This is a genomic window from Metabacillus sp. 22489 (assembly GCF_052044855.1).
In the GTDB taxonomy this organism is placed as follows: Bacteria; Bacillota; Bacilli; order Bacillales; family Bacillaceae; genus Metabacillus; species Metabacillus niabensis.
Window position 1 is genome coordinate 1 of record NZ_JBQENT010000022.1, and the last position, 57,671, is coordinate 57,671.

General features: G+C 35.3%; 40 protein-coding genes and 1 pseudogene (1 of these 41 running past the window's edge). 32 read left to right on the forward strand and 9 right to left on the reverse strand.

Going from position 1 to position 57,671, the window contains the following annotated elements:
* Positions 1-128: 128 nt before the first annotated feature.
* The 3 genes and pseudogenes from ACTJJ9_RS13865 to ACTJJ9_RS13875 form a co-directional block, all read right to left on the reverse strand.
* A pseudogene (locus ACTJJ9_RS13865) lies at positions 129-344 on the reverse strand (hypothetical protein); the annotation flags it as partial.
* 94 nt (positions 345-438) lie between these two features.
* Positions 439-789: a hypothetical protein gene (locus tag ACTJJ9_RS13870; RefSeq protein WP_145584997.1), complete on the reverse strand. Its 351-nt coding sequence runs from the start codon at positions 787-789 to the stop codon at positions 439-441.
* Positions 790-985: 196 nt separating this feature from the next.
* On the reverse strand, positions 986-1,300 hold the full coding sequence (locus ACTJJ9_RS13875; protein ID WP_145584995.1) for a YfzA family protein: 315 nt from the start codon (positions 1,298-1,300) through the stop codon (positions 986-988).
* Between the two features lie 480 nt (positions 1,301-1,780).
* Here ACTJJ9_RS13875 and abc-f point away from each other — a divergent pair, with 480 nt between their 5' ends.
* Positions 1,781-3,502, forward strand: coding sequence for a ribosomal protection-like ABC-F family protein (gene abc-f / locus ACTJJ9_RS13880; protein ID WP_145584993.1), 1,722 nt, complete (start codon positions 1,781-1,783; stop codon positions 3,500-3,502).
* Between the two features lie 339 nt (positions 3,503-3,841).
* Positions 3,842-4,327, forward strand: a complete 486-nt coding sequence (locus ACTJJ9_RS13885) for a GyrI-like domain-containing protein (protein WP_145584991.1) — start codon at positions 3,842-3,844, stop codon at positions 4,325-4,327.
* Between the two features lie 285 nt (positions 4,328-4,612).
* Here the strand turns inward: ACTJJ9_RS13885 and ACTJJ9_RS13890 are convergent, their stop codons facing one another.
* Complete coding sequence (locus ACTJJ9_RS13890) at positions 4,613-5,191, reverse strand: dihydrofolate reductase family protein (RefSeq protein ID WP_145584989.1); 579 nt, start codon at positions 5,189-5,191, stop codon at positions 4,613-4,615.
* A 774-nt stretch (positions 5,192-5,965) separates the two neighbouring features.
* Here ACTJJ9_RS13890 and ACTJJ9_RS13895 point away from each other — a divergent pair.
* A complete protein-coding gene (locus ACTJJ9_RS13895; RefSeq protein WP_145584987.1) occupies positions 5,966-6,925 on the forward strand; it encodes a VanZ family protein in 960 nt (319 codons plus the stop codon).
* Between the two features lie 150 nt (positions 6,926-7,075).
* Here ACTJJ9_RS13895 and ACTJJ9_RS13900 read toward each other — a convergent pair whose 3' ends face one another.
* Together ACTJJ9_RS13900 and ACTJJ9_RS13905 are read right to left on the reverse strand one after the other, a co-directional pair.
* Positions 7,076-7,807 (reverse strand): SDR family oxidoreductase, encoded by a 732-nt coding sequence (locus ACTJJ9_RS13900; RefSeq protein ID WP_145584985.1) that lies wholly within the window; start codon positions 7,805-7,807, stop codon positions 7,076-7,078.
* Entirely contained in the window at positions 7,807-8,082 is a 276-nt protein-coding gene (locus ACTJJ9_RS13905; protein WP_145584983.1) for an Atu4866 domain-containing protein, read from the reverse strand. Before ACTJJ9_RS13905 ends, ACTJJ9_RS13900 begins: the two co-directional genes overlap by 1 nt.
* Positions 8,083-8,347: 265 nt before the next feature.
* On the opposite strand from ACTJJ9_RS13905, the gene ACTJJ9_RS13910 reads away from it, so the two are divergent.
* From ACTJJ9_RS13910 to ACTJJ9_RS13925, 4 genes are all read left to right on the forward strand, one after another.
* Positions 8,348-9,232 carry an AraC family transcriptional regulator gene (locus tag ACTJJ9_RS13910; protein ID WP_186324330.1) on the forward strand — a complete coding sequence of 295 codons (885 nt, stop codon included), beginning with the start codon at positions 8,348-8,350 and terminating at the stop codon, positions 9,230-9,232.
* Between the two features lie 81 nt (positions 9,233-9,313).
* The gene (locus ACTJJ9_RS13915; RefSeq protein ID WP_186324329.1) at positions 9,314-10,501 is read left to right on the forward strand and encodes a macrolide family glycosyltransferase; all 1,188 of its coding nucleotides are present in this window, start codon (positions 9,314-9,316) and stop codon (positions 10,499-10,501) included.
* A 229-nt stretch (positions 10,502-10,730) separates the two neighbouring features.
* Positions 10,731-12,491: a T7SS effector LXG polymorphic toxin gene (locus ACTJJ9_RS13920; RefSeq protein ID WP_255452025.1), complete on the forward strand. Its 1,761-nt coding sequence runs from the start codon at positions 10,731-10,733 to the stop codon at positions 12,489-12,491.
* Between the two features lie 26 nt (positions 12,492-12,517).
* The gene (locus tag ACTJJ9_RS13925; RefSeq protein ID WP_440768690.1) at positions 12,518-13,762 is read left to right on the forward strand and encodes a PoNi-like cognate immunity protein; all 1,245 of its coding nucleotides are present in this window, start codon (positions 12,518-12,520) and stop codon (positions 13,760-13,762) included.
* A 238-nt stretch (positions 13,763-14,000) separates the two neighbouring features.
* On the opposite strand, the gene ACTJJ9_RS13930 is transcribed toward ACTJJ9_RS13925, so the two are convergent.
* Positions 14,001-15,302, reverse strand: coding sequence for a deoxyguanosinetriphosphate triphosphohydrolase family protein (locus ACTJJ9_RS13930; protein ID WP_095302836.1), 1,302 nt, complete (start codon positions 15,300-15,302; stop codon positions 14,001-14,003).
* 281 nt (positions 15,303-15,583) lie between these two features.
* Between ACTJJ9_RS13930 and ACTJJ9_RS13935 the strand changes: the two genes are divergently transcribed.
* The 11 genes from ACTJJ9_RS13935 to ACTJJ9_RS13985 all read left to right on the forward strand — a co-directional run bounded on the left by ACTJJ9_RS13935 (position 15,584) and on the right by ACTJJ9_RS13985 (position 32,998).
* Positions 15,584-16,234 carry a hypothetical protein gene (locus ACTJJ9_RS13935; protein ID WP_145582235.1) on the forward strand — a complete coding sequence of 217 codons (651 nt, stop codon included), beginning with the start codon at positions 15,584-15,586 and terminating at the stop codon, positions 16,232-16,234.
* A 247-nt stretch (positions 16,235-16,481) separates the two neighbouring features.
* Positions 16,482-16,763, forward strand: coding sequence for a hypothetical protein (locus ACTJJ9_RS13940; protein WP_145582236.1), 282 nt, complete (start codon positions 16,482-16,484; stop codon positions 16,761-16,763).
* 523 nt (positions 16,764-17,286) lie between these two features.
* Complete coding sequence (locus ACTJJ9_RS13945) at positions 17,287-17,784, forward strand: GIY-YIG nuclease family protein (protein ID WP_145582237.1); 498 nt, start codon at positions 17,287-17,289, stop codon at positions 17,782-17,784.
* 134 nt (positions 17,785-17,918) lie between these two features.
* Positions 17,919-18,665, forward strand: a complete 747-nt coding sequence (locus tag ACTJJ9_RS13950; RefSeq protein ID WP_255451900.1) for a hypothetical protein — start codon at positions 17,919-17,921, stop codon at positions 18,663-18,665.
* A gap of 187 nt (positions 18,666-18,852) precedes the next feature.
* Positions 18,853-19,872, forward strand: coding sequence for a hypothetical protein (locus ACTJJ9_RS13955; RefSeq protein ID WP_145582238.1), 1,020 nt, complete (start codon positions 18,853-18,855; stop codon positions 19,870-19,872).
* 318 nt (positions 19,873-20,190) lie between these two features.
* Entirely contained in the window at positions 20,191-20,448 is a 258-nt protein-coding gene (locus ACTJJ9_RS13960; protein WP_145582239.1) for a hypothetical protein, read from the forward strand.
* 141 nt (positions 20,449-20,589) lie between these two features.
* On the forward strand, positions 20,590-21,618 hold the full coding sequence (locus ACTJJ9_RS13965; protein ID WP_255451901.1) for a DnaD domain protein: 1,029 nt from the start codon (positions 20,590-20,592) through the stop codon (positions 21,616-21,618).
* A gap of 431 nt (positions 21,619-22,049) precedes the next feature.
* Complete coding sequence (locus tag ACTJJ9_RS13970) at positions 22,050-24,911, forward strand: DUF4116 domain-containing protein (RefSeq protein WP_145582240.1); 2,862 nt, start codon at positions 22,050-22,052, stop codon at positions 24,909-24,911.
* A gap of 702 nt (positions 24,912-25,613) precedes the next feature.
* A complete protein-coding gene (locus ACTJJ9_RS13975) occupies positions 25,614-26,390 on the forward strand; it encodes a glycerol kinase (RefSeq protein WP_255451902.1) in 777 nt (258 codons plus the stop codon).
* Between the two features lie 295 nt (positions 26,391-26,685).
* Positions 26,686-29,775 (forward strand): DEAD/DEAH box helicase, encoded by a 3,090-nt coding sequence (locus ACTJJ9_RS13980; protein WP_440768691.1) that lies wholly within the window; start codon positions 26,686-26,688, stop codon positions 29,773-29,775.
* 412 nt (positions 29,776-30,187) lie between these two features.
* Positions 30,188-32,998, forward strand: a complete 2,811-nt coding sequence (locus tag ACTJJ9_RS13985) for a DEAD/DEAH box helicase (protein ID WP_440768692.1) — start codon at positions 30,188-30,190, stop codon at positions 32,996-32,998.
* 19 nt (positions 32,999-33,017) lie between these two features.
* Here ACTJJ9_RS13985 and ACTJJ9_RS13990 read toward each other — a convergent pair whose 3' ends face one another.
* Positions 33,018-33,413: a (deoxy)nucleoside triphosphate pyrophosphohydrolase gene (locus ACTJJ9_RS13990; RefSeq protein WP_145582243.1), complete on the reverse strand. Its 396-nt coding sequence runs from the start codon at positions 33,411-33,413 to the stop codon at positions 33,018-33,020.
* A 320-nt stretch (positions 33,414-33,733) separates the two neighbouring features.
* Between ACTJJ9_RS13990 and ACTJJ9_RS13995 the strand changes: the two genes are divergently transcribed.
* The 13 genes from ACTJJ9_RS13995 (at position 33,734) to ACTJJ9_RS14055 (ending at position 56,221) form a co-directional block, all read left to right on the forward strand.
* Complete coding sequence (locus ACTJJ9_RS13995; protein ID WP_145582244.1) at positions 33,734-37,501, forward strand: AAA domain-containing protein; 3,768 nt, start codon at positions 33,734-33,736, stop codon at positions 37,499-37,501.
* 699 nt (positions 37,502-38,200) lie between these two features.
* Entirely contained in the window at positions 38,201-38,653 is a 453-nt protein-coding gene (locus ACTJJ9_RS14000; RefSeq protein ID WP_255451904.1) for a hypothetical protein, read from the forward strand.
* 42 nt (positions 38,654-38,695) lie between these two features.
* Positions 38,696-39,964 (forward strand): DnaB-like helicase C-terminal domain-containing protein, encoded by a 1,269-nt coding sequence (locus ACTJJ9_RS14005; RefSeq protein ID WP_145582245.1) that lies wholly within the window; start codon positions 38,696-38,698, stop codon positions 39,962-39,964.
* A 47-nt stretch (positions 39,965-40,011) separates the two neighbouring features.
* Positions 40,012-40,479 carry a hypothetical protein gene (locus ACTJJ9_RS14010; RefSeq protein WP_145582246.1) on the forward strand — a complete coding sequence of 156 codons (468 nt, stop codon included), beginning with the start codon at positions 40,012-40,014 and terminating at the stop codon, positions 40,477-40,479.
* Between the two features lie 228 nt (positions 40,480-40,707).
* Positions 40,708-41,088, forward strand: coding sequence for a MazG nucleotide pyrophosphohydrolase domain-containing protein (locus tag ACTJJ9_RS14015; RefSeq protein ID WP_145582247.1), 381 nt, complete (start codon positions 40,708-40,710; stop codon positions 41,086-41,088).
* 474 nt (positions 41,089-41,562) lie between these two features.
* Positions 41,563-42,636: a Wadjet anti-phage system protein JetD domain-containing protein gene (locus tag ACTJJ9_RS14020; protein ID WP_145582248.1), complete on the forward strand. Its 1,074-nt coding sequence runs from the start codon at positions 41,563-41,565 to the stop codon at positions 42,634-42,636.
* A complete protein-coding gene (locus tag ACTJJ9_RS14025) occupies positions 42,627-44,138 on the forward strand; it encodes a hypothetical protein (protein WP_255451905.1) in 1,512 nt (503 codons plus the stop codon). Before ACTJJ9_RS14020 ends, ACTJJ9_RS14025 begins: the two co-directional genes overlap by 10 nt.
* A complete protein-coding gene (locus ACTJJ9_RS14030; protein ID WP_145582250.1) occupies positions 44,138-44,884 on the forward strand; it encodes a DUF6063 family protein in 747 nt (248 codons plus the stop codon). The genes ACTJJ9_RS14025 and ACTJJ9_RS14030 overlap by 1 nt, the downstream gene beginning before the upstream one ends.
* Positions 44,862-49,319 carry a hypothetical protein gene (locus ACTJJ9_RS14035; protein WP_145582251.1) on the forward strand — a complete coding sequence of 1,486 codons (4,458 nt, stop codon included), beginning with the start codon at positions 44,862-44,864 and terminating at the stop codon, positions 49,317-49,319. The genes ACTJJ9_RS14030 and ACTJJ9_RS14035 overlap by 23 nt, the downstream gene beginning before the upstream one ends.
* Before the next feature lie 373 nt (positions 49,320-49,692).
* On the forward strand, positions 49,693-50,970 hold the full coding sequence (locus ACTJJ9_RS14040; RefSeq protein ID WP_145582252.1) for a DUF2399 domain-containing protein: 1,278 nt from the start codon (positions 49,693-49,695) through the stop codon (positions 50,968-50,970).
* Positions 50,946-52,355 (forward strand): hypothetical protein, encoded by a 1,410-nt coding sequence (locus ACTJJ9_RS14045; protein ID WP_145582253.1) that lies wholly within the window; start codon positions 50,946-50,948, stop codon positions 52,353-52,355. Before ACTJJ9_RS14040 ends, ACTJJ9_RS14045 begins: the two co-directional genes overlap by 25 nt.
* A complete protein-coding gene (locus ACTJJ9_RS14050) occupies positions 52,315-53,022 on the forward strand; it encodes a hypothetical protein (RefSeq protein WP_145582282.1) in 708 nt (235 codons plus the stop codon). The genes ACTJJ9_RS14045 and ACTJJ9_RS14050 overlap by 41 nt, the downstream gene beginning before the upstream one ends.
* A complete protein-coding gene (locus ACTJJ9_RS14055) occupies positions 53,003-56,221 on the forward strand; it encodes an AAA family ATPase (protein ID WP_145582254.1) in 3,219 nt (1,072 codons plus the stop codon). Before ACTJJ9_RS14050 ends, ACTJJ9_RS14055 begins: the two co-directional genes overlap by 20 nt.
* A 57-nt stretch (positions 56,222-56,278) precedes the next feature.
* On the opposite strand, the gene ACTJJ9_RS14060 is transcribed toward ACTJJ9_RS14055, so the two are convergent.
* Positions 56,279-56,605 (reverse strand): hypothetical protein, encoded by a 327-nt coding sequence (locus ACTJJ9_RS14060; protein WP_255451906.1) that lies wholly within the window; start codon positions 56,603-56,605, stop codon positions 56,279-56,281.
* 478 nt (positions 56,606-57,083) lie between these two features.
* Between ACTJJ9_RS14060 and urtA the strand changes: the two genes are divergently transcribed.
* Positions 57,084-57,671 carry the beginning of an urea ABC transporter substrate-binding protein gene (urtA, locus tag ACTJJ9_RS14065; RefSeq protein ID WP_145582255.1) on the forward strand. Its footprint extends 657 nt past the window's final position, so the window shows 588 of its 1,245 coding nt (coding positions 1-588); it begins with the start codon at positions 57,084-57,086; the stop codon falls past the right edge of the window.

Sequence of the window (57,671 nt, forward strand, 5' to 3'; positions counted from 1 at the left end):
TTGAGACCTCCGAGTAGATGTTTTGTTCCTTTAGCTGGCCGGCTCAGGACACATTTATCTTATCAAGAGGTCTTTTTTCTATCAAATTTCATTTTCACTTATTACAGGAATGCTGCCCCTTTAGTTGAAGAAGCAATCATTGGAAACTTTTCACCATCATTTGTTGATAGTTCCCCTGATACTATCGAACCATTTAGTTCTTCAGTGAAATTTATTGTTTCTGATGGTCTTACCCAAGTCTCATCTTGTTCTTCATTTTCCTCTTCATCTATAGCCCATTCCCAAATCGGACTATTTTTAAAGTCCTCAATGGTTAATTCATCAACTTGTTTACTTTTGCTCATAATTTCTATCTCCTTTTTTCCTGTCTATCGGATAAATTCTATATGGTAACAAACTAATCCTTTTTCTAGTAACCTGCACCATTAGTTCAAGAATTTAATCTGAAAATCGTAAGTATTTAATAACTTTCCTTAAGAAAAAATAGATTAACAATAGAAAAAAATAAATGATACAAACAGAAAAAAAGTAACTAATAAAATGAAATTTAAATTGGGGGTCATTATCTAAAAAATCCATTTGTAATCCAAATTCCTGTGGAAATCCTCCTACATAACCAGAACCTGATTCTAAAAGATTCTGCTTAACAAAAGGGATAGGGAATCCAAAATTAGCATCTTGAAACTCTTCGTAACTTTCAACGTTTGATGGTATTAGAAATGGTGTTAAAGACACTAAGATAATACTGATAATCGGTAATAAAATATAAACAACAATTATCTTTTTCATATTCTCCCCTTAAACAAAAATGTCATCTACTTAGAATTACGAGTTTAATTCTTTAATTCCTTGTTAAACAACCTGCCCATTTAGATTTAATAAAAAATGCGATACCTCTTTATTAAAGTATCGCACCCGATAGTCTATGTAAAACTCTTCGCAAACTTTCTTCATTTTAAGAACCCATATTTATTTTTAATCACGGTTATTTGGAGCTACTACTATAGTGTCTAAGCGAAAATACGTTTTTTAATGCACCTATTATTCCAGGCACAAGAAAGAAGATACCAAAAAAGACAGTAATTAAATTTAATTGTGGTGTTTCGTAAAAAGTAAACCATTCTTTAAAAATTGCCGATTCCGTAATTCTCCCAAATAGTGTTCCATCAATCTCTCTATAATTAGGTAACCAACCTGTTTGTTCGAATGTAATAAAAATTATCTGTGATAATAAAAATACACCAATTTGAGAAACCCAAGATTTTTTAAAAAATGGTACACTTTTTTCCTTTTCAGCCAACTAAGATCCCTCCCTGCATTAGATACCATTTTATATTGGTATACGGAATATTAAAGAATAAGTTTCAAAATTTGACATTTTTTATTGAACTCAACTGCACGTTTAGTTCAATAAAGAGGTATCGCATTTTTAAAATCTTTGACAATATTAACATGGGAAAATATACTGTAAATATAAGTTAGTTTAGGAAAGGAACGGTAATAGGCACATGTGGATTTAATCTTATTTGAAAGGGTAGCACTCATATGAATGTAAAAAATGAGAACCTGGAGAATAGGATTAGTCTGTCCAAAAAACTTTCAATTAGTGCCGTTACCTTACTAGCGTAAAGAAACTCTGTCTTTATGTCTGTTGCGTATTTGTTTAAGTGTGCATTTTATTTGAATTGGATTGATTAAAAACCAACCTCTCCAGGATTTTTGGAGAGGTTTTTACTTTTTATAAACCTCTCTGTGAATATATATATAAGAGGTGTGTTGTATGACTATTGTGATACAGGGGAAGAAACTAAACAAAAGCTTTGGTGAAAGTGAAATTCTAAAGGATGTAAGCTTTGAAATACGACATAATGAAAAAATTGGTCTTGTCGGCTGGAATGGCGCTGGGAAAACGACGCTCGTAAAAATCTTAATGAAAATGATAGAACCTGATAACGGTACTATCACAATGAGGCCTTCACAGCTAAAAATAGGCTATTTGCCTCAAGCAACAGATAATATGCTGTCAATTGATTACGAGCTAAGAGAATTTGGAAAACAGCTAATTGTAACAAGCAAACAGCTTGGTTTACAAAAAGAAAGCTTGGATAAAGAAAAGCTAATTCATTTAAGTGGAGGAGAAAGGCTTAAATTGTCTCTAGCAAAAATATGGGCAAATTCACCAGAGGTTATTATCTTAGATGAACCGACAAATCACTTAGATATGCAAGGGGTTAAATGGCTGGTTGAAGAAGTAAGAGACTATGCTGGGACTGCTATTATCATTTCCCATGATCGCTATTTTTTAGATGAAACGGTAACAAAGATTTTTGAACTTGAATATGGAGAGCTCAAAGTGTATGAAGGTAATTATACCTCCTATCGAATCGAAAAGCAGAGGATGTATGAACAAGAAAAAAGTATTTATGAAAAACAGAAGCGTAAAATTGAGAGCATTGAAAAGCAAATCAACACAATGAGAAACTGGTCAGAAAAGGCCCATCGACAAGCTGGAAAAGGAGGTTCAAATGCTGAAAATCGACAAATGGGATTACGAGAATTTGAACGAGCGAAGGCAAAGAAAAAGGATAATCAGATTAAATCGAAGCTTAAGCGATTAAACCTTGAATTATCAAAACATGAAGTGACAAAGCCAAAGGAAGAGAAATCTGTTTCCTTTCAATTTGAATCTTTTCATAAACGTGGAAAAAGGTTTCTTGAGGCAAAAGGAATTATGAAACAGTTTGGTGATAAATTGTTATTCGAAAAGAGCCACTTTTTTGTAAAGCATGGAGAAAGAGTCGGCTTGCTTGGAGCAAATGGAGTAGGGAAAACGACATTTATTAAAATACTGCTCAATGAGGAAATACTTACGAAAGGTTCACTATGGATAAGTGAGTCAACAAAAATTGCTTACCTTTCACAGGATGTAAGTGACCTTCCTGAAGAAAAAACTCCTTTAGAATACCTTGAACTTGAGGATCGACAGCAAGAAACATATGCTAGAACTTTAATTGCCAATATGGGAATTCAGAGAGAAATCCTTCAAAGAACAATTGCTCAATTGAGTCTTGGAGAACGGACACGAATTAAACTGATTCATATGATTCTTAAGGAAAATGATGTGTTAATTTTAGATGAACCAACAAACCATCTAGATTTACCAAGTAGAGAAGAGCTGGAAAGAACACTCAGTCATTATACTGGCACACTTATCATAATCTCACATGATCGATATTTAATTGAAAGGTTATGTTCCAAACTACTCATAATTGAGAATAATAAAATTCATCAGATTGAGATGGGGCTGTTGGAATATGAGGAACGAAAAAAGAAAAAGGAAAATGATGAAGAACAAAATATGTATGAAGAATTAGCTCTAATTGAAACGAAAATCACTGAGCTTTTAGGGAAAATCAGTATTTTAAAAATGGGAACAGAAGAATATAAGCAGATTGATGAAGCACTGAAGATGTATATAGAAAAAAGGAGAAAATTGAAATGAAGAGAAAAGAGCAGCGGGAAAGCCTAGGGCACGTATATTCTTAGGAGTCAGTTTCTGCAATATGTACAGGAAAACCAGAGTGTACGTGCCGAAGAAGACCAAGATACGATTAGAAAATAAGCAAGAAACTCACCAACCATAACTAGGGAGGAAATACAAAAACTGAACATTTTTATTGTTAATCTATTTTTTCTTAAGGAAAGTTATTAAACACATAGGATTTTTAGATTAAATTCTTGAACTAACGGGGCAGGATCGTTGAAGAAGGAAAAATATTTGTTAACATTAACGAAATTTATATATTTACAAGTTTTTATAAAAAGAAAAGGAGGCGGATAGATGAAAATTAAAATCGTTGAGAGAAAACAAACTCGAATAATAGGAATGAAGCTAGAAACTTTATTGCAAGAGACTAGAGAACAAATGATCATTCCTAAATTCCAACAATCCTTTCATACCAGACTGAATGAAGTTAATGGTGCAATTGGTCTTCCTATAACCTATGGAATTTTCATTGACCCTCCTAACTACAATCCAGATACTGACCTATTTACATGGATAGCTGGCGTAGAAGTTAATACAGATGTGGAACCTCCACTCGGTATGATTTCGTATGAACTCCCTAAAGCGGCCTATGCTGTATTAGAATACAAAGGAGACATCAATAGTGCGGGTAATGCTTATGGAGAGTTGTATGATTGGATAAATAATTCAGAGTTTGAACAAGCTGGTTCCTACGGGTTCGAAATGTATTCGAATGTTCATTCTCCATTAGAACAAGGCTTTTCAAATTTTTTGTTGCATTTCCCGATAAGACATAAGTAATCGAATAATTACCAAATTCAATTTGAGAGTATTCTCAACGAAAGCGATACTTTAATAGCATAAAGTTGATTAGAGTACACCTTGTCAATTTAAGAGTTATTTTTCACTTACAACATTAAATTCTTACGTTATTCCAATATAAAAGCATGTTTTGAAATATTAAATCAAAACATGCTCTTAAAAAATAACTGTTAGTTGAAGAAGAAAAGAGTCGCTTATTCAATAATCGCGCTCTATTCTATGAAGATCGTTTCTAACCTTATTTACTCTCTATTTCTATAGCTATTATTTGGAAATCTCATACCGCATTAACATTGAACCACTTGTTTCGTAAAGCTTGGTTTCTATTAACTTCATGTCGTGACGTGTTTCGATGTTATCGAAGTAACGTTTGCCACTACCCAATATGACCGGATGAATGATGATTCGCAGTTCATCAAGTAAAACAGCATTTATTAGACTTTGGACAAGACCTGCGCTTGCGGGAACAATGATATCACCCTTGATTTCTCTTTTTAGCTCCCTAACGTTCGACATTACATCTGAGTTAATCAGAGTAATGGTATCATCATAGTCCCCCCAGTGAACTTCAGTAATCTCACTATTATTTGTTGCTACAAACTTTTGAGTCTTATTCATAGCATCAGCCCAATCTCCCTCTTGGAACGGCCAATAGCTTGCAAAGCCTTCATATGTAATCCGGCCCATCAAGATTGCGTCAGCCTTCTGGAACAACGCAAGTCCATCATTTGTGGAATCTATGATGCCAGGCATCGCCCAACTTACCATGTTATCTTCTTCGCCTTTTGGTCCAGTAAAGATACCATTTAATGTACTGCTTACGTTTGCAATTATTTTCCCCATCTCTTCCCCTCTATTCTTTAGGATTTGTAATTATCCATTTGTTATTTTTTCGTTTATTCCAACTTCTGATTAACTTCGATTTACTTCCGATTAATCCCTTCTCTTATTCAAGAAAATGTCCCGATTGCGGAATGTATGTTAAGAACTTTCATCAATTAACCTGCATCGATAGTTCAATAAAAAATGCGATACCTCTTTATTAAAGTATCGCTTACCCATTAATTGAATAAAAACATTAGAGAAACACCAAAAGACTAAATCCTTAATCATTCATTTGTTTTCTTTTAAGAAGGGATTATTTTCTTAAATGTATAAATGCAAATTATATTTTAATCTTATTTAATATTCCTTCTTAAAGTACTCTGCTTCTTTAGTTAAACTGTATTACCTCACAATCAAATAAACCTTATATAGATATCCAATGTAAAGTATTGATAAAAAAAGATAAAAATTAACTCTAAAAGTGACAGCATGTTTTGCGTGCTTTTTATTTTTGTGTTCTAAGATGCTCACTCGGACTTGAAAAAATTAACAGTATTAACTATTTACAATCTATTACTAGATCTATATAAAAATCAACTATGGAATAACCTTTAAATATTGTTAAAATAAAATACAAAGCTGTAACCTAAGCACTCTAAAAAAAACACAATAGTGTTCAAGATAAATTTTATCCATACCAATAATACAATCTGAAAAATCGGTACCGGAAAACTCCCAGCTTTATCATACAAAGGGATGTTTTTAACAGAGTATAAGAGAGAGGATTTTTTTATGTTTAAAGGAAAAGCTCGTACAATTACTATCACCTTGCTAGCCGCTTATACCGTTTTGATGCTCTACTTCTTGTATTTCGGCTTTGACAGAACAAGTAATATTGATAACGCTGGGTATATGTACAATTTCATACCAAGTGAGATTCCTTTATATTCGCCAATAGGAAAGAACTTTCAAATTTGGTTTTTTAATTTTGCTAACTTCGCAGGCTTTATACCTTATGGGATTTTCATTCCCCTGTTGTTTCGAAGCAGTTTTTTACGGTTTATTAGTATATTTTGTATATCCATTTTGGTGCTTGAAGCTATACAAATGGTCACACGTTTGGGGAGTTTTGATATTGATGATGTTCTTACGAATACATTAGGTGCTGCGGTCGGATTTTGCGCACAAAAACTTGTGGCACGTTCGAAAGATACAGTGAAGGGCATGAGCAAAGTTTTCATCATAGCAATCCTTCTTTCAATTGGTACAATTGTATTGGTTGAGGGAATGAATCATTTTTTTAAAGATGCATCAAAAGTTGAAGCAGGCAGAGAAATCGGGTTGCATGAATTCACATTGAAGGAAGGCTCTGTTTCTTGGGACGAAAATCTCACCCGTTTTGAAGTTGCGCATCAAAAGGTGGAACCAAAAATCAATTTATATAGTAGAGAAAATCCTGCAACTAATACGTTTACTTTGCAATTGGATGGAAAGTATTTAAAGATTTCAGGCTATAGCGCTATTCCAGACGATGTAATCCATGGTGCAAGCGCGATCACGTTTACCTTAGATGGGAAAGAAATTGATACGAGCTCATATGCAGTAAATGGAGCGGAACGAAGTAATGAGAATTATTTTGAAACGGACATACAAGGTGCAAAAGAGCTTAAAGTGAAGATTATCAATGAAGACGAAAATCCGAATACAAATGTTTTATTGTGGGATGTAACTCTTACGGAAATAAAGAACTGATGAGCAAAAGTGAAGGTCACTTAAACAATATTCACTGCATTTACGGAAATAAATGCTAAAATCGTTTGAAAAGAAAGAAAAATCGCAAACAGGATATGGTAGAGAATCCAGCTTGCGATTTTTTTGTCATGTTTCCTTTTAAAAACTTCACTACACTACAGGTCTAATCACCATTTCATTCACATCAACATTCGTCGGCTGTTCGATTGCATAAGCAATTGCCCGGGCAATGGCAGAAGCTGGTAGGGCGATACGACGGTATTCTTTCATGAATTCCCTCGCTTCGGTATCTGAAATGCTTTCGGCTAGCTCTGATTCTGTTACACCTGGTGAGATAAGGGTCACTCGGATGCCTTGCCCTGCAACCTCTTGACGCAAACCATCTGTTATTGCCTTCACCGCATATTTCGTTGCACAGTACACGGCTGCTGTTGGGGTAACCTCGTAGGCGCCGATCGATGCTAGATTGATAAAATGTCCAAAGCCTTGTTCCTTCATGACAGGAAGACCTGCGGCAATGCCATGGAGAACGCCGCGAATATTAACATCAATCATGCGGTTCCATTCTTCAATTTTTAAGGATTCCAACGGAGAGAGTGGCATGACGCCAGCATTGTTGACAATTGCGTCCACTCGTCCAAAACGACTCATGGCTACGTCGATAATTGCTTGCATCTGTTCTAAATCCGTCACATCGAGCTTTTGAACAACGACAGAGCCTCCATCTGCACGAATGTCAGATGCTAGGGCTTCTAATCTTTCCAATCGTCGTGCTCCAATAACAGTATGAGCACCTTGACTTGCGAGTAGACGTGCTGTCGTTTCACCAATTCCACTACTTGCTCCTGTAATAATCACTACTTTTCCATTAAGTTCAGACATTATTTCTTGCTCCCTTCACTTTGTTCTTCGCGATATAGCACCATACCTGCGTGGTACAGCACGCCATCGACAAAATCACCGTCAGCTGTAAAGCCAGTATCATCGACATATTCGATATGATTGCCTTTGACGGTATAGCTTCCTTGATAGGCGCTTTGGCGATTTCCGCGAGCTTCGTCATATCGTCCATTTGGCAGCAGCTCGTGGCGAATATAGCCATCTGAGGTCACCCACATGCCGACATATGGATGTGAATGAGCTTGTTCTTTATTCATTTCTCTATCTCCTTTCACGTTTAAGTGGAGGTTAGTCTCTTGGCAAGAGTGAAATGCCAAGAGGTTAAACAGTAGAACGGGTACCAATGTTTTCATCAATTTGTTAACCTCCAATTGAAATGGATGATGACACCTCTATTATGAAGTGATAAGAAGGTAGGGTGGTAGCCGGAAGATACACAATCATTGCCTAATCCTCCAAAAGACTATAGAATAAAAGCAAATGTTAGAGATACAGTTACAGGAAGAGATGGAGGAGTATTCCATGGAGCGGAACAAGGATCTAGTTGAGTTAATGGAGAGATTTGTCAAAACGGATGGGACACATGAAACAGCGATCCCAGGCTTGCGCTTTATACGAACATCCGAGGTTTCTGAACCGATTCATACCGTTTACGAGCCATCTCTATGTGTGGTCGCACAAGGTACAAAGGTCGTCATGCTTGGGGAGGAAAGCTATAGATATGATTCAGCTAGTTATTTGACAGCTTCTGTTCATTTGCCTATTGCGGGACAGGTCGTAAAGGCAACAGCCGAGGAACCATATTTAAGTGTGCATTTACAGCTTGATATGAAACAAATACTCGAGGTCATTCAATCGTTCAATCAAGAGGTGCCAAATCGATCATCAGGACGTGGTCTTGTCATCAATCCGATTAGTGACTCGCTTCTCGACGCGATTTTACGGCTTATTCGACTGCTAGAGACTCCAGACGATATTCCTATGCTTTCAACCTCTATTATTCGGGAAATCATTTACCGAGTTTTGCAAAATGACCAAAATGATACATTGAAGCATTTTGCACTCGTTGGTAGTCAAGCACAGCGAATTGCTAAGGTGATTGAACTGCTGAACCGCGAGTTCGCGAAGCCCTTAAAGGTGGAGGAATTGGCAAAGGAAGCGAGAATGAGCCCTTCATCCTTGTACAATTATTTTAAGGAAATAACAGGCATGAGCCCGATCCAATACCAGAAACAGCTACGCCTTCAGGAAGCGCGCCGACTACTGTTAACGGAAAATGTAGAAGCAGCCGAAGCAGCATTTCAGGTAGGGTATGAAAGTCCATCCCATTTCAGTCGGGAATATAGCCGAAAATTCGGATTGCCCCCTAAGAGAGACTTACAACGTATGCGAGAAGCTTTTTTATAAAATTGATTTGAAGTTTAAAAGAATACTAGACAAAAAGATGAATTAAAAACACTATTCTATTGATAAAAGGAGATTATTTCCTTGGGTAAAGCGATATTTTTTAATATTCCCGCACATGGTCATACAAATCCGACGCTCGCTTTAGTAAAAGAGTTGATTGATCAAGGGGAAGAAGTATTATACTACTCGTTTCCTGATTTAAAGGAAAAAATTGAAGAAACAGGTGCTACTTATATGCCTTATAGCATCGAGCGTTTAGAGGATACCAATTATACAGAAGAACAGCTGAAATACTTTCCGATCGTTTTTCGGGTTTGTATCGAAAGCACCGCGACCATGTTGGAGTTTTTATTAAACGAGGTAGACAGAGAAAAACCAGACTATATTATTCATGATTCTTTAGCAACATGGGGGAAATACGTAGGTCAAATTAAACAGATTCCAACCATTTGTTCCACAACAACCTTTCCATTTCACGAATCATTCTTAAATATGCCAAAAGAGTTTTTCAATTTAATCCTTCAATTTGCAAGAGGGGATTTAAAGCATTTAGTGAAGGCATTATCGATTCAGCATCGTTTATGCAAAAAGTACAACATGAAGAAGCCTCCGCTTTTAGATGCATTAGCGAGCAAAGAAAAATTAAATATTGTTTATACTGCTGCGGAATTTACACCAAACGGAGATGTGTTTGATGAAACGTATTGTTTTGTTGGACCTTCAATTTCGGATCGAGGAGAAGGAGAAAAAGTTACATTACCGATAAGCGAAAAACCCGTTGTGTATATTTCGTTAGGGAGTATCTTTGGTGAGAATAAGAAATTTTATGAAGATTGTTTTCACGCATTTAAGGATATTGAGGCAATATTTGTCTTATCTTTAGGAAATAAAATGAAGGAAACGGATTTTTCTTTTGTACCAGAAAATTTTATTCTTTATGATTTTGTGAACCAAATTGACCTGCTGCAAAAGGTGGACATCTTTGTCACACATGGAGGGATGAACAGTGCCCAGGAAGGCTTGTATTATAAAGTCCCCTTAATCCTTTATCCTCAACAACAGGAGCAGGAAATGATTGCACAGCAGGTGGAACGGTTAGGCTGTGGTATTCATTTAAAGAAATGTAATTCAGATACATTGAAGCAATCTTTATTGAAGCTACTAAATAATGAAGAATATAAACAAAGAAGTGAGGAATTTGGGACTCTTTTGCAAGCAAAAGGGGGGTACAAACGAGCGGCAGTTGAGATTATGAGGTTTTATAAGTAGAAAGTATAGGGACGATTCTTCTGCTTCCTTATTGGGGGCGAGAAAATCGTCCTTGTTTTTTAGGTCTAAAGTCTACTCCTAACAATCAAAAATGAGAGAAAATAACGATGAAATGGCTGGGAAAATTAGATAAGATGTATTTGTTAAATTTTTCTATATCTACATAATAAAGAATTCTAGCTTTCTAGATTTTCGTTATAGAAAGGAGTAGACTCTAATTAAAGACAAGATATTAGATGCACAGGCTTTTCATCAAGGGATTGAGAGGTTACTCAGTAGCTTAGATACATATGAAAGACAATTACATCATATTGAAAAATCAATAATAGCATTTACTTCACTAGATGAATCATTTAAAGGAAGTGGTGGACAGGCGATTCGTAGCTTCTACCAGGAATTCCACCTGCCTTTTCTATCGTTTTTAGGTGATACAATCGGAAGATACAAGGCTAAGTTAAAGGTGATGAACTATTCATTATTTACGGTAGAATCCTCACAATCCGGCTTCATTCGCCAAAGCTTTTTAGATAATGAGTTAGAGCATGGACTAAGAAAAGTCGAAAATCTAACAAAGGATTTAACAGATGAAGTAAACCATGCTCTCCGTCGAATATCTGATATTATGTCAGTCCCAACAATACGTGACGACGAATTCATCTATAAAGTAAGACAAGCGATGAAGCATAAGGACAACACGATTGAAAGACTCCAACAATTCGACCAACGCCAAACATACACGTTACATACGATTGATCAAGATTTCACTAAGCTGAAAAACTGTGTTCATGACATTCAAGCAATGTTTAAAAGCAAGCAAATCAAGATAACAACCTTTAAAGCAAACCAATTGTCAGATATAGAGCCATATCGTGATATAAGAGCTAGATTAGAATACGAAGAGGCTGTTCACTTAATAAAGGAAAAACTAATTGACCTCTATCATAAAGCGATTGATACTAATTATGCGGAGCTATTGCTTGACGCCTTTCATGAGGTTTTTCCAGGCTTCTCTTCGAAGGCAAAGGTATCGTCAACTGTAGAAAAGAATGACTTATCACATCTTCCAAAAGATGTTGCCGATAGGTATAAGGACTCTCCGGAGTTGACGGACGAACAAATCAATGGCATTCAAAACTATCTTAAAGGTATTCAAAGTGGAGAAATTGAAGGGAATATGGATGAAGACTTCCATGTGAACAGCGATGATTATGCTCTTGAGCATAATATTTTCGGTAGACCCTTAGGTGGAGGAAAGCCTGAAATTGATGATAAGTTAGTTGCTGGGTCAGAGTTTGTTTTTGATTTTTTCTTAGGTGATGTCAATACAGTTTTGGATTCGGAAGCTAGTTTTCAGGATCGGATTCTTGCGGGGATTATGATTGTACCAGCAGGGAAGGTTTTGAAATTAGCGGATAAGATAAAGGATCTTGATAAGGTTGCGGATGTTGGGAAGGATGTAAAAAAGGCTACTAAAGGTACAAGAAATGATAGAATAAATACAAATATTGATGATTTTAATGCAAAAACAGCTACAAATAAACAAAAAGGTAATTTTGGCGAAATAAAATCAAATGATAACTTATTAAACAATAAAAGTTTAAAAGATGCTGGATATGATTTAATACCTGTAGGGAAGAACGCACCATTAAGCTTAAATGACAAAATAGTAAAAGGAATTGATGGATTATACGAAAATACAAATCCCAATTCAACTATTAAATATGTTATTGATGAAGCTAAGTTTGGTGGTTCGCAATTAGGGAAAACTAAAGATGGAAAACAAATGTCAAACAGTTGGATTCTAGGAGAAGTAACGGGAAATGATAGAATATTGGATGCCGTTGAAGGGGATGAACTCTTAGCGATAAAAATTGCTGACGCATTGGAAGACAATCAAGTTGAAAGAGTATTATCTAAAGTTGATAGTAACGGTAATGTCACAACATTTAGGCTCGATGTCAATGGTAATATAATCGGAGAGTGGCCGTAATCTGAGATAAGGTGGAATGAAATTGTATGAGAGATCCATTATGTGTAGAGGAAAAATGTACAAGGCTTATAGAGGCATATAATGAAGCCATTGAGAGTAAGAAAGAAAAAGTTAAAGGTTTACGGGAGGATATTAGAAATGGAATTCAAAGGTATCCTGATGATAATGATAGAATTATAGAAAGGACCTATCAAACAAATTTTAGATATAGGAATACTATTATAAGAGCGAAATATTCTGTTGGAGATGAGATTCATTCAATAGTGGAACACTTTGAGAATGCAATTATTGATCTAGAGAATATGGGGGAAATAAAAGTTGGATATATTAATCTGCTTTGGATGATTTCGTTAGGAATTTTACTAGAAACTGATAAAAAAAATATAGAAAGACTACAAAAGTTAATTGAGAAAGAGGACATTGAAGATTTCGTAATTGACTATTTGCTATGTGCTTGTGATATTGGATGGACAAAAATTACCGATCATTACGAAAAAGAAAATCCATATTCAAAGACTAGAGAAATTATAGAGCTTGCACAAACTGATAAAAGAGAAGCATCTAAAAGAATGCAAACATACATGGAAAAAGAATGGTTTAAAGGACATTATGATTATGAATGGAAAAATGCACATAAAAGACACGGTTATGTAGGATTCTGGAGCTTTGAAACCGCAGCGCTAGCAAAAATTCTAGAACTTGATGATTCAAATCTAAAAGACAATAATCACTATCCATATGATTTGGCACACTACAAGAATTCAATGAATTTCAAGCACTTTAACATCAATGAGTACTTGGTTATGGACATGGAAGAGGCTGAAGATTGGCAAGAAGGAATCAAAAACAATCCTTTATTAGAAAAAATTATCCCAATTAGATGGCATTCCTTTGTCGATGAACTTATTAAAGACTATGAAGAGCTAGATGATGATCGTTTTTATGAAAAATATAAAGGGCCCCTTGAATTAGATCAAATATGGTTTTTTATTGATGATTATAAAGAGGAAAACAGGGAGAAAAACTTACTAGGCACTTTAATCGTTTTTGCCCTAACTGATAGAGAGTATATTCTACAATTGGACTATAAAGAGGATTTAGAGGATTACGTTGATCATATCAAAAATTTCTGGAATGATTCAGAAACAAAATTAGTTCAATTTGTTTTAAATAATGATCAGAATTATTATGCATGGGTGCCAAAAGAAGTGAATATCCAGCATATGTATGAAGTCAATATAGAGGATGTAGATGTAGAAGAAGTTCTATAACAAGGATATCAAAATATTGTCTATCATGAGTAATCTTGAAAAAGAAAAAGTGTACAGAGTTCAATGAATGAAATAGTGGTAGGTTGGGGAATCCGAACAAAAACCTTGAGTGGCTATTTGCCTTTTAAGGTTTTCTTTTTTGGTGAAGCTAATGTGAAATAAATGAAAAAGTGAACTCGACGGTGCGATTTCACTTTTTCATTTAAAGAAGCTACTTATCTCACAGCCCCTATAGTATTTATAATTTATATTCTCCGAAATATTTAACATCGTAAATAGAATTTAAAGCACTTTCACCATATAAGTCTTTAAAGACTTGAACAGCATATGAGTCCATCATACCCGAAATATAATCGGCAATCATTCTTTCTTTTACCTCTTGGGTTCCTCTAAACTCTACAGGTAATAAAAGGTTATCTTTATTGAATTCTTCATCTGAAAAAGCATCAAATAGACCTTTAATTATCTTTTCACCTTGTTTTTCATAAATTTGTACAGAGTTTGACCTATTTATACATCTAAAAGTAAAATCTTTCAAGCAATCTGCAAAACTATCCAATGAGACAAAACCTAGTTCCCAATCATTTTTAGTACCCGTATCGTTTTTGAATTTCCCCTCCACTTTTACTACACCAATATCCTTAACTAGTTTATTAACTAGATTTGATGTTAGTTCTTTTCTTAGTAATAAACCAAATTCTTCTGAGGAGTGGTAATTGGAAGCAGAACGAGCATATTTCTTAGCGTTGTTTACCAAGTCTGCTAGAACTTGATAGTCATCATTTTTTCCAGCGATATCTTTAAATTCAAACATAAACTCATCTATATTGAAAAAACCTAAACTTAATGCATCTTCTAAGTCGTGCGCAGCATATGCTATTTCATCTGCTAAGTCAACTATTTGTACATCTATTGTTCGTGGAGATACATTTGTATAGTTAAGGAATAATTCAAGTTCATCAAAATTAGACTTATAAATAAATTTCTTTGAAGTTTCATCATATGGCTTATAATATTTTACAACTGATAAAAGTGTTCTTACAGTAAGGTTCAATCCTCTTTTATTTGGCAACTTTTTTTCTAAGTCATTTAAGACTCTAAGAGTTTGAGCATTTCCCTCAAATCCACCCTTTTGTTTCATTAGATTGTTTAAAACTCTCTCACCATGATGTCCAAAAGGAGGGTTACCAATATCGTGTGCTAGTGCCCCTGCTTCTACAACATATATATCATCAGTATATACATGATCCATACCAGATTCAGTTCTTAACCTTTCAGCAATTCCCCTAGCAATTTGTGCTACTTCGAGGCTATGGGTTAATCTATTTCTATAAAACTTATCACTTTTTATTCCTAGTAATTGCATCTTACCTTGCAATCTTCTAAAGGAAGTTGAATATAAAATTCTAGAATAATCTCTTTGGTAAGGATTACGAGCTCTTTCAGTAGGCTCTTCTTCATGAAATCTTTTATCCAATTCACTTAATGGATTGTAATATTCCTTTAAAAAATCTTTCAATTCATTTCCACTACTGCTCATATAAAATAACCCTCCTTATTTTGAATATTCTGGGTAATAATAACATATATAAGGCTATTGTACTACATATTAGATTTCCTAATATTAATATTTCTAAATTACTAAGATAATAAAATCTAGAAGTTAAAATAATAAATACTGCTTTCATTAGGCATATGGTACTGTTTAAAATGGTTGGAGAAGATATGATTAGGAAAATGTACTGGAAGATATATCCTGTATAAATTGTCGATTATATTTATTGTATTTCTCAGATTATATTTGGCACATTGATGAAATTCATGATTTATAAAAACACTTATTGCGAATTTTCCAGAAAAGAAATAGTTATTCAATATAGCTACAGCAGTTACATTATAGATAAGTTGGTGAGTGTTATTAATTATTATTGGCAAATATCTAAATATAAAAATGATGAGCTTCCTTTAAATGAAAAAGGGAGCAGTCCTACTTGGTCGTCTGTTTCAGATATAGGAAATACATATAATGGAAAGATATTCTTGAAGAGTGATTATCTAATTGTTGAAGAGTTTTTTATAAGGGCTATCCAGGCTTTTATGAATTGCGCAAATACAAATAAACTCATTGTTAACCAACTCGAAAAACCATTAAAGTTAGAGGGAATTGAAGCCAGTCTTTTAAAAGCTGGATTTTCTTTGGAGGAATCTAAAGAAATGCTAGAATTTTTTAAAGAAGTTGAAAAAGGAATGACTATTGGATTATCTGAGGTTAAGCTTATTACTCAATTGGCTTTGAGAGAGTATGTGTGGACACAGTTACAATCTGAATCATTGTTTGTGAGATTTGATTATGATTATTTTGTTGATATTGGGAGTACAATACGGTGCGAAGATGCTGTGAAGCAAGTTCGTGAAATGAACCTGTCAATTAATCTATGGGATGAACTTTATCCTTTTAAAGTTGAATTATAGGCAATGTATACAATAGGAGGTATAAAATTCTGTGTTTTAACTAAGATTGTTTGTAGAAAGTCAGGATAAGGATGAGACTTAAAGATAGTATAAGAATTATTAAGCCAAAGAATTTTTCTATGATTATATTATTCAAACAGTTGGATATACTCTGTGTAATCTTATGTGCTTTAAACTTTAATGAGTATTCGATTAAAGGGAAAGTTCCTGGTCTAAATATTAAGGTATTGCCCAAGGAGTGAGAACTTTGAAACTATACTTTATAAACGAATTTTTAGGAGATATACACAATACTGGTGTTGAAGGAATGTGGGTTTATGCGGAGATTACCCCTTCAAAAAATATAGACAAATTCAATGATTTTTTTGCAGCGTTAGTTGATGAGGAAAATGATTTTGAAGAAGCTAATTTTAGTGAAGAATGGGTAGATGATAACAATTGGTTTGTTATTGATGACGAAAATAGAAAAAATGGGATATGCATACCTGCAGTTTATCCTGATGGGGTAATTGCCTGGAGGTGGAGATGATTTATAGATAGAAAGCATATATTATATTTAGAGATAGAAACCTTGAATGGCTATTCGCCTTTTAAGGTTTTCTTTTTTTGTGGAACGAGATTGGAAAAGATTTCTGAAATACCATATTATAATGAAGTGAAATATAAATTCAACGGAATCTAAAGATGGGAGGTATTTTGATTATACTTTCAATGATAAGGTGAAATTTTTTACTTGCTGGTCCGAAGATTTTGAGTAGGTAAGTATTTATAGTCTGTATTTTGCTTAATTAACAATCAGAATTAATGTGTATAACTATTCAAAACTACCTATTTAGCATAATGTAGATGTACTTTCTAAGCTTTTTGGTATTACGAATAATATGAGAGTGGGATGAAACTTAAACCCTTAAAACGCTATCCTAATATAGGAGCATGTTCTGAAAAGCAAACCTAAAGATATGTACTAATCTTTCAATCATATAAAACTAGCATAGCATCGAAATACTGAAATCATGTATACGATCAATTATATCGAACAAGGAGATACCAAGATGAATTTTAATGAAATTTCAAGTATTAAAGATTATGGGTTTACTGGTTTTATTCCAGTTGGTCAATTGATGAAAGATGTCTCTATGATACCGGATAGTAAGGGGGTCTATATGGTTTTATATATCCAAGATACACCCCCAGTATTTCTAGAAAAAGGTACAGGTGGATTCTTCAAGGGAAAGGATCCAAATGTACAACAAATGACATTACGTGAGAACTGGGTAGAAGGTACAAAAGTTGTCTATATTGGCAAGGCTGGTGGAGCTAGTCATTCATCCACTTTAAAAAATAGAATTAAACAATATCTCCGCTTTGGTGAAGGTAAAAATGTAGGTCATTGGGGTGGTAGATTTATTTGGCAATTAAAAGAAAGTAATTCCCTTTTAATTTGTTGGAAAGTAATAACAGATGAAGAGCCTAGAAAAGTAGAAAAAAATCTAATTAATGATTTTAAGAATGAGTATAACATGAGGCCTTTTGCGAATCTATCAGACTGACTTTCTTAAACTGCTTGAAGAATCTAAGTGGTTTTTATGAAGGAACACACAACCTTAAATAAATTTGGATGAATAACCGGTAAAAGATCCAGTAACAAAGATAGTTTATATAAATATCAATGGAGGTACGATAAGTGACAACATCATTTGAAAACTTAGTAAATGACTGTCTATACAACTGGTTAGGATATGGAAATCTTAATGGTCCGATATGGTTTATGGGAATGGAGGAAGGGGGAGCAGAGATTTGGAGGCAAAGAACTAAGACCATGACAGAAAGCTTATCAATTCGAAGAAGCTTTTCATTATCAATGGATTTTCAACACGTTTGGGAAAATCTATACAATATACCCCTTGAAACCTTTAAAGGTCCAAATGTTTGGCGTTACATGGCTGCTTTTTTATTAAGTTTAGAAGATATAGAACCTAGTAGTGAAAATATAAGAGAGTTTGTATTTGAAAAGAAAAAATTAGGTAAGTTAGACGGAAATCATTTTTTATGTGAATTTTTACCCTTACCAAGACAATCAAATAACTCGATTGATGAGTACAAAGAAATATGGAATACAAACAGTGATTATATTAACGAATTAGCACCAAAGAGATTTGAATTAATTAAAAACGTTTTAACAAAATGTAATAACGTTAAACTACTCGTTAGTTATGATAAAAAGTTTACGGATAGAATTATCAATAATTTTGACTCGAATATTGAGTGTTCATGGAGAAATCACTCGAAACCTTATAAATTAATTAAATTAAATATTTCAGATAATAGAATTTTATATTTACTAACAACTCCATTCTTTGGTCAAGGACAAATTAGTTATGAAGGTTTAAAATATGCTGCCCAAACAATAAAGGATAATAAGATTATCTAGGTTAGGGAAGGAGGTTACCATTAATTTAAATTTCTCACTCCTCAAATATAAATACACTTAAAAAGAACAGGATTTGAAAAGGTGTATTTGATAAAATTATTAACAAATACTTTTTTGCCTACATAAGTCATCTATGTTTATTAATTACAAAAAATGGATGAATATACCTTAAAGGGAGTTAGTAAAAATGAGTGTGTACTTTCGGAATCAACGTTTTTCAGAAGTGGCCTATACAAAAGAAATCGAATTAGAAAGAGACGTAGTCCTAAACGCGGAAATGTTTTTTGGTCAACGATCTATTTATATCGATACGAAAAAGAAAATAGAAGGGAAATCACTTGGGGGAAGCATACCAGATGGTTTTTTGTTCGATTTGTCGGATTTAAATAATCCTGTTTTTTATATCGTTGAAGCGGAGTTAAGTCAACATAGTTTTTATGGACATATATTTCCACAGATTACAAAATTCTTTGCCTTTTTTAATAATCGTAAAAGTCAGGACGAACTAATAAACAAGCTATACTCCCTTGTACAGGAGGATAAAGAAATTACGGAAAAGTTCCGGAGTTTACTAGGAAAGCAAGAACTTTATAAATTTATGAAGGATACTGTGGAGAATAGCAGAAACATACTAATTATTATTGATGGTGAGAAAAAAGAATTACCTGACATCATGGAAACTTATGCAGAATGGGGCAATACGGTAAAGCTATTAATCCTAAAAAAATACAGTGACGGCAGAGACACTGTTTTTACCCTTGAACCTGATTTTGAAAATGTTGAATACTCCGTAATGAATATCGAAGAAGACGCGGACGAAGAAGTGAAAAAAGAATACACAGAAGAAATACTAATGGAATACGCGATTAAAGAGATTAGAGAGCTTTACCTTTCAATTCGTAACAGGGTAAAACAATCTTATTCTGATGCCGAATTCAACGCAACAAAATATTATATAGGTTTGAGAAGAGGAGAAAGTAAAAAACAGGCTCAATTTATTTTTAATAAGAAGAGTCTTCGAATTGTTTTGATGGGTGAGGAGGACTATGTGCGGACTATGCTACCATCACATCCAATCAAATCATTATCTGCTTCTGTTCAAAAATTTTGGAATGGTTCTTGTTGTGAAGTCCAATTGACAGATGGTAAACACATAGATGAAGTCGTTAATGTACTTCATGATTTGTTAGAGAAGAACCTGGGTTAGTATCTCCTTAGTTAGAAAACACAAACAGTTAGTAAGAATTCTTCCTTAGGAAATTTCTATAAGTACACTGCCTTTTTAAGAACAAGATGCTAGTTTTTCTAGGACAATTCTATAATTTTAAATTTATGGTCTGTGCTCCAGTAAAGTCAATCTTACTACTAAAGCATAGGCCTATTTCTATGGCAATTAAAGAAAAGAAAAAGTATAAATAACGTATATAATAATCAGAGTTATATGCTGCATATGGAATTGAAATAGATTACGCAGAAAAATAGAGATAAGGAAATGGAGCACTACATACATGGAGGTATTCGTTAATTGAAATTATCGAAGGAAAGAGCGGCACAACTGGCGCTTGAATATGTAAACAAAGGGAAGAATGAAAACTACAATTTAGAACTAATTGGTGTGGAAGAATCTAAAATTTCACCAACATACTGGGCTGCAACTTTCGAAGTTAGAACATTAGAAGGACATATTATAGAAGGTCCTTTATTTATACTTGTTGATGATGATTTACAAAAAGCAATGAGTTTAGAAGAGGCTATCGAGACTTATATAGAGATAAATAAGTAAATTAGTTTTCTATTAATTTATAGTGTGCAGTTTGAAAACCATCCCATCTTACTTTTTCAATTACCACGCTACCCCATTACTAAAATTCCCTTATATATCATATAGAAGATAATTTTTATAACGAAAGGGTAGTGATGAAAAATGGGTAAATATCGAATGATACATACAGATTTTTGGGATGATCCGATTGTAATCGAAGAAATGACTCCAGAGGAAAGATATTTTTATCTATATCTTCTCACGAATACAAAAACGACACAAATTGGCATCTACAGAATTACGAAAAAACAAATCGCGTTTGATTTAGGATATTCAATAGACACTGTCCAAATGTTAATGGAACGCTTCATTCATCAACATAAGCTTATCCGTTACAATTCAGAAACAAGAGAGCTAGCCATTCGAAACTGGGGGAAGGAAAACCTCCATAAAGGTGGTAAGCCTGTGATGGATTGTATCGCCTCCGAATTAAAAGCAGTAAAGGACATCTCACTCATTCAATATGTGGCAGAATTAATTCCAAAACAGGAGATTCGTAGCCTATTCGAATCTTTTTGTGCCACTGAAAACTCTTTAAGTAATGAAGATAGTAATCAAACTGAAGAAAACGTACCATTAGAAAACGATTTGAATGAAGCTAAAGAAGATTCTTTGCACCCTTTTACGATACGTGGGCAAAAAGAAAAAGAAAAACAAAAAGAAAATAAAAAAGAAAAACAACAACAAAAACAAAAAGCTTTTACCCCATATATAGAGAATGACCAAAATAGGAAGAACACTCCAAAAGTTGAGGACTTGGTACAAAATCAACAATCAAGTGATGCTCAGGAAATAATTGAGTTTTGGGATAATAATGGTTTTGGGTATTCAAACCTAAATGCAAAAGAACAGTTGTTGTTGTGGTTAGATAATTCTAGCTTTTTACAGCCTAAGGAAATGATTTTAAGAGCATTGGAGATTTCGTGTGCTATGAATAAACGAAGGCTGAACTATGTTGTTGGGATTCTTAGAAATTGGGAGAATGAATCAATCCTTACTGTTAATGAAATTGAGGATTATAATCGTCAACTGTCTGAAAGAAAGAAGAGGTCAAAAACGAAAGCTGTTTCTGGTGGAAGGTATGTTCCAAGTGGGTTTACGCTTGATATAACGGCTGGTGAGGATGAGTGAGGTTTGTTGGTGTTTAACTTGGATTGGTGATTTATTATAAACAGTTAGAGGAGCTTCTAAAAATTTAAAGTGATAGTGGTAATGAAAGCCGTATTCTAGAGGTAGTAAAAGAAGGTAAGCTCCGTTTGTTGACAATATCACAGTTGATCGTCATGGAAATATTATAACTGAGAAGATATAAAGAACTGGACGTGGGCAAACGATCTTATTAAATGCTCATTTAGATATGGTAGAGGAAATTGTAGAAAATCTAAATATAAATGAAGGTTAAATGGGCTATGCTCAGGCAGATAAGGTATATTATGAGCAGTTGACCGTGCAGGGTTTGCTATATTGCTGAATATTGCATAAACCCATCATCAAATTAAGCGAAAAGTGAAATTATGGTAATATGTATTTAGGACATTTTGTTTTTAGTGGAGGTGGATAGCGTGGAAAAGCCATTTGAGATTAGTATCAAAAGTGATCGAGATATAATGTCAGCTATTCAAAAAAATGCTTGGTACATTGACAAGGTAGAAAAAACGCCTGAAAGATGCTTAGAAGCTGTTAAGCAAAATGGTCGTACATTACAATTGATCCCCAAAAACTTTCATTCTTTATCTCTGTGTCTTGAGGCAGTTAAACAAAATCCTTCGGCAATAAAATATGTGTCAAGAAAAGTTATGACTCCTGATATTTGCATGGAAGCAGTTAGAAATGACGGAACAATAATAGCCTATTCAACGTATATTCCTGATGAATTCCGAACAAAAGAGCTTTATCTTGAGGCAATAAAGCAAAATGGTGAAGCACTTAAATATGTTCCCGATAAGTATAAGTCGGAAAGTATTTGTAAAATAGCTATTATGCAAAATGGATTAGCACTTGAATTTGTTCCGAAGAATATTCTGTCAGAAGAATTATTTGTGTTGGCAGTTGAGCAGAACGGTTTGGCATTGGAATATGTACCAAGTAAAAACAAAACCAAAAAAATATGTAATGCTGCTGTTAATAATAATGCACTGGCATTAGAGCATGTACTGAATAGATATAAAACAGAGGAGTTGTGCAATGCTGCGGTAATCGCAAGTTGGAAAGCTTTTCTTTATGTTCCCGAGAGTATGTATACTTTAAATAATTGCCTTGCAATATTTGAACGGATATTAAGAGAATTCGACGATTTTTCTGAAATATCGTATCGTAATCACTCTTATGTTAGAAAGATAGCAGAACGCTTACCAGATGGTATAAACGACGATATTCAAATTATCAGGTTACAAAGACAATTACAGGTACGTGGATTTAAAAGAAAATACTTTGATAAAGAAACACATAAATTTATTACAATAGAAAAAATATGCTATAGAGAAGAGGATGAAGTGAAAGAATTTGAATTATTTATTGACTTTTATGAGCATTTGGACGCGGATTTAAAAAATGCCAATCTGTATGATTATGATTTTAAAGAGGTTAATCTTGCTGATTTTAATATTGAAGGTGCCTATATTAACAGTGATGTATTAGTCGAACAACAATTATATGATGATTCTTTTTACGCTGAAAACATCAAAGATTATGATTGCAAATCGGAGCTTATGATTTCTGCAGAAAATGAGGTAGTGGAGGCTAGCTCTGTTCTTCATGATATCGATTTGGTTTCAGATTCCACATTAAATGACACATCTCTAAAGCTTTACTATATTAGTGATATCCATCTAAATCATAAGCTTTTAAAAGCTTTTCCTACGAATGCAACTGAAATGGAAGTTAAAATGTATATCAGACAGCTTGTAAAAAAAATGATTGATTCTGCTGCAGATCAGAGTATTGATGACTACTTATTAATAGCGGGAGATATATCTTTTAACTTTGAAATATCGAAAATGTTTTATACAGAATTAGTCGAATATATGAAATCGAAGTATTGGAGTCCTCGTCAAATAGTAGTGGTGCTTGGGAATCATGAATTATGGGATTTCAATCGACTCGGGGTCGCACATTCTAATTTTCTTACATTAGATGAAATTATTCAGCAATACCGAGATTTACTTTCAAGTTTAGGGATTTGCTTTTTACATAATGATTTGTTGCTATCAGACGGAACGATTATTCCAGAAAAGCAATTGGTATCCATTGAACAGGACAAGTTGAAGCAAAAATGTTTGAAAAGTCCTTTTGTAATACTGGGGGGATTAGGGTTTTCTGGGTTGAATTCACAATTTAACGCAACGCATGGAATTTACTGGAAAACCATTATGACTTTAGATGAGGACATCGAACAGACAAACCAATTTGAATTTATTTACAATAAAATGAAAAGTGCTTTAGGAAACGATAAACTTATTATTTTGACTCATACTCCAAAAGAAAACTGGTCGAATGAAAATTACAATCGAAACTGGATATATGTAAATGGACATACTCATCGAAATGATTACTGTTGTGACGATAAAAAAACTTTTTATTCTGACAATCAAATTGGATATAATTCTACAAGCATAGGTTTAAAGCATTTTAAATTATCAAAAGTATATGATATTTTTAAGTACTATCCTGATGGAATTTATTTAATTTCAAGAGAGCAATATTTGGACTTTAATCGTGGAATGGGGATTAAAGTAACTTTTAATAGAACAGGAACTATACATATGCTTAAAAACAATAATGTATATTGTTTTATGCTTAAAAACCAGAACACAGGGAAAATATATCTCTTAAATGGTGGCAGGATTATTAATTTAGAACATAATGACATCAATTACTACTTTGAGAGAATGTCGTATTATACAAATACAATCAAAGGATTATTTAGTGAATACAATCAAACACTAAAAATCATATCTGATTATATAAAAAAAATTGGTGGTACCGGGACAATCCACGGATGTATTGTTGATATAGATTTTTACAATCACATTTATTTGAATCCGGAAGACGGATCCGTAACCCCTTATAATGCCTTGTCGATTGTTGATAAATATATTTATTCAAATCTCAAAGCGCTTTTGTTAGCTCAAAGAAAGGATTTATATGAAAATTATATGAACCTTTTAGACGGAGAGAGCAAGGGGATTAAGCTGTTAAAGGGAGAAATAAAAGCAGGGAACATTGAAATGTCAAGATTTATTCCGGATACTTATATGTATAGACCATCAAGAATAATGAAATCATTACAGTACCTGACAGAAGTTAATGTTATAAGGATTTGGAATGATCGTATTTTCGAATCTCATAATCAAAGCAAAAATATAGCAAAAGATTTGTGTGTTAATAATAACCACACTTTGTTGCTTTCCGCTAAAACGAAATAGAAGCGATTAAAGTAAATTTTCAGCCGCGTTTTTGCGTGATGATGAAGTTATTTAATGATTATTTAGATTAATGAAATACAGATTCCGTATTAATTCCTGTGTTGGTGTCAACAGAGTATACTGTTTTTTAGTATGTAATTTTCACATTTTTTTAAAAACACCCTCATGAATCTTTATTATCCGATTTATGGGGTGTTTCTTCCTTGTTTAATTTAGTTATTTTTTGAATTGTTCCCTTTAGATAGATATATTACTTAGCATACTCTCATTGATTGGACTGCTCTTTTTGTATACTACACGAGATAATATTAGATTGACCCCTTCTATTACTTCTTCTTATCCATTTTCTCCTTTTACTACCTTAACGACTAGAAATTTTACCTATTTAAGTGTGAAAAAATCAATTTTATTATGAACTTAAAAATTTTATGTAAGTGGTAAAAGGAGAACCTATTCCAATTAACTTTTGAATAATCTTGAGTTTGCCAAGAAAAAATGTCCTTCTGGCAAATGATATGTATGTGGTATTATTTACCTAGGATAATACAAAAAATAGTATTTTAATAGGAATATATAAGGAGTAGTAGTAATGTCCACTAAATATATATCAACAACAGCACTTTCAAAGGAAATTAATCTAGCTGCAAAAGAGGTCTTTAATTTATTATCTGAAAAAGGATTAATTAGTAGAGAAGATAATAATTGGGTTTTAACAGAGAAAGGGAAAGCGAAGGGGGAGTCGTTAAATCTCACCACCAGTACGGAAGTTATATCGCATGGAGCGAGGATTTTAAAAATGATGAGATATTCTCAACTAAAGAAACTGAAAAGAATCTGTTAACCTCTACTGCTTTAGGGAAGCATTTTGGAATATCTAAATTTAGAATTAATCCGATTTTATCTGAGTTAGGATTGCTTCAAAAAGGGGTAAAGGGTTGGAATGTGACGCCATTAGGAAAACTAATGGGAGGAACGCAGTTTGAATATGATAAAACCGGTATTCCATATGTTTGTTGGAATCCTAGTATTCTAACTAAAAAAAGCTTAATCAATTCAATAGAAGAAATTAAGGGTGAATCCAAGGAAGAAGAAAAAAGTAAAAAGAACGATGATTCACCAATAGGATTTAGAGACAAATTTGAAGCAAAACATAGAGCTGCTGACGGACATTATGTGCGTTCTAGAGCAGAAATGTTAATCGATAACTGGCTCTATATGTCGGAAATCGTTCATGCATACGAACGAAAATTACCAATTGAAGAGGAAGTATACTGTGACTTTTATTTACCTGTTGGGAAGGTATACATTGAATATTGGGGACTTGAAAATGATGCTAAGTATCTTGAGAGAAAGAAAAAGAAATTAAGTATTTATGAAAAATATGGTTTCAATTTAATTGAGATTAATGATACAGATATTCAGAATCTTGATGATATACTGCCAAAGAGGCTTTTGAAGTTTGGGATTCAGACATATTAGAGTTAAATAGTTTGTACCTAGTTCTTGGAAATAGACCATATTTATACTTGAAAAATTAAGAACAGAATGCTGTTACGAAATTTAATACTAAGAAACGGACTAGATAGATGAATTATGAAATTAACATTAATAAAGGTGAACTTTACCATAAATAAGTGAGGTTTAACCACCTAAAATGTTTGAATTATGTGTTTCAGGTGGTTTTTGACATTGATTTAAAACGGGTTTCCCTGTATTAACGGAATATATAAAGAACTATATAAAATTTTATATGTATGATAATGGGAGATAGAACATGAATAAAAGGGAAAATATTTTAAATGCATGGATTACAATAGAGCAGTTATCGGAAGGTTCAATTAATAAAAAAGACAAATTATTAAAGTCGTTACATACTATGGAAGAGAATTGGAAGAAGTTTTTTTTAGATTTTTTAATTAATCAAAAGGAACAAAAAAATATTTCAGATAAGGTCTTTAAAAAGTCGGGCATAGTATTATATTTTGGTATTTTCAATTTTCAAGAAATTATTGATATATTGAGAGAGAGATACAAGATTGCTAAAACTTATGAGGAAGTCAGTAATTCTGAAAAATTTACCTTTGCCTTATATTTTGATAATCAACTAAATTTTATAGCTGATAAACTGTTTTTAACAATGAGCGGTTATATTCGTGAACATGGTAATTTACCTGAAGATTTTTTAAAAGTTGAAACTTCATTTAGAGAAAATTTAAACCGAAAATTTGATGAGGATTTTAATAAGAATATTTCTGAACTTTTTCAAAAGTATAATGTTTCAGAAGATAACTTTCGATATACATTCGTCCAAAATTTGGATAGTGACGATATAAATCTACATTCTTTCTTTATTGAAGATTTAAAAATAGCAAAGGTAATTAATAGTGAAAATTTAAATCGATATTTTAATGGGTTTTCTGGAGATAGGAAAAATCTAGACAGCAATAAAGAATCAAAACATTTTAACGAACGTATTTTCGAGGAATTTGTTTTAAAACCCAAGTTTTATCCGTTAGGACGTTTCCCAACTAACCCTGATTATGCACTTTCATTCATGCAACAGGTTGCGGTAAATCTAGCCTTAAACGACGAAAATGATATTCGTAGTGTCAACGGTCCACCAGGAACAGGAAAAACAACATTGTTGAAGGATATTTTTGCTGATTTAGTAGTACAACAGGCCCAAGAAATTTCGAAACTTTCTAATAAACGTATTCAAGGGAGTCTGGATTATTGGCAAAATGCTAAACTTGGCGTTTTACCACAATCTATTTCAGATAAAAATATTATTGTGGCAAGTTCAAATAATGGGGCAGTCCAAAACATTGTTAAGGAGTTACCAAAGAAAAAAGAGATTGCAAAAGATTTTCAAAATCAAATAGTGGAGGCGAATTATTTCAAGGATATTTCTAATTCCCAATTAACTGGTGAAGGATTCGGGAAAAATCGTAATATTAAAAGTGAACTGTTAAATGAGGAAAATTGGGGTGTTTTTTCGTTAGAAGGTGGAACGGCAAGCAATATTAATAAATTACTTCTAAATATTGAAGCAATTGAAAAAGATTTAAAAGAAAATTATCAATCGAATCCTGATGTATACCAGGAATTCTCACGTCTTTATAATAGATTGAAAATTGAAAGAGACAAAGTAGAAGAATATAGTCAAAAAATCTATTATTTACGTAAACTAAAAGTCAAATATGAAAAGCAAGTTAATGAATTTGAAAAAGGAAAAAGGGAAAAACGAACTGATTTGATTAGGCAGGAAAAAGAAGCTAAAGCTGAAATTGAGAGACTAGGTCAAGAAGGCATAAATCTTCAAAAGGATTTATCGAATGCTTCTATTGAACTTGAAAATTTAACTAATGAACAAGTTCGAGCTGAAAGAAATTTTAATGTAGTTACTTCACAAAAGCCGAGTCTTTTATGGTTACAGAAAATATTTAATAAATCAAAAGTTGACCAGTATTTCAAGAATCTTAATAGCGCGAATGACCACTTAAATTATCTTTCTCAACAAAAAAGTAAATTGTTGAAAGACTGTAGGCAATTTGAAAATGAGCTAAAGAGAATTGCTGATAAAAGAGAGTTTATTCAAAAACAAATGCAGGACAGAAAATCTGCCTTTGAACGATGGATGACTACTGAGAATAATAATATTAAAAAAATAGAAAGAGAAATCGAGTCATTGGAAAAAATCAAGTCACAAAGAAGCATAGAGGAAATAGATTTTTCACTACCATATGAAAAACTTCAAAAGTCTAATCCTTGGTTTACAAAGGAATTCCGCATTTTACAATCAGAATTATTTATTTCAGCTTTAAAAGTTAGAAAGCAATTCCTCTATGAAAACTTAAGAAGTTTAAAAGCGGCAAGGATTATTTGGAATAAACAATCTGATTACATTGCGAAAGAGAATGGTCATCAGTTAATTGCAGAATCATGGCAATGGCTGAATTTTACTGTTCCTGTTATCGGCACGACTTTTGCTAGTTTTGGTCGAAAGTTTAATAACCTTAAAGAAAATTCAATAGGCAATCTATTCATAGACGAGGCTGGTCAAGCACTACCTCAGGCTAGTGTTGGGGCAATTTTCAGAAGTAAAAAAGTTATGGTTGTTGGTGATCCCTCACAAATAAGACCAGTATTAACCTTAGATTCGAATGTTCTAACCTTAATTGGAAGACATTGTAAAGTAGACGAAAAATTTGTCTCTGCTGATGCATCTACTCAAACAATTGTAGATGCTGCCAGTCAGTATGGGTTCCAAAAAAATGATGATGAATGGGTTGGTATACCACTTTGGGTACACAGACGTTCGAACTATCCGATGTTTACAATTTCAAATGAAATATCCTATGATGGTTTAATGGTACAAGGTAAAAAAGAAGATGAGGCGCAAGGAAAATCACAGTGGTTAGATTCTGTTGGAAAGGCAAATGATAAATATGTTAAAGAACAAGCTGACTTACTGAAAAGTCTAATTGCTAAACGGTTACGAGAAGATCCAGATTTAGCGAATGAAATCTATGTTATAACTCCATTTAGAAATGTGGCTTATAAACTGGCACGTGTTTTAGATGAAATTAAATTTACTAAACGACAAGATGGTAAAACAACAAATGTTGGAACTGTTCATACTTTTCAAGGAAAAGAAGCGAAAATTGTCTATTTTGTCCTTGGAGCAGACTCTAATAGCAGTGGGGCAGCAAGATGGGCTGTTTCTGATCCAAATATAATGAATGTTGCGGCTACACGAGCTAAAGAAGAATTTTATATTATTGGCGATAAGAAATTGTATGCATCACTTGGTAGTGAAGTGGCAAATAAAACTATTTCGATTATTAACGACTATAATAAGTAGTAATTATACCTAATATATTATGAGATTGTTAGAATAGAACATGATGTAGAGGAATTAATTAAAAATAATACTAATTTAATTGCTGAAGATGAATCGATGCTAATTGTTGATCAACAAGTGAGGAATTCTAGTAATGGTATTTGTGATTTAGTTGGATTAAACCAAATTAAGTTAGACCCAGAAGCCGGTATCTTTAAATAAAAATATGAATCGTTATGATAGGTAAAATAATCCACTAAAAGTTTTGTTATATCAACGTTTTTCAGTGTTTTTGCTAAATGATGGATAATAATTGCTACGATCTACTATTCTTTTTTAGTACAATAGTATTAGGGTGAAAAATTGCGTATTAATGCATAATGCATTGGTATAAAAAATCCTAACAAAAGAATCAAGTATGTAGGAGTACAAAATGATTACAGAAAAGAAATTAATAACAAATTCCAATAACACTAATTTACTTAACGAACTCACTCAATCTATTAAAGAATGTGTAAGTTTTTATTTTAGTGTTGCATTCATCAACTACAGTGGTCTTCAACTTTTGCTAGATTCATTTAAAGAAGCAGAGCTTAACAAGAAAAAGGGCCGAATCATCACATCAACATATCTTAATTTTACTGAAGCAAAAGCATTAAATAAAATTAATGAATTTAACAATATTGACCTGAAGGTATTTGTAACAGATAAAGAAATTGGTTTTCATACGAAGGTTTACATATTCGAATATGAGGATTTTTATAAAGTAATTATTGGATCGTCAAATATTACGCAAAGTGCATTAAAAAGCAACATTGAATGGAATCTTGAGACAATTTCAAAGAACGATAGTGGATTTATAAAAGATGTGCTTAAAGAGTACAATAATTTGTGGAGTATTAGTGAAGATGCTACCACAGAGTTTATCGAACAATATAATGAATTCTTAAAATCTATTAAGAAGAATGAGAAAACTAGAAACGTTATATATGAAAAACAGAAATACATTGTTCCGAATCGCATGCAAAGAAGAGCAATGGAGAACCTAGAAAGATTACGTAATTTTGGTGAAAAGAAAGCACTAGTTATTGCTGCAACTGGAACTGGTAAAACGTTTATGTCGGCTTTTGATGTGAAAAATGTGAATCCTGCTAGACTATTGTTTATTGTACATAGGGAGGAAATTCTCAAGAAAGCCAAAGAAACCTTTGAAACTCTGATAACGAATACTGGTAAGACCTTTGGATTGTTAACAGGTAATCATAAGGGGAAACATGCAGACTATGTGTTTTCAACAATTCAAACATTATCAAGGTGCTATGAAGAATTCGATAGAAATGAATTTGATTATATTATTTACGATGAAGCTCATCACGCCACAAGTCCTTCCTATCAAACGGTTATGAATTATTTTGAGCCAAAGTTTACTTTAGGAATGACAGCGACACCAGAACGTAGTGACCATTCTAATGTGTTCGATCTTTTTGATAATAATGTTGCATTAGAAGTACGTTTACATGATGCATTGGAAGATGAACTTGTTATCCCATTTCATTACTTTGGTATAACTGATGTTGAAGGTATCGATTTAAGTGACGTATCGATTGACGATATAGCGGAAGTAACTAAACGCCTAAAGCTGAATGAACGTGTGGACTATATCATAGAGAAGATGAATTTTTATGGATATGATGGAGAAAAGAGAAAATGCTTGGGATTTTGTGCGAGTATCGAGCATGCAGAATATATGGCAGCTGAATTTAACAAAAGAGGTTACAACAGCATTTGTTTACATGGTGGTCATTCAGTTGAAGAACGTGGAAAATATATCGCAAAACTTGAAGATGACCAAGATGAATTAGAATTTATCTTCACTGTAGATATTTTTAACGAAGGTGTTGATATTCCTTCGATAAATTCTGTACTCATGCTTCGCCCAACTAACTCGCCGATAATTTTTATTCAACAGCTTGGACGAGGACTACGAAAGCATGGGAGTAAAAGCTTTTTAACTGTATTAGACTTTATAGGAAATCATAGCAAAGTTTTTTTAATTGCGATCGCATTAAATGGAAGTCGATATTATGATAAAGAAAGCTTAAAGGTAGCAATCGCTACTGGTTTTGCTAAAATACCTGGAGCAACGCATATTCAAATGGACAAAATAGCTCAGGAGCGAATTTTAGAACAAATTGATAAAGAAAACTTTAATTCGATGAAATATCTAAAGGAAGAGTATTTTGAATTTAAAAAGCTTAATCACGGTCGAGTTCCTTTGTATTTATTAGATTATCTAAAATTTGATGGAGCGCCAAACCCAGTTAAATTTATTGAACGCGAAAAAACGTATCTTCAGTTTGTAGCGAAGGTAGAAAAAGATGAACACTTAAAGAAATTACTTATGAATGATACGTTTGAAAGCATTTTAAAAGAGCTCTCAAGCAAGCTACCACTCAAAAGAAGCTATGAATTTATTATCTTAAAATACTTATTAACACATGAAGAAATTACACTTGAAATTGCAAAGCGTGAAATTTTAAAATTAATCAATGATGTTGATGAGGATAGTATTCTTCATGCTTTTGAATACCTAAATCAAAATTATTATGATAGTACTCAATTAAAATCAAAAGAAAAATTAGTGAATTATTATGAGGACAAGCTAATTAAAACAGATGCTTTTAAACGTGTTCTAGAAAATCCGGAGTTCGAGAAGTATATTGAAGATGTCCTTAACTATGGTATTTATCGATATGAGAAGGAATATAAGCATAACTACTATGGGGTTCCACATTTTAAGCTGTATGAACAATATCAAATGATTGATGCTGCTTTACTTTCTAATTACAGAAAAATACATACTGCCTTTAGAGGTTCTGGCTTGCTAGCGAATGGAAACGACTATTTTCTTTTTATTGATCTTCATAAGGAAGAGGATATTAAAGAAAGTATTAATTATAAAGACAAATTTATTGATCATCAATATTTTCAATGGCAAACTCAAAACAGTACAAGTCAATCTTCTGATAGAGGGAAAAATATTATTTATAACAAAGAAAGAGGAATAAACCTCCACCTTTTTGTAAGGAAATATAAAGAAATCGATGGGAAAATCGAACCTTATATTTATATCGGAAAAGGAGATACAGTGGCCTTTGAAGGAGAGAAACCTATTACTGTTAAAATAAAATTGGAACATGAAGTGCCTACTAATTTGTATACTGAGTTCACTAAAAAAGTGTAGTCTTCTCAATTTGAGAAGACTATTTTTCATCTATTAATTGCTCAACTGCTGGAATATCAGCTGGTGCCCATTTCAATGAGTCAAGATTTTCTCTCTTTAGCCAAATTAAAGTGGAATGCTCATTAGGTATTGGTGTTCCATCTACAATTCTACATTTAATCGAAATGAGATTAATAATAAATGTATCGTATTCATGTGTATTGTCATTGAATAAATCAAATGTTTCAACCGTGCAGTTCAGCTCTTCTTTAATCTCCCTAACTAAAGCAGAATAGATGTCTTCATCCTTTTCGACTTTTCCACCTGGGAACTCCCACATATTCGGAATTGACATTTCAGGAGACCGCAAAGCACAAAGGATTTCATTATTGTCATTTTCAATGATTGCCGCAACTACTTTTACCGTTTTCTTCATAGTATCCTCCAAACAATTTTTTACTAGTTTATGATAACATTTCAGAATTGAATTCAAAACTGTTAAGTGTGAAAGTGAGTCTTATTAGTAATGTTTATAGAAAACATTGTAACTAACTGCTTTAGAATACTGCAGTTATTTTTTGAAATTTTAAATTACTAAAAGTACAATTGTACTTGCTACATTCCACTAAGGTAGAATGTAAAATAACGTGAAAATATTACTATCAAAATCCTGTTACCATTTACTTATAATTTAAAGTATAATTTACCTAAACAAAATATTACTCAAAAACCGCTTTAATGAAAGAAGTGATCCAAATGAAAGCTCATCTAATACATATGCGTGATAAGCTAAACAACATTAACAAACGAAATCGTTCTATTCGTCTATTGAAAATATCTCAGAAATGGAGCTTTGACCTTGTAAATATAGATTCAATAGAAGGAAAAGAAGACGCACAGTCGATTATAAAGAAAATAGTAGAGCAGAAAATGAAAGGAAAGATTACATTATTGCACCCTTCTCTTGATGATGAGAAATCAATGAAATTATCAAAAAAACTAAACGATCTTTATCGTCAAATTAAAGCAATGGAAGATGAAACAGGCGTTCATGACCTTTACTTAGGTTATCCTTTTCTATCTGGTGTTCTCCTCGATGGAACCTTTGTTCAAGCCCCTCTATTCTTGTACCCAATTCGGTTGGAAAAAGATAATATCGCGATGCAAAAATGGGTGTTACATGTGGAGGAAGATGGACCACAGTTAAATCGTACACTCTTTTTGACGATGAAGAAATTAAATAAGCTCGGCTACTCAGAGGAGATTTTTGAAGAGGCTGTTTCAGTTGCAAGCTCAATGGACTTTACTACGATTAAGACCTTTTTGGAAAAGCACCAGTTGAAGGTTCAGTTTACTGAAAGTGGTCTAAATCGATTAAAGGAGTATAAGGTAAGTGATATTCCAGAAGTTGCTAATATGACATTACTTAATAATGCGGTTATTGGTGATTTTCCGCAAGGTGGTTCTTCTATTGTTCGTGATTATGATGAATTGATTAGCCTATCAGAAACTAGCTCTCTTTCGTTAGTTGGAGAGATGATTAACTCTGAAGATGATCAATCAATTGAGGCAGGTGTGCTACCTAGTGGTGTCGAGAAAGACGAGCAGTCCAGTGAAAAAGAAGATATTCTGAATCTATTACAAACAGACGGTTCTCAAGAAGAAATTTTGCGAGAGGCTCGTCATCAAAAGGGATTAGTTGTACATGGACCTCCTGGTACAGGAAAATCGCAAGTCATTGTAAATCTCATAACAGACGCACTTTATCGAAATAAAAAGATACTTGTTGTTTGTCAGAAACGTGCCGCGCTAGACGTTGTTTATCAACGGATGAATAGTTTGGGGCTTAGTGATCATGTTGCCCTTGTACATGATGAGAAAGTAGACCGAAAAGCACTTTACCAAAAGATTTCGACAGTTTTAGAACATGACGAGTTACGTTTTGCGGAAGCTGTTGAAAAGTTGATTAACGTGACTTCTCGGTTAGATAATCAAGAACAGCTACTAAACACAATTGCCAAAGTGCTCTTTGAAACTCAGCCATGTGGGTATAAATTATATGAACTTTACGGTGCATCTAAACCGATAACTGATTCAAATAAAATTATATCTTTAAACAGTGTGATTGACCGATTGACAAGAGGATCTTTACGAGATATGGCGGAAGCAGTATATTCGTATGGAGAGTGGTATGAGCGGTTTGGAAAAGAGTCTTATCCGTTACGTCACCGAAAGAGCTTTGCTGCATTTGACATGAAAGCGAAGTTAGAAGCGATTGAAACGTTAGAAGCTTTAATTGAGAAGGCGAAAAAAGCAACAGACTATATTGAAGCGCTGGATATTGAGAAGATTACGCCTGCTTATACATGGGAAATACAACATCGATTAGAAAAAATCTATCCAGATTTAGATGATAGCCAAAAACGTACGCTTCAAGGTTTGCGTATTTTCTGGTGGACGACGATTACAGGAAAATCCATTATTGAAGAGATAACAAACGGAGAGAAGTTCAAAGGAACAAGTTCTACAGAGTGGATAAAAGTAAAACAGTCGTTAAAGATTATGCACGACCTAGGAGAAATAACGAAAGCCATGGCAGATGACATGAAGGCACTGTCTACTTTGATGCAAGAGGAACAAGTAAAGAAATTACAGAATCGCGTGGCAGAAGGGGATATACCGTTAAAAGAGTTAGACTTGTTATTAGAGTATATCCATCGTGACTTTGATGACCTTATATTAATGGATAAATTTTGGCGACAGGCAAGTGACGATACAAAGAGTGTTATTATTGCCCTGCAGGAAAAAGAGCATAACACAGATCAATCATTGTCAGAATTTTGGGTAGACACCTTGAAAAATTCAGCATATATCCACTGGATTGATCAACTTGAAGCAAAGTATCCAGATGTGCAGAAGATATCTACAAATGAGTTTGGTAGAATACGCGAATCGTTCGCTAATCTTTTGGAAGAAAAGCGAAAAGTAGCAGCAGAGTATTTGGTCCATGAACTTAAGAACGAGGTAAAGACTGTTCAACAAGTACATGGGAAGTCGACGAAAGAGCTGAAACATCAAACAGGTAAAAAGAGAATGATCTGGCCACTTCGTAAACTAGTAAACAACTTTGCAGACAAAGGACTAGTTGATATTTTACCTGTTTGGCTGGCTTCACCAGAAATGGTGTCATCTATTTTCCCATTAACAGAAGGGCTGTTTGACATCGTTATATTTGATGAAGCTTCCCAGTTAACAGTAGAAAGCGGCATGCCATCTGTATTTCGTGGTAAACAAATTATCGTAGCAGGGGATGAAAAGCAGCTCCAACCATCCAATTTGTTCCGAGCGGGATATGAGGATGAAGAAGACGAGGAAGAAGCGAAGTTTGATACCGATGAGTCCATTAGCTTACTCAACTTAGCTAAACGACGATTTCCGGCGAAGATTTTGCATTGGCATTATCGTTCTAAGTATGAAGAGCTCATTAATTTTTCTAACCATGCCTTTTATAACGGCTATGTCCAAATTGCTCCAAACGTTACGCCGTTTAGAGAGCCTCCTGGCATAGTGTGGAAACGTGTAGATGGTAAATGGCTTAACCAGTCGAACGAAGTGGAAGCACTGGAAGTCGTCGCGCAGTTAAAGCGTACGCTACAACAACAACCTGGTAAGTCTGTCGGGATCATCACTTTTAATGCGAAACAACAGTCAAAAGTACAAGATGTGATTGAAGCTATAACAGAAGAAGATGAAGAATTTAGAGCCCTTTATAATGAACTAATGGCACGTGAGCTAGATGAAAGGCTATTTGTCAAAAACATTGAAAACGTACAAGGAGACGAGCGAGATATCATTATTTTCTCCATTGGCTATGCAAAAAATGAAGAAGGCAAAGTGTACAACCGTTTCGGGTCGCTTAACCAAAGTGGCGGAGAAAATCGATTAAACGTAGCTGTTACCCGTGCAAAAGAAGGTATCATCGTGGTTTCAAGTATCGAACCAGAAGACCTGAATGTAGCCAACACGTCCGAACGCGGTCCGAAGCTATTAAAGTCTTACTTGAAATATGCAAGAGCCGTTTCTGGTGGGAGAATAGAAGACATCCATGCAGTAATCCAAGAGGTTAACGAAGTAGTAAACACTCACGCTGTCCAACAAACTCTTCATTTCGATTCCCCATTTGAAGAGCAAGTGTACCAACAGCTTCGTAATCTAGGATATGAAATCACCACACAAGTAGGAATGTCCGGATATCGAATCGACATGGCAGTCGTCCATCCAAACGATAGTTCCAGATACATCCTTGGAATAGAATGTGACGGAGCCATGTATCACAGTTCCCCAAGCGCTAGAGAACGAGATGTTTATCGCCAAAGATATTTGGAATCAAGAGGTTGGACAATCGAACGAATCTGGAGTAGGAATTGGTGGAAGAATCCTGTAAATGAGATAGAGCGTATTGAACACCGAATTAAAGAGTTAGTTCGGAGTGAAGAAGTTCGGGATGTGTTGGAAATGCGATAAGTGCCAGTCACGCCATGAAGTATCTAGTTTTACAAGCAGTACCTGTTCAGTGCTGCTTATTTTTTTGGAGTATTGAAAAAATGAGTCCTTTATTGTATCTATTTTCTTAAATAGGGGTGGTTTGTAATTATCCACACTGAACTGTATCATAAGTAAAATATAGTAATGATATTTACCAAACATACTTTACATTATTGTTCAACAATCGGGCGCTTTTCTTTAATAAGAAAAGCCTCTTTTTGTATAGACAAGACATTTAGGGGTTGAGTTGTTTATTGAGGGGTAAAAAAGATTGTGAAGTATTTTACTTAAAGGAATGGGTAGCAATAGTTAAAGGAGCAACATCATTAGTAAGATTCGTTGCTCCTTTTATGTTTCTTAGAAATACTTCTAGTAAAATTCCTTCCTTAGATGACCACTTAGTTTAGCATATATCTTAGTCGATTTACATTTCTCATGACCCATTAATCTCTGAATACCTTCAATTGGAGCACAATAAATTAATAAATTGGGCCCAAAAATCTCAATACTAATCAATTCCGTCGAAGACTTAGCACTGTAAATTAATTTCTTTCTAGTCAACAAATTTTTTTTAGACAAAAAATATTTAAAATTTTCAAAACCAGCGCTACCCTTCCTCCATTTTTCTATATATAACATATGAAAAGAAAATTCAATGAAGAAAGGGTAGTGAAACAGATGACAAATTATAGAAAATTACGGACAGACTTTTGGAACAATCCGATTGTGGAAGAGATGACACCAGAGGATAAATATTTTTATGTTTATCTCCTTACGAATCCGTATACGACCCGAATTGGAATTTATCGCATTATAAAAAAACAAATGTCGTTTGATTTAGGGTTTTCAATTGAGGCTGTACAATTGCTAATGGAAAGATTCATCAACTACCATAAGCTAATTCGTTACAATCCTGAAACAAAAGAACTCGCCGTTAAAGACTGGGGAAGAGAGTATCTACGGAAGGGTGGAAAGTCAGTCATGGACAGCGTTCATTCTGAATTAAAAGAAGTAGATGACACCTCGCTTATCCAATATGTTTCAAAATCGATACTTAGGGATGAAATTCGTAGCTTATATGAATCCTTTTGCGTTCCTGAAAAGTCTCTTAGCATTGAGGATGGAGAGTAAGTAGGAAACCCAGCATTTCTTAGATTTGGCAGGTGAAAAGGATTGAGTTTAGCTGAAAAAGCATTTTTAGGGAGCTTGATAAAGGCAGAGTATCTACTAAAGGATACGATCATTCGGCCTGAACAGCTAGAAAGCACACGACATAGAGAAATCATGCGCAGAATGGTGGAATTAAACCGTTCAGGCAAGAGTGTTGATTTAATCACAATGACAACCTTGCCTGACCTTGAATCATTAGGGGGAATGTCTTACCTTTCGGAGTTGTTATCCTATGCGGACCTTGAGAAATTTGAGGGAATAGAAAAGCTTATTCTAGACCTTTGGAAGGAACGCGAAAAGAAAAATCTACTAACGATAGCAGCAATGAATGATTGGGAGATTTCTAGGGTCATGACCGAATTGGATAAATTGAACCAAATGAAGCTAGATGATCATGTGTCAATCCAACAAGCATCGTCAGCTATCTATGAGGCACCATGGGAGGACCCAATCATCTCGAAAAGCATCACAACAGGTATCCAAAGTCTCGACGAAGTAACAGGAGGCTTTCAGGGCGGGGAAGTGACAATTGTCGCCGCAAGACCATCAATGGGAAAAACCGATGTCATGCTTCATTTCGCTAAAATAGCGGGATGGGCCGGGTTTCTTCCACTCATCTTTTCCTTGGAAATGCCTGAAAAGCTGATTACTACTCGATTAATTGCATCGACAGGGGGCTTTAATCGGACAAAAATGCGGAATCCGAAAAGAATGCTAACAGAAGAGCAAAAGAATAAATGGTCTGATGTGATTCACGATCTCAACGAAACTCATATCCAAATTTTTGATGGAGCGGGACAAACGATTGCTGAGATGAGATCGAAAACACGAAAAATGAAAAATCAATTTCCACACAAGAAACCGATTATTTTTATCGATTATTTAACTCTCATCCAATCAGGCGAATCATACGGGGGGAATTCTCATTTACAGGTTACGGAAATATCCAAATCACTTAAAACAATGGCAAAGGACTTTGATTGCCCAGTCGTCTGTTTAGCACAGCTAAATCGTTCAGTAGAATCAAGAGCCAATAAACGGCCACTCATGTCAGACATTCGGGAATCGGGCAGTGTGGAACAGGACGCAGATGTCATTTTGTTCTTGTATCGTGAAGCTTATTATGACAAGGACACCGAGGATCGTTCCCTCGAAATCATTGTTTCGAAAAACCGAAATGGTCCGATTGGGTCTATAAAGGTCAATTACAACGTGTATACAGGAAAAATTGAGGAGCAAAAGGAACAGAGTGTTACCAATGGGCAACAGTAAGAAATGTGACGAAAGGCAATAAAAAACTCTTATCGAGGTGAGAACACGTGATTGTGGAAGAGCTATATTTGGATTCGATCTGTTCTGAAGAATCTTCATTAGCCCATTACATCCATCACTTACTAGCGGAGCAGAAAATTTCATTAGGAGATGATATATCAAAAATCGACTTTGAACAAGCAGATCATGAGAAGGTCGCGGAAATGATTGAAGACAATGTTTTAGGCTTTAATAAGATTGGGATTTACTCATTAAAGATGAACGAGAATGATTTTGTCTTTATCTTTGCTAGAAACGAGCAACAGGCCATTCAATACTATTTCGAAGTGTACCATCACTCACCATTTAATTGTCATGAATATTCGTTAGATTTTGAGTTTGTTAGAGGAAAGGATGTGGTTTCGTTTCGGGATATGAGGAAGGAATTCACTCATTTTCCGGCTGTTGTGGGGTATTTTACGAGGGGGAGTGAAAAGTACGATGTTAATTATAATGCCGTTAGCTGTTATGGATAGAAAAGTTGGAAAATACCTTTGAATGATTATTTGAGATAATGACAATAAATTTAAAACTATTAACCCCTACAATTGTATTTCATCTACATATGTGGGGGTTTTTATCATTAGGAAAGGAAGAAAAACGTTAAACTCGCAAATTAATGGAGTTTTTTTAATTTCTTTCATTTGAATCATGTACAATTCTTTGTATTATAAATATAAACGTAAAAAAATGGGGTGCGCTCGATGAAAAAACTACAAGAGTTTTCTAAACAATATCAAGAAGAAATGAACTGGCAAATTAAAACAGAGGATTATGAGAGAACAAAGTCTTCTTTATTAAATAATTATATGCTACTTACTACCGAAGTCGCAGAGATAGCCGAAGAGCTACGTAAAGCATTCAATATGACAAACACTTTTATCAATGAAGGCATGGAGGAGGATAAAGCGTTTGAAATAGCTAAGTCTTCAATTAAGGAAGAACTGGGGAAAGAGTTTGCAGATTGTTTGGCTTATATCACTAAGTTTGCTAATTATTTTGAAATTGATTTAGAGGAAAGTTTTTATACTAAAATGGAAGAAGTCAAAAATAGAAGGAATAAAGATGTTGGACTGAAAAGATGAAAAATCAGATATTTCCCCTTTACACGGGGGATTCCAGTGGTTAATTTTGTTTACTTTCAGTTGAAACGAACAAAATTAATCGTAGCAACTTGATAGGTAGTTGGATCGTTTGTCAGGTACAATGTCCTTGTTCAAATCAATTGATACCAACTGTTTGAACATATATATCTTGCCAGTGGTGCGGAATTGGGGGACACGCACGACTCAAAAACGTGTTCCTTCGGGAGTGTCGGTTCGACCCCGACCACCAGTATCAAATTACTGGTGGTCTTTCAAAACATACATTATACACAACTCCGTGTTTTATTCGAGAAAAGGACCAAAAAACTCTAGACAAAAATCATCCCCCCCATCCCCTCCCCATCCCAAAAAGAAAAATCCATTTACGAACAAACCAAAAACTAGTTTATAATATAAACATGCACAATCCGTTTCTCTAAGTCTATCTCAGAAAAACGGATAGAATGTAAGTAGGTGAGTAAAATCGATATTATCGAAACAAGAGTAAGAGGCTTTATTGAGGACATCCAACACCCAAAACAAAAGAAAAAAATCAACATAAATGATCTAGAGCTACAGCTACGCAGGCTTTTAGATGATTATTTTGAAATGGATGGCTATACGTTGTTTTGTCATGCAATAGAAGCATTGGAGGCTGAAGGGCAATTGACCCCGATTCAAAATAATCAATTCAATGGAAAGACACCATCGCTTGCCTTATATTATTGGGTGAATGTAAAGGTTCAAGAGGTCAAATGGGATCGGCTTGAGATGATGAAATTAGGTGACCAGTTTGATTTTTCATATTATGAACGTCATCCTGAGTGGCAAACGAAGGATGAATGGACGCGAATACAGAATGTTTATACCTTTCTTCAGTCCAGTCAGGAACGGGACATCGTCTCAGTCGAAGAAAGAAGCCTTGAGCTGTTTGGACATGAGAAGTTTTTAGTAGATAGTAGTGAATTTCCTGAGGGGAAGGGCTTTTTAACGAGAATTGGTGTTTCAGAGGAACAGCTTAAAATGGAACGCTATGGGGAGCCGTTTGTTTTTTGGTTGAAGCAGGGGAAAGAGATAAATGAGATTCAGCGGGTGCTTATTGTTGAAAATCTAGCATTCTTTCATACCTCCATTCAATTATTGGAGGCAGGACAGCTTGATTATGAGCCTGAACTGATTATTTATGGAGAGGGAAAGAAAATTGAGCAGAGCTTTTCTTTCTTCTTCAAACTATTTCCGCCTAAATCCTATCTGTTCTATTATGCAGGGGACCTTGATGCAGAAAGCTACGGGATTCTCATTCGGCTAATGGAAAGATATCCAGATTGCTGTATTCAGCCTGCCTTAAAAACATACCGGAAGATGCTTGAATGCTTTGATCAAAGGAATGATCAAAAAAGGGGACAAACACAAAATACCAAGTATCGTGATATATTTATTCAATGGTTTACGGATGAAGAGCAGGAGCTATTAGTGCAATTATGGCAGGAAAATAAGCGGATTCCACAGGAAGTATTAACAATTGAAACATGGAGGAGATGGATGTGAACGAATCATGGGAAGGCTTTGCCCAGCGAATGCAACGATTGAATCCTCTGTTTGAGCTTGGAAGGGGAATGGAGGTAGGTGAGCTAAAGCCTCATATCCAAACGATTCTCATGCAGGTGCTCCTTTCGATTTTTTATCGGGAATTAAATGATGATGACAGTCGGCGGAAATCGGATATTAAATATATGGTTGAAGATTCGATTAAGCAAATGAAGCTATTAGCTGACGAGAAGCAAATTGAACGGATTACAAGCGGCCTTTTGTATCAGGGGAAAGAAGAATACAGTAAACCGTTTGAGGCGTTATATTATGATGAAATTCGACAATCGTGGGAAACACAGGTTTTCCGGTATGTCACAATGGATGAATTGTATACGAATTTAGAGATAGGCGGCGCAATTGTTTATAAGCTGACTGACGTTGCCCAGGAAATGATTTTTATGAGTAGAGAAATGGCTGAGGAGTTCTCGATCACAATTGAGCAGCTCTATAGCATGCAGCTGATTAAAAATGGTAATTTTAGAAAAGCTACGCGAAACCTCGATCACCTCATTTCACGAGTTAACCGCTTAATGGCAAACGAATTCACCTTTCAAAAGGAAATGATCAACAATCCCAAAATCCTATTAATCGAAGAGGAAATGCAACGAGCCGACAATCGGGTTGAAATTGAACAGCAATTTGAGGAAGAAAAAAACCACTTCCGCACGATTACGAATATGATCGAAAAAACAAAACGAAGAAATGAAGCGGATGATTCGATTCAGCGGGAATTGATTCTTCTCCATGAAAAAATCGGTCATACACGACAATTACATGATCGCTTTGCAAAGCTCGTCATTCAAAATATTTCCTATGAGATGAAATTAAAAGCAGAAAACCCATCATTGTTTTGGGAAAACAGCCTTGTGTCCTTTCGGGAGCATGTGTATGAAAATTGGCTTATGAAGGAAGAGGTTCACCATTTTGGACAAATCGAAACGGTTCTTTCTCCTTTATTTTCACCGAAGAATGAGTTTATTTTGCCACTCGATTGGATATGGGGTGAGCAAGAATTTGATGAAGCACAGCAGCAGAACACCGTTGTCGAAGAGGAACCAGAAGAGAGCATCACCATTCAGCGTGTGACAAACTGGGATTCTGTCATCAAGGCATGGAGCTATGTGTTTCAATACTTACAAACATACAAGGAGTTTTCATTAGCCGATTTAATCGATCTGCCCAAAGAGGTGCAGGCGTTATGGCTTGAGGAAACGGAAACGATTGATTTATGGATGATGTTTGACAAAAAGCCGTTAAAGATTCAAGTGCTCTATCGTAAGGAAGAGACATTAAGTGATGAACGGGAAATTCTCCTTTATAAGCTGATGCAGGAATATCCGCAATTTCAACGGTTTGAAGGGATGAAGATTTTTACATTGTTTGATCATCGCGCAGAGCCCTTCCACATGTCTCGAATTAAAATGACGCCGTTTAAACTCTGTGTAGAGGAGGAGAAATGATGAATGCAGAAACGATCAAAAAAGCATCAGCGGTCTATTTTTCGTTATTAAAGGAAAAGGTGATCGATGAAACGAGTGAACACTTCCAAACGTATTTTGAGCCAGAGGTAAGACAAACCGTGCTGTTATTGGCTGATGAATCAGGTACATATATCATTGAAGCGCCGAAACGGATTCAATTAGTTGTTCAGCCAACAGGCTCCGTCTTTGCGACCAATTTCACCCATATGAAGGATAAGCACCGGCAAATCGAAACGAAGAAGCACTTCCATCTCATGAGTGTTGTGATGATGTCATTTTTAGCGACAATCGACCAAAATCAGGCGGCGAAAATTCGCACAAAGCGAGAAGGGATTAGCTTTTATGCTTTAGAACGGCAAGTTAATGATCTGATCATGAATTGGGAGAGCATGCTTAAAGCGAAGCCTACATTCGGGGAAGAAGAACGGATCGATATGAAAGAGGTTGTGACTGCTTGGAAGTACATGGAGGTTGATACAGAGGAGTTCGGAATGAAAAAGGGGAATCGACGAACGAGAATCGGATTGATTGCAAGTGCGATGCGCCTCTTAGAAACAGAGGGATTAATCGTCATTCTTGATCGGGACGATATTCCGAAGGTGATACCGAAGCAGGAGCTTTTTGAGCGGATTGACTATTTGTATCATGATTATGACCGGTATGAAATGTTTAAAAAATTAGTAACGACAGAGGAGGATGAGCATGCCGAAGATTCATCGAATTAGAATTGTTGGCCTCAAGTATGATGGCATGCAAAAGCAATACAAGGATACGACGTTTAACTTTCACAATGAGGAGACCTCAACAAATGGGCTCATTGCGATGATGAATGGTGGCGGGAAGGGTGTTTTCCTGCAAACGATCTTCCAAATCCTTAAGCCTGGCACCTCATGGGGAAAGCAAAACAATCGGTATTACCAGCAGTTCTTTTTTAACAATAAAGAGCAATTTATTCCTTATACCTTTCATGTCGTCATTCAATGGGAATTGGACGGTGCTGATCGCAGGCATTTGATTACAGGAGGAATGTTCTCTGCAGAGCAACGGATTTCGCTGAGTGAAGAGAGTGGCGAAAGGAAAACGTTAGAGCAGGAGGCTAAGATTCTCCCGAATATCACCTTTTACACGAGAGAATTTGAACAGCATGAAGAGGCAGCGCTTGAGCATATTCCCCTCTATGAAAATGATGAAGTCGCTGAAACGGAAGGCATGAAGGATTATTTAAAATGGAATGGCTATGATGTGTACAAAGATACGAAGAAGCATTATCGGATCCTCGATACATACGGAATTAACCGTAAGGACTGGGATATTATGAAGGAGATCAACAAGGATGAAGGTGGAGTTGGGAAATATTTTGAGGGAGCAGAGGATGATCATTCCTTATTCCAAAAACGGATTATTCCAACGGTTAGCCAGGTTTTACATCGAACCGAGCATCAAAAAAATGATTTAGTCGAGATTTTTAAAAGCCAGGCAAGCATCGCAAAGGACCTTCCCGTTCTGTTAAAAAGGGAGCAAGCACATAAAGAGTTTTTAGAGGACATTGTTCCGTTTGAAGAATACGTCGCTAAAGGGGTCGAGCATAAAGAAATTGTCGAGGAAAGCGTCAAGGTTGGCAGACAATTTCTCGGTGCACTCGAGCATCTCAAGCAAACAGAGGAAGAAACACTGCTTACGTTAGAGAAGGACATTGAAAAATTAACAGAAAAGCAAGCAGATTTACGTTATCAAAAGGATAATCTTGACTATGCAAAGGCACATCGAGAGGTTCTCGATTGGGAAAAGAAATTAGCAGAAGAAAAGCAGAAGCATACAGTCCTAGAGCAGGCTGTGAAGGAGAAGCAGGAACGAAAGGACGAGCTCGCCTTCCAAGCTTTATTAAAGGAATGGAGTGAAAACGAGCAAACGATTCGTTCCCTTTCACAGCAGATTACGAAGCTAGAGCAAAATAGTGGTCTAGAGCAAGTGAATCAACGAATGGATGAAATCAAACAAGAGGCAGCGGCTCAGTGGGAGCGCGCCTATCAATCGATCCAAGCGGCTGTTACCCAATATGTCGGCTATCAAAAGCACTTAAAGAAACAGGGATCAGAGCTAACAAGACAGGATAAGCAAAAGATAAAGGAAATCGCACAGCTTAGCTCGGAAATTGACCTTCTTTATACGCAAATGCATTCCTTTGAAACGAAGGAAGCGATGCTCGTCAAAGAGTTTGGTGACAGATTAACCTATGACTTAAAGGGCTTTATAGAAGGTCTTACGAAGCAAATTGAGGATAAGCAGGCTCAGCTTGATGAGCTACAGGGAAAGGATAAGCAATCAAGTGAACGCCAAAACGAAATTGCGACTTCACATGGTACACTCGTGCAATCGATTCAGTTTTCAGAGGATAAATGTGAAGAATTAACGGCGGCAAATGAAGCACAAAAGGTAAAAGAGGACAAGCTTGCTGATAAGCTTCATGGATTATTAGCTGATGTCGCTACACCGTTTACTCATTCGCTCCTATCGAAGTATGCCATTCAGGTTGAAGAACTCCTCACGCAAAACCTGAAGCAGGATGAAGAAGTGAAGAAGGAGCTTTGGGAAGCACAGATCGATCACTCGTTAAATGATGAGCATTTCTGGATTGCGAATAAGGATGTAAAGGAATTAAAGGAATGGATTGATGAGAAGACGGGGATCGATGTGTTTTATGGCAGCCAATTTCTTCAATCGTTAAGTACAGAGGAAATGGCGAACCTACTCGAAAGATATCCACTCCTTCCCTATGGATTAGTTGTCAGCCAGCAGCAATGGCAAAAGGTGAATCAGCAGATGCTTTCAGGAAGAATGTTTAAAAGCCCTGTTCCGATTTACTTGCGTGAGGAAATGAACAGCGATCAGGACGAACAATCCTTTGTCATCCTTCATGGAACAGAGAAGGAGCTTTTAACAGATAAGCATCACTTTACGAACTGGAAAATAAAGATTGCGAAACAAATAGATGAAAAGAAAGCTACACTTGTAGAGCTTGAAAAAACAGAAGCAGCATTACGTCGGATTTTAAAGGAAATTGACCGATTTTTAGCAAGTGAGCTTTCTTCTGATATCGAAAGGGAATTGAATCAGGAGCAGGACACGCTTCTTTCCAAGAAAACACAGCTTCAGGAATTGACAGGACAGGCAGAGAAAGAAAAGGAAGTACAGCTTCAGCTTAAGGAACAGATCGAGAAGACGAAGCAAAAGATGGAGGCTCTAGCAAAGGATGTTGAAGCGTTAGAGGATTTTGAAAAGGAAAAGGCTCATCATCAAGAAAATAAACGGGTGAAGCAAGAAAAAGAGAAGCATAAGGAAGCTTTATCGCTTGAGCTGCAGGAAATCGAAAAAGAGCATGAAGCAATTGTTGAGCTGCAAAGCAAGTGGAATCAAACCTATGTCGAATGGAAGCTGACAATCGAACAAAATCTGAAGGAAATCACCTACTTTATTGAGAAAGCGGCTTTTCCTGGTGATGAGAAGGCAGATGACACTGAAGAGGTGCCGAGCTTATCTCTACATCTATTAGAAGAGATGAATGGAAGCATTGAGGAGCTAAAGCAGCTGCAAAAGTCAAAGGAAGAGCAGGCTGGAGAATTACTTGTCCTTCAGGCGAAAAAGGAAACGGAGCAAAAGCAGCAAAAGAAGCTTGAGAAAAAGCTTGCCAGTCATCAACAGGATTGGAGGGAAGCACAAGTACCAGAGGAACCAATTAGCATCGTCGAAAATATGCTGCAAACTGCTCAGAAGGAAGTAAAGGCAGCAGAAAAAGCGGAACGAGAGCAGGGAACAGCTGTAACAGTAGCGGAAACATCCATGCAGCATGCGATCGAACAGCGTGAAAAGCTCGGGAAAAAGGTTGCCAAGCACGAGAGACAGCCTGAGGAATGGGCAGACCTTGATTTAGAGGTAAAGGCTGTCGAAATAAAAGACGTGACGAAACGAACGAAGGACGAGGTAAAGAAGGCTGAGAAGCTCCAAAAGGAAACAGAAGCGAATATTACGGGCTATGAAGGGGACTTATTAACCTTATCTGTTATTCTCAAGGAGGAAGCGGCAGCATTTACTGTGCGTGAGATTGAACAAATTAAGAGTCAGGGAAAAGCGTGTATCCTATCCTGGTGTGAGGAGCATCAGGCCATTCAGGAGGACGGACAAGAGAAGCACGCGAAAATCGGGCAATCCTTACGTAATTTAAAGCTTACTATTGAAGGGAAGGATTGGGAGATCCGGTTTAAAAATGAAGTGCTAACAACACTAGACCATATGGATACAAGGCATTATGCACATATTCAAAGCGTTGTGAAAAATATGAAGCGTTTTTCACAAAGTGGCTTGGAGCAATTGGAACGAGATAAAGAACGAGCGGAAAAGGCGCAAAACTTCTGGGCTAGCCGTGCCAGCATGAAGGTGATGAGCATTTCAGAGGCCATTCGTTCGATGATTGCGAAAATGAAGCTGAAAAATGAGCGTGGAGCCTTCCCGCTTGTCCAGCTGAAAGAGGATATTTTACCTAAAAAGGCCGAGGATATTGAGCCACTGCTAAAGCAGCATTTCGTCACAGCGATAAATAAAATCACGAAGCAATTTGAGATGATTGACGACAATAATCGTGAGCTAGACCAGGAAATAAACCAGCTTATAAGTGATGAGCAAATTTTATTTGTGTCTCTCAGAAATCGATACCCTGAGCTACTCGTCTATAACATGCGGACGGATAATGCCTTTATGTACGGAAAACCGCAAAAAGAGCATTATTCCACATGGCAAACGATTAATCAAGGCTCTAAGACGAAATCCGATGGAAGTGGTGGGCAAAAGCTATCAGCAAGAATGGTCATGATGATGATGCTACTATCGGTTAAGAGTGAAACAGACCAAAGGTGGGTTCCACTCGTCTGTGATAACCCGTTCGGACAAGCCGCATCAGCACATGTCCTTGATCCAATCTTCGCAGTAGCCGAAAAGCTGAAATTCCAATTCATCGTTGTTACTCCACCTGAGCTTGTAAAAACGGAGATTAGCCAAAGATTCGATGCTTATTATAAATTGGATTTCATTCGTGAAAAGGGCAAGGAAATTGTTTCAGATACGATTGTTCCAGCGTTTCGGATTTACCAAGGGGAAGAGGCGAAATAGGGACGGTTCTCGTACTGCCTATGGTAGTGTGAGAACCAGATTTTTCTTTAGATGAATCACATAGGGCTCGTTTAATTGGACGTAATTCCTCTATGGTTCTTTGTATTAATTGATGTTAAAATATGAAAAATTGTTAAAATCTATACAGTTACCAATTGTTGAATTTCGAGTTCAATGAATTGAAAACAATATATATTGATGCGAGAAATCAAGTAATTGCTTTCTCGCTTTTTATTTTTGAACATCAACATTTAGCAAATATATCAATTTTCAAAGGAGACAATCCTCAATTGACAAAAATTGTTAACCTCTAAAAAGATAGTTGTTCCTTTCACTATGATAAAATAAAACTACGTTAGAGGGGGACGAAAGTTTGATAAATGATGCATGGAAAGAGTATTTATATGAAAATATTTTATTGAAAAATGAAGAAATTCATTTACTGGATAGTAGTGAGAATCATGGGATTGTAGATATTCCTATTGTAAAAAAGACTACCCGAACTAGAAGGACGGTTGCGGTTTTGACGTTGGGGTTAAATTGCAAGAATACACCACCTAATAGTTTGCTCAAAGAATTTTCTAGCACAAAGACAAAGAAACAATTCGAACTTACGAACGAAACGTATGAGTATATCCGAAACGGATGGATTATTAGGGAGTATCGCTTGGCGAAAGACGAGCGAACTGTTATAAGTGAACAGTATCGAATGGGATTGTCTTTATTTCATTATAAAAAGCAAGTTGAGAATGAACGAGCTTCAGAGAAAATGAATTCCTTCCTTGATTGGAAAGATCAGTGGAATAAGACAAAGTTATCTTCTCCTATACCTAACCTTAAACGGAAAGAAAAACTTATTAGATTAAAAGAAATGTTAGATGAAATTGTAACTGTGGATAAAATGAACGAAATTAGTCCTACGTGGAGGTTTCAAAAGCAATTGTTATTTTTGCACTTTTTAGTTGCCTTTTATCAAATTTCAATCATCGAACAACATTTTGATTGGAAGCAGATTGGTGCTAGGCATTATCGCAGAATTGGGGGCTCAAAGGAATTTGATTCTTATAAAAAGGAATTTATAGAAAGTGCTGAAGAGTTACTTGAGTATCCATTACATCTTCTTGGGCTAAGCAGTTTAGGTACGATTACACCGATTTATTTTACTGGGCAAATGCAGGGGGAAAGTGTTTCGTACAAGCACGGACCCATTCATGCAACAACAGATTTAGCAGTTTTTACCGAGGACTTCCAAACTAATGCGGAGGTATTGTGGTTGGTTGAGAATCGAGGGGTCGTAACAAGGATGGCTTATGAAAAGAACTTTTTGATAGATTCAAAGAGTATCGTATTAGGAATTGATGGTCAGTTAAGATCTGCACATCGACGATTGATAGAGCAACTTGTTTTGCAAGTAAAACAAGTGATCATTTGGACAGATGTCGATGAAGCAGGACTTATTATTGCCAAAGCTGTAGGAGCAATCGCGCAAAGGTATCCGGTATTAACGAAATGGGTTATTCCACCATTAGAAGTTGTTCAAAAGTTGGAAGAGTTTCAATCAAGATATGAAAGAGCAATAGATGTTCAAAAAGAAGAACAGGAGCAAGAGATTGGGGGAGTAGAACTGTGGGGAAATTGGATCAACCATTGATTTCTATTTTTAGCATAGATGAGGACAAACCAGAGCTACTCCAAACGATGCGTGATATGGCTGCTTTAGCAGGTGTTTTAAATGAATTAAGTGACAAGGAATCATTTCATGCTCCAAAGAATGTATTACGCTTCATACGTGTTCTTAATCTTATAAATCAAGAAGCACTCGGCATGACTGAATCGATTGAAAGTGAGGACACGCTCTTTTATCGGTATCGCCACACGTATGGCTATGATGAAGAGATGACGATTGAATATGTGAAACACTTAATCTATGTATTAGGAAAATTCAATTGGATAACGAAGACACCAAAGCGAATAAAGATGCGCGATTTAGGGAAGAGAATGATGGATGTTCTAATTCGATTGGCCAATGATTCGCTTGCATATTATATGAATGACGATGTTGCCAAATCGTTGTTTCAAGCGAAACGAGATGCGGAAATAAGTGAAGCCTATGATGATAAAGGTATTTCTGGTGGAAATAAATTAGCTAGTATGATTAAAAATGTAGAGGAAGCCATTTTGCTACTTACTGAAAGAGAATTAGAATATTTAGCTGATCGTAATGCATTATCTCAAGTAGAAGTCATCCATCAATTGATGAAAGAATTGGAAATGAAAATGGTTGAACGTCTCGCCAAATTTGAAACATTTGATCAAGAATTAGTCTTTGCTTCAATTAAACAGCGAGGAATGACAGCTATTAGTGAAGGGATCAAAATTAGCCTTGGTACCATTAACAAAATTCTCAAGTTCGCCCATCTGCAAGAGACAAATTTCATTAAAACGATCCAACCAGATTTACTAAGAAACTTTATCGTGCAATCGTTTGATCCGCCAATTGGTTCCGATATTCCAAACGCACATCAAATTCTTAGCTTTATGGAACAGGGGCAGTACGAGGATGAAGAGATGGATGGGCTTTGGGTACCGGTTAAATTCGCTAGCCCCTTATCTCCAAACGCTATAGCTCAAGGGATAGACTATATTGAAAATTATGAACCTGTAACAGATGAAATTGATGAGGAGTTGGAGGAAGAATATCAAGAGATAGATGAAATCATGGAAGAAAGCTTAGAAGAATTAATGGGTGATTCGAAATGGCAAATGACGAAGCAAATGATTCATACTGAGCACATTGAAAAATACCTTGATGAGGTAGAAGAAGCTGGATTAGATGAGTTAGTGATAAAGGCTGGATCTGATAAGTGGAGTGATGTATTAAACGGTTTAATCGGAGTGTCTGCACTAGTTGCAAATAAAAAGGCAGATATTGATCAAAACGCTAAACGGAAATTACAAGGCAATGTTGAAGAAAGAGATTGGAGGTGGGCAGATGATGAACAAGGCAGCTACGGAATTAGAAAACGAAGCAAGTGAATTTAGTAATGATAATCCCCTGAGTGCATTACAGTCAATTCAAGGATTTTTAACGAAGGACGAAGAGCTTACTTTTATGCAAATTTTATTTTCTTCCTCTGCTACGATTCGAATGGGGAATTTTGGGCTTTCTCGTAAAGAAGTTGAAAAGTTACTTGGTGTAAATGGGGAAGAGGCATTTTTTTCTTTTTTAAAGCGAGTGAATCAAGCTGTTAACCGTTATTTCAAAGTGATTTATGATGAGCGTAGAAATCAAGTAGTGGCACTTATGCGTGTTCCTGCAAAACAAGCTAGAAACGTGTTAAATAAGGAGAGTTTAGCCATCCTTATGTTTCTTTTTTATCATCAAGAAGTGCTTCAAAATGAGTATACATTGTTTTCACAATTGATTAATAGTTTTGGCCATGAATCGTTACAGGTTACAAGAAAAATTCAAGCGAATTTAGATCCGTTGAAGAAAATAGGTGCGATCGAAATCTATGACACTACCTCAGATGAAGAAGCGTATCAGCTAACAACGATTGGTGCCCATCTTTTTTCTGATTCATTTTTACGAAGATATGCCGAGTTCAGTCAATCTAATCAGCTTCATTTGGAGGATGTCCTTCGCTTCTTTAAACGCTACAACATGAATGGGGGATTGCCAAATGATACCTTGGAGACTTAGATTTTCTGGAATTCGAGATTATACGCCTACCGCATTGGATTTATCTGGGGACGATGAGCATATTCTAATCTCCGGCCCTAACGGAGCGGGGAAGTCAACTGTAACCTTTTGTATGGGTGGGGTTCTTTATTCGAGTAAAGTAGACGTAGAAGGGTTAAAGTCTAATAATCTACCATCGAATCAGACTTGGAGAGCGAAAGTTGATCTTCTATTCAAAAATGCAGGAGAAATTATGGTCGATGCCCCCCTTTATGTACAATTCCGCTTGGAAATTGAACAAAAACCTGGTGAACAAATGAAAAGAGAGTTTTATATTGAAGAGGGCGACGAAATTGACAAATGGGAGCGCACTACGAAATTTACTAGTGGTGGCAATTTGAATTTTTCGGAATATAAAAATCGAGTGTTGTATAAGTATGCTGTCGACCCAGATGCCTTTTATTTAATTTGGTACCAAAAGGAAGTCAACCAATTTGCTATTATGCATCCAGAGGAACGTTTCCGAATTTTTAGTGAGATGAACGGAATCAATAAAATTCAGAAAAATTGGGAAGAAAGTAAGGAGCTTGTTAAAGAAACGGAGCAAAGCTTACAAGAAGCAGAGGGCAAACAAGGTCTTAATAAAATGCATTTAAAGCAAAAGGAAATGGAACTTGAACGGTACCATGATCGAAATCGCCGCCGTGAGGAAGGATTTAACCAATATTATCGTGGCTTAAAATGGTTGGAAACATATTATCTAAAACAAATTGACTCGCTAAAATTACAAATTGAAGAATTGTTAGCGAATAAGAAGGAAAAGATTGACGCGAAACGGCAGAAGGAAATCTATCTCTTTGACAAAAAGGAAGAATTTCAGCAATTTAGAGTGCTGCTTAGCCAACTTGAAAATCGAGAAAAAGAATTGGAATTAGAGGTAGAAGATTTAAATAAACAGTTAAAAGAAACCAACGAGAAGATCGAGGCAATATCTGAACAAATTGCCGAGATAACAAAACAGGTTGACCGTATTGGTATGTCAGAAGGAGAAGTTAAGGTAAAGCTGACTGAAGCGGAAAGGAAATATAATGAACTAGATACTTCTATAAATGCAATGGTTACAAGAGCTAGTAGATTATCGGATAGATTGGATGTCCTAAAATCAAATAGTGCGTTATTATCAATTGAAATTAAGAAGGATAAAGAGCTTGAAATAAAATATAATGACTTAATCGAGACTTATCAAAGTAGTAATACGGTTCAAACGGAGATGGATCGAAATAATCTTGAAATTGAGCATAATAAAGATAGATTACGTGATGCGAATGAAAAAGAGCAAAAGATAGAAAAAGAACTGACACTACTAAAAAATAATAAAGTATACAATCTGCGCCAGGAGCAGTCCATCCGATATTTTGAACGAAATCAGATTGAGGTTTATCCGTTACGTGAGCTTGTAGAATTAGATGAGGCAGCAAGCCAAAATGATGAATACTTATTCGATACGATCAAATATACGATATTTGTTAATAAAAAAATATTTCAAGCTCCAAATGATCTTTATCATGTTTCATTACCAAACCTAATTCCAGACAGAACAATCATTCATCTACAAGACAAGCATCTAAAAGTGAAAAATCATCTAGATGAGCGTCTATATCCCTTTGCAATTAAAGCTCTTTGGTGGATAGAATCATTTTTTAAAGAAGAAAAGCCATTAATCGTAAATGGGATGCTAGTTGATGAGAAAGGGATTCGTGGACCACAAGAGGAAAAAAGAATCATATTAAGTGAAAAGGTGCTAGAAATTCAGCGAGTGAAACTGGAGAAAGAACTTACACAGGTCAAGGAAAGAAAGGTTCAACTTGAACAAGATAATCATGATCTTAATAATCGAAATTCTATCCTCTTTAGGAGAAAAGAGTCTCTTAAAGAGGCTGAGGCGTTCTTAACGAAAGAAAGTGAAAGAGAATGGCGGCAAAGTCAGTATGATAAAGTAAGGATAGAAATAGAAGCTAATGAAAATGAATATCGAAGGATTCAAAATGAGTTACATGAACAAAGAAAGTCATTAGTTAGATGGGAACTATCCAAATCAACTTACCGAGAATATCTAGAAATCTACCAACAATTTCAAAAAGAACAGGCGAAAATAACGGAAGTTCAGGATTTAAAGAGTATCTTTATGGATATTAGTCAAAGTAAAAAAGAAAAGAATCATTTATTAGATGAAATTTCAAATACATTAGATACAAAACGACGTGATGAAAAACAGCTATCGAGAAAACTAGAAGATACAGAAGCAGAGCTTTCTTTCCAGGACCGAGAAATTGACCAAATGGAGCGGCAAATAAAAGAAAGTTCAGAAGAAAGGATATCAAACGAGGAAGGATATACTCGAACAAGAAAAGAAGTACAGATGCTTCAAGAAATTACGAAAGAATTGGTTGCTAAATTTACCGATGAGATCGGGGCATTTTCTGAGTTAACAAAACCTCAAGCAGAAGACTTATGCAATAATGGAAAAACAATTTTTGAATTTGCATTAAACGAAACTGGGATAGATGAAGCTGCGCCTGAAAACTATGCGAAAATGAAAGAGGAATATGATCGGTCAGAGAATGAAGTGAAAAAATCAAGGATTTTATTAGAAGAGTATTCGGAACGAATGGAGCGATTTAAAGAAGAACTTGAAGATACTATTAATATGAAGATTATAGGTGTGAACCAGAAATTTGTTAACTATATGACTTTATTCGGTTTTGAAGGAAAAATCGAATGGGATATGAATACCGATCGACGAGGACAAATTCGGTACACGCTTTTTATTAAGGCAAGAAAAGAAGGCCACCGTGGAAAATTAGAAGATGTTAGTGTTAAAGCACGTGGTGGCAAAGTAGGAAAAGGTGTATCTGGTGGAGAGGAATCACTCAGTTCTTTATTGTTTGCACTTGCATTATTGCAAACTATTGACTCATCACCAGGATACATTGTTCTAGATGAATTTGATAGTGCCCTAGATGAGGGGAGAAAAGATAAAGTGTTCGGATTATACGAACAAGAATTGCAACGAAAAATGATTATCCTCACTCCAAAATCACATGAAGAAGAATACCTGTATCGTTTTTCTAAAGCGTATGTCGTGCATCATAATCCAAATATACCAAAAAGTACAGTGTTTAAAGTGAAACGGGTTAAGGATAATATAAAGGAGATATAGAGACGTTTCACGCGCTTCCTAATGGAATCGTGTGAAACGTCTCTTCATTTGCCAACCTCAAACCGGATCATTATCCACCTCAACAAAGGACTCCATCGCCTGCTCCAAAGCATTATGCGCCTGCCCAAATGCTGACGACGGTGCAAAATCCTTCGCAGTATCCATATGTGCAATTGAATGCTGTGCTTGAATTAACGCGGTAATCGCATTTTCGATCATTGTTCCTTTATCACCATATTGCTCCTTTGCTTCCTGAAGCTGTTTGATTGTGTCGGTTAAGTCTGCGGACTCGGGGTTTTCGTAAGCCTTTTCTACGTTTTTGATTGCGGACTCGATTAGTTCCTTCATCATGATTGTTGCTTCCTTTCTATAGTGGATTTCCACCTAGTAGTTTGACCGAACAACTGGATCGTATACATTGATTTTTTCGTATGGATGGAATCGAGTATCATGTCCATTTTATCGTTTCTTTTCCCTTAATTAGTAACTTTTCATTTATCTATGGTATCAATTCGTTAATTTATATGTTTTCACACTAAATAAAAAAGGTGTTATTCCTTATTCGCGCAAGTCAGGAGAGGGATAGCACCTTTTTTGATGCACTAAATGCAAAAGTGAAGAAGAACACTTTTTTGATGTGAGAAATTATTACATTATTTATTGTTGATATCACTAGATTGGTAACGGTTTCTGTCTATTTTGTAGTAAAAAATGATCAAAAAACCAATTGAAAATAGTTAATTTTCAGTATATTATGATTTTAGTGTTAGAAATCTTTACATAATGTGATAGAAAATATGACAAACATTGAAGTTATCAGAAACTAACGCTAAACCAAAAGAAAAAAGAGGGGTGTACTGAGATGAAAAAAGGTTTTTTAGTTCTTTTTATGATGGTGCTTATGCTTGCGTCTTGTTCATCGCAAACGAGTGAGCCTGGGCAGGAGTCGTCTTCAGGCTCAAGCTCTAGTGGGTCCGAGTCTAGTGGAGATACGATTAAGGTTGGGATTCTTCATTCATTAAGTGGCACGATGGCGATAAGTGAGGTTTCCTTACGTGATGCAGAATTAATGGCGATTGAAGAGATTAATGCGGCTGGTGGGGTGCTTGGAAAGCAAATTGAGCCAGTTGTTGAGGATGGGGCATCAGATTGGCCGACGTTTGCTGAGAAGGCGACAAAGCTTCTTCAACAGGATAAGGTTGCAACGGTTTTTGGTGGCTGGACGTCAGCAAGTAGAAAAGCCATGCTTCCAGTATTTGAACAAAACAATGGCTTGCTTTGGTATCCAGTACAGTATGAAGGGATGGAAGACTCCCCGAATATCTTCTATACCGGAGCGACAACAAACCAACAAATTGTTCCTGCGGTTGATTGGTTGCTAGAAAACGTTGGGAAAGATTTCTTCTTAGTTGGTTCTGATTATGTGTTCCCAAGAACGGCAAACCAAATT

Coding starts and splice junctions, on each gene's coding strand:
- ACTJJ9_RS13935 (WP_145582235.1), top strand. CDS start 15,584: ATGATTTATAAAAACACTTATTGCGAATTTTCCAGAAAAGAAATAGTT.
- ACTJJ9_RS13955 (WP_145582238.1), top strand. CDS start 18,853: ATGAGTGTGTACTTTCGGAATCAACGTTTTTCAGAAGTGGCCTATACA.
- ACTJJ9_RS13980 (WP_440768691.1), top strand. CDS start 26,686: ATGAATAAAAGGGAAAATATTTTAAATGCATGGATTACAATAGAGCAG.
- ACTJJ9_RS13870 (WP_145584997.1), bottom strand. CDS start 789: ATGAAAAAGATAATTGTTGTTTATATTTTATTACCGATTATCAGTATT.
- ACTJJ9_RS13900 (WP_145584985.1), bottom strand. CDS start 7,807: ATGTCTGAACTTAATGGAAAAGTAGTGATTATTACAGGAGCAAGTAGT.
- ACTJJ9_RS13910 (WP_186324330.1), top strand. CDS start 8,348: ATGGAGCGGAACAAGGATCTAGTTGAGTTAATGGAGAGATTTGTCAAA.
- ACTJJ9_RS14000 (WP_255451904.1), top strand. CDS start 38,201: ATGACAAATTATAGAAAATTACGGACAGACTTTTGGAACAATCCGATT.
- ACTJJ9_RS13930 (WP_095302836.1), bottom strand. CDS start 15,302: ATGAGCAGTAGTGGAAATGAATTGAAAGATTTTTTAAAGGAATATTAC.
- ACTJJ9_RS13895 (WP_145584987.1), top strand. CDS start 5,966: ATGTTTAAAGGAAAAGCTCGTACAATTACTATCACCTTGCTAGCCGCT.
- ACTJJ9_RS14030 (WP_145582250.1), top strand. CDS start 44,138: ATGAATGCAGAAACGATCAAAAAAGCATCAGCGGTCTATTTTTCGTTA.
- ACTJJ9_RS13965 (WP_255451901.1), top strand. CDS start 20,590: ATGGGTAAATATCGAATGATACATACAGATTTTTGGGATGATCCGATT.
- ACTJJ9_RS14015 (WP_145582247.1), top strand. CDS start 40,708: ATGAAAAAACTACAAGAGTTTTCTAAACAATATCAAGAAGAAATGAAC.
- ACTJJ9_RS14050 (WP_145582282.1), top strand. CDS start 52,315: ATGAACAAGGCAGCTACGGAATTAGAAAACGAAGCAAGTGAATTTAGT.
- ACTJJ9_RS13890 (WP_145584989.1), bottom strand. CDS start 5,191: ATGGGGAAAATAATTGCAAACGTAAGCAGTACATTAAATGGTATCTTT.
- ACTJJ9_RS13945 (WP_145582237.1), top strand. CDS start 17,287: ATGAATTTTAATGAAATTTCAAGTATTAAAGATTATGGGTTTACTGGT.
- ACTJJ9_RS13905 (WP_145584983.1), bottom strand. CDS start 8,082: ATGAATAAAGAACAAGCTCATTCACATCCATATGTCGGCATGTGGGTG.
- ACTJJ9_RS13995 (WP_145582244.1), top strand. CDS start 33,734: ATGAAAGCTCATCTAATACATATGCGTGATAAGCTAAACAACATTAAC.
- ACTJJ9_RS13885 (WP_145584991.1), top strand. CDS start 3,842: ATGAAAATTAAAATCGTTGAGAGAAAACAAACTCGAATAATAGGAATG.
- ACTJJ9_RS14025 (WP_255451905.1), top strand. CDS start 42,627: ATGGATGTGAACGAATCATGGGAAGGCTTTGCCCAGCGAATGCAACGA.
- ACTJJ9_RS13990 (WP_145582243.1), bottom strand. CDS start 33,413: ATGAAGAAAACGGTAAAAGTAGTTGCGGCAATCATTGAAAATGACAAT.
- ACTJJ9_RS14055 (WP_145582254.1), top strand. CDS start 53,003: ATGATACCTTGGAGACTTAGATTTTCTGGAATTCGAGATTATACGCCT.
- ACTJJ9_RS13925 (WP_440768690.1), top strand. CDS start 12,518: ATGAGAGATCCATTATGTGTAGAGGAAAAATGTACAAGGCTTATAGAG.
- ACTJJ9_RS14035 (WP_145582251.1), top strand. CDS start 44,862: ATGCCGAAGATTCATCGAATTAGAATTGTTGGCCTCAAGTATGATGGC.
- abc-f (WP_145584993.1), top strand. CDS start 1,781: ATGACTATTGTGATACAGGGGAAGAAACTAAACAAAAGCTTTGGTGAA.
- ACTJJ9_RS13985 (WP_440768692.1), top strand. CDS start 30,188: ATGATTACAGAAAAGAAATTAATAACAAATTCCAATAACACTAATTTA.